The sequence below is a fragment of the Massilia sp. ZL223 genome (assembly GCF_018119395.1).
Taxonomy (GTDB): domain Bacteria; phylum Pseudomonadota; class Gammaproteobacteria; order Burkholderiales; family Burkholderiaceae_D; genus Telluria.
In genome coordinates this window covers 1-55,898 of record NZ_JAGPWD010000008.1, presented here as the reverse complement: position 1 = coordinate 55,898, position 55,898 = coordinate 1, and the positions used below count along the sequence as shown (strand labels likewise).

The window sequence follows — 55,898 nt, the reverse complement described above, 5'->3', positions numbered from 1 at the left end:
AATCCCGATTACTCGTCGCTGAACCTGTCGCAGGCGGCCCAGGTGCTGGCCTACGAGGCGCGCCTTGCCGCGACCGGCGACGGCGTCGACCTGCGCGGCGTGGGCTTCCATGGCGACGCCGCCAGCGTCACCCAGATCGAAGGCATGTACACGCACCTGGAGGAAGCGCTGGTGGCGATCGACTTCCTCAGGCCCGACAACCCCGGGAAGCTGATGCCGCGCCTGAAGCGCCTGTTCGCGCGCACCCAGCTCGAGACCGAGGAAGTCAACATCCTGCGCGGCATCGCACGCCAGATCCTCAAGCACGCGCCTTCGAAAGACTAGGCAAACGTTCTTTGCATCCAGGGCGCTACGTGCAAATATCCTTTGCAGCGAAGCCATAGCGGGCGCGGATTTCATCGATGTAGCGATGACGCGAGCTGCGCAGCCTTTCGTGCGGCGCGAATGGGCTGCTGGCCCGGTCCAGCAGGTCGACCGCGGCCTGCAGCCGCGCCAGGTCGGGCGCTTCGGATGCCGTCGACTCGCGGATGACGCAGATGGCCAGTTCCTTGGCCGCGATGTCTTCCGGTAGCCCGGAACGGGTACAGAGTCCGTAAGTCCCGTCCAGGAAGTGCCCCCATTCGTCGCGCAGATGGGCGTCCAGGCCATCGTTCAGCTTCCGATCGCTGCTCTCCAGGGGCAGGGCGGCCAGCGCCTCGCGGTAGCGCCGCGCGAACATCCCGAATGGATCCCGCGGCGCCGCCTGCAGCGCGCCGAGCCACGCAGCATAGCCGCGTGCGTAATACTCGACGGCGTGCTCCTCGGCATGCGGCCCGAAAAACGAGTCGCAGCCGAGCGCAAGGCGCAGCCGGTAGGAAGGCTTCGGCATCGCGCCGTCGCGGATGAGCGCATCCAGGTGCTCCGGGGCCAGGCAGGCGGCCGCCAGCAACTGGGCGCGGGTGAAGAAGTGCTGGTTGAGGTAGTCGATGAGTTCCATGCCGCCATCCTAGCCGGGCAGCCAGGTCCCTCGCTTCGGCGCGGGTCGAAGCATATAGACGATCCCCTCTAGTCCGGCCCGCTGGCGGTGGCGGGGCGGGACCTTTGTCGTACACTAGAAAAAACACAAGAGGATGAGCATGGGGACATCACGCAGGACTTTCCTGCAAGCCGGCGGCCTGGCCGCCATCCTGTTGGCCGGGGGCGGCGCCTGGTATCGCACGACGCACAGCGCGCCGCCGCACCGCTTCGAACTCGACGGCGAGGCGCGCGCCGCGCTGCATGCGATCGCGCCCGCGATCCTGGCCGGTGCGCTGCCGCCTGACCAGGCCCGGAGCCGGCAAGCGCTGGCCGCCGCCATCGAGGGCGTCCATGCCGCCATCCTCGGCCTGCCGCCCGCCACGCAAAAGGAAGTGCAGGACCTGTTCGGACTGCTCTCCCTGGCGCCGGCGCGGCGCGTCCTCACCGGCATCCCGGGCGGCTGGGAGAACGCCCGCCCCGAACAGGTGAGCGCCTTCCTGCAGGACTGGCGCCTGCACCGCCTTGGCCTGCTGCGCACGGCCTACCATGCACTGCACGACCTGGTGCTGGGCGCCTGGTACGCCCAGCCGGCCGGCTGGGAAGCGATCGGCTATCCCGGGCCCATGAAGGAGCTGGCATGAGCAAGGAACACATCATCCCCGATCCGATCCGGGCCGGCCTGGCGCGCGGCTGGGACGTGGTCGACGCCTCGACCCTGGTCGAGGATCGCAGCATGCAGGCCGACGTCGTCATCGTCGGCAGCGGCGCGGGCGGCGGCATCAGCGCCGAGATCCTGGCCCGCTCGGGCCTGTCCGTGATCGTGGTGGAGGAGGGCGCGCTGCTGTCCTCGCGCGACTTCAACATGCGCGAGGCCGAGGCCTATCCTTCGCTGTACCAGGAGTCGGCCGCGCGCAAGACGGCCGACAAGGGCATCGATATCCTGCAGGGCCGCACCGTGGGCGGCTCGACCACGGTCAACTGGACCTCGAGCTTCCGCACGCCGCCCGACACGCTGGCCTGGTGGCAGCGGCGCCATGCGCTGCCGGACGCCACGCCGGAATCCATGGCGCCCTGGTTCGAGATGGCCGAGCGGCGCCTGAAGGTCGGCGACTGGCAGGCCGCTCCCAACGAGAACAACGACATCCTGCGGCGCGGCGCGGAAAAACTCGGCATTCCGACGGGCTTCATCCGCCGCAACGTGAACGGCTGCTGGAACCTCGGCTATTGCGGCATGGGCTGCCCGACCAACGCCAAGCAGTCGATGCTGGTGACCACGATTCCCGCCGCCCTCGATCACGGCGCCACCCTGCTGACGCGCGCCCGCGCCGAGCGCTTCGCGATCCGCGGCGAGCATGTCGAGGAGCTGGTCTGCCAGGCCCTCGACACGCAGGGCCTGCGCCCGAGCGGGCGCGTGCTGCGCCTGCGCGCACGCCACTACGTGGTGGCCGGCGGCGCGATCAATTCGCCCGCGCTGCTGCTGCGTTCCGAAGCGCCCGACCCGAGCGGCATGCTGGGCCGCCGCACCTTCCTGCATCCCACCGTGATCTCGGCCGCCATCTTCCCCCAGCGCGTGGACGGCTGGGCCGGCGCGCCGCAGACGGTGTATTCCGACCACTTCCTGCACCAGGCGCCGGTCGACGGACCGATGGGGTACAAGCTCGAAGCCCCGCCGCTGCACCCGCTGCTGATGGCCACCAAGATGAGCGGCTTCGGCGCGCACCACGCGGACATCATGCGCGAGTTCCCGCATACGCACGCCATGCTGGCGCTGCTGCGCGACGGCTTCCACGAAGACTCGCAGGGCGGCAGGGTCGCCTTGCGCGCCGACGGCAGCCCGGAGCTCGACTATCCCCTCAACGATGTCCTGTGGGAGGGCGCGCGCCGCGCGCTGCTCAGCATGGCCGAAATCCAGTTCGCCGCCGGCGCGCGCGAGGTGCTGACCGGGCACGAGATGGCGCCGCGCTACGCCAGCTGGGCCGAGGCCAGGCGCGGCATCGCCGGGCTGCCGCAGCGCCTGCACCTGACGCGCGTGGTGTCGGCCCACGTGATGGGCGGCTGCGCCATGTCGGGCGACGAACGCCTGGGCGTGACCGACGCGAACGGCCGCTACCGGGGGCTGGCGAACGTGTCGGTGCACGACGGCTCGCTGTTCCCGACTTCGGTCGGCGCCAATCCGCAGCTGAGCATCTACGGTTTGACGGCGCGCCTGGCGAGCGGCCTGGCCGCCTCCTTGACGGGACGCCAGGCGGCCCCGCTCGCATAGGAAGCAATGAGGAAGCGATGAGTGCACGCGGCATTCTCCGGCTGATCATCCTGGTGCAGGTGCTGGCGGCGCTCGGCATCGGCGTGGCCCTGACCGAGGCCGGGGCCAGCCGCTGGACCGCCTTCGCCGCCGGCCTGGGCGCCGTGGTCCTGGTGCGCATGCTCATCAACGCCAACAACTTTGTGATGAGCGCGCGCTGCGCCAGCCCGACGCCGAGCGAATTCCGCCTCAAGCCGCTGGGCAGCCTGCGCCTGTTCGCCGAAGAATTCATGTCCAGCATGCTGTATGCGAACTGGCACGGCCCGCGCGCCGTGCCGCGCACCCGCATCTATCGGGATTCGACGCTGCCGCCGGTGCTGCTGATCCACGGCTACGGCTGCAACAGCGGCTACTGGTGCCAGCTGGCGCGGCGCCTGGACGCGGCCCGCATCAGCCACGCCTCGCTCGACCTGGAGCCGGTCACCGGCGACATCGACGGCTACGCGCAGCTGGTCCAGCATACGGTCGAGGCGCTGTGCCGGCAGAGCGGTGCGCAGCGCGTCACGGTAGTCGCACACAGCATGGGCGGACTGGTGGCGCGCGCCTGGATGCGCGCCTACGGCACGGCGCTGGTGGCGCGCGTGATCACGCTCGGCAGCCCGCACCATGGCACCAGCCTGGCCGCCTTCGGCCTCGGGATCAACGCGGCGCAGATGCGGCGCGCCAGCGCCTGGCTGCAGGCGCTGGAAGCCGGCGAAAACGCCGCCACGCGTGCGCTGATCACCTCGATCTACACCCACCACGACAACATCATCGCCCCGCAGACCTCCAGCGAGCTGGAAGGCGCGCGCAACCTGGCCTTCGGCGGCGTCGGCCACGTGGCCCTGGGACGCAATCCGCGCGTGCTCGACGCGGTCATGGGCGAGGTGTCGCGGCCATAAGAACCACGCCTTCCGGACTACATCGCATGAGGCCGCCGTCATGTTACAGTGACATCATTGCAGTAATCCGGAGCGTTCCGTGGCCCGTATCCTCATCATCGAAGACAATCCAGCGAACATCGAGCTGATGTCTTTCCTGCTCAGCGCCCATGGCCACACGCCGCTGACCGCCCCCGACGGGGCACGCGGCGTCGCGGCGGCCCGCAGCGAGCGCCCCGACCTGGTGGCCTGCGACGTCAACCTGCCCGGCATGGACGGCTTCGCGGTGCTGGCCGCGCTCAAGGCCGAGCCGGAGCTGGCCGGGGTGCCGGTGCTGGCGGTGACCGCGCTGGCGATGGCGGGCGACCGCGAACACGTGCTGGCGGCCGGCTTCGACGGCTACATCAGCAAGCCGATCGAACCGGAGAGCTTCGTGGCCGAGCTGGAGGCCTTCCTCCCGCCGTCCGCGCCACCCCAACGCAGCGTGCTGCTGGTCGATGACGACGGCTTCATGCTGGGCGTGCTGGCCGACATGCTGTCCGGGCAGGACTACCGGGTGCTCACGGCCGCTTCCGGCGCGGACGCGCTGGCCCTGCTGGCGCGCGAGCCGGTCGAGGTGATCGTGTGCGACCAGTCGATGCCGGGCATGAGCGGCACCGAACTGCTGGCCGAGGCGGCGCGGCGGCAGCCGGACACGGTGCGCCTGATGCTGAGCGGCCAGACCGACCTGGCCGAGATCGAAGCCGCGGTGGCCGCGGGCGTGGCCGACGCCCATTACGCCAAGCCGGTGGCGGCGGGCGAACTGCGCGCTTATCTCGAAGAGGCATTCCGCCTGCATGCGCGGCGCGCCCGCGTTTAGAACCTCGCTTCTAGCGGGCGGCACTACAATGCCCGCATTGCATGCAGCGAGAGGCACTCCATGACCAAGAAACTTTCAGCGCCGGACGACGACGAGGCCCTCGCCCAGGCGGTCCGCGCGTCCGCCAAGCAGATCTGGCAGGCGGGCCTGGGCGCCTTCGCCAAGGCCCAGAAGGAGGGCGGCACGTCCTTCACGCGCCTGGTGCGCGACGGCAGCGAACTGCAGCGCTATGCGCGCGAGGTGGAAGACGCCACCGACACGGTGGGCCGCTCCGCCGAGCGGGCCAAGCGCCGCGGCACCAATTCCTGGAACCAGCTGGAGCAGGTGTTCGAGGAGCGCGTGGCGCGCGCCCTGGCGCGCATCGGCGCGCCCGTGGCCGCCGACGTCGAGGCCCTGCAGGGCCGCGTGGCCGAGCTGGAGGCCCAGGTGGCCGAGCTGGCGCGGCGCCTGCCGCCGGCCGGCGAGCCCGCCGGCGGAGCAAAAACGCAACAGAAGTGGAGGCCGGAAAGATTCTACGAACGACCGTTCGATGTTATGCTTTCGGGAACACACTTACACCTCGCTTACATGCAACAGAAAGCTCCGCGCCGTACCCGCGAACGCATCCTCGAGCTGTCGCTCAGGCTGTTCAACGAATTCGGCGAGCCGAACATCACGACCACGGTCATTGCCGAGGAGATGAACATCTCTCCGGGCAATCTGTACTACCATTTCCGCAACAAGGACGACATCGTCAATTCGATCTTCGTCCAGTTCGAGGCGGAGATCGAACGCATCCTCACGGTGCCTGCCGGACGCCGCTCCAACATGGAGGACGTGTGGCTCTACCTGCACCTGATGTTCGAGCTGATCTGGCGCTACCGCTTCTTCTACCGCGACCTGAACGACCTGCTGTCGCGTAACCGCAAGCTGGAACTGCACTTCAAGGCCATCCTGGCGCACAAGATCAAGGTGGCGCGCCAGCTGTGCGAGGACTTGCGCAGCGAGGGCTCGCTGGAGGCCTCGGACCAGCAGATCGGCGCGATGGCGACCAATATGGTGGTGGTGGCGACCTACTGGCTGTCCTACGAATACGTGCGCAACCCGCGCAAGTACAGCGAGCAGCAGGCGATCGCCGACGCCCTGGCGCGCGGCTGCTACCAGGTGCTGTCCATGGTCGGCCCCTACCTGCGCGGCGACACCCGCCTGCTGTTCGAGAAGCTGTCCGAGGAATACCTCAAGAAGCTGTCCGCCGAAGCGCGCCCCGGCGCCGAATTCGTGTAGTCTTACGCCCCATGAAAACCATCTCCGTCTATTGCGGCGCCTCGCACGGCGCCGATCCCCTGTATGCCGAGGCGGCGCGCGCGCGCGCGCGCGCCCTGGTGGAGCACAACATCGGCCTGGTCTACGGCGGCGGCAAGGTCGGCCTCATGGGCGTGATCGCCGACGAGGTGCTGCGCCTGGGCGGCGAAGCCACCGGCGTGATCCCCAAGGCCCTGGTCGAGCGCGAAGTGGGCCATGCCGGGCTGACGCGGCTGTTCGTGGTGAAGGACATGCACGAGCGCAAGGCCATGATGTCCGACCTGTCGGAAGGCTTCATCGCCATGCCGGGCGGGATGGGGACCCTGGAAGAGCTGTTCGAGATGGTGACCTGGGCGCAGCTGGGCATTCACGCCAAGCCGGTGGGACTGCTGAATACGAAGGGTTTTTATGACGGGCTGAAAGCCTTCGTGCGGCACCAGCGCGAGGAAGGATTCGTCAAGCCGGAGCACGAGGGGCTGATGCTGGTCGAGGAAGATCCGGTGGCCCTGATCAGGCGCCTGCGCGCGGTGGCGGTGCCGGCCGCGGGCGAGGATGTGGAAGGCGAGATTTTGCGCGGGTGAAGTGCCTGCGCCACCGCAAACCAGTAACCTGAAAACCGTCGTACGCGCCACTGGCGCGTACGACGGTCTTACTGCCAGCAATACTGTTACGCCACCTCGATCCGATCCCGCCCAGCTTCCTTGGCCCGATACAAGGCCTTGTCCGCCCGATTGATCGCATCCGCAAACGCTTCCCCATCGCGCCGCTCCGTCAGCCCGGCCGAGAAGCTGATCCGCCTTTCCTGCTCCAGCCCGTCCACCCGCATCGCATGCACGCGTTCCGCCATGCGTTCGAGCACCATGCGCGCATCCTGCGGGCTCGCATCCGGCAGCAGCAGCAGGAATTCCTCGCCGCCCCAGCGCGCCAGCACGTCGTGGCTGCGCAGGGCCGCGCGCGCGGTGGCGGCGAAGGCGCGCAGCACCGCGTCGCCGGCCGCGTGGCCGTAGCGGTCGTTGACCTGCTTGAAGAAGTCGATGTCCAGCAGCGCCACGCAGGTGCCCGCGCCGCGCGGGCCGCGCCGCTCCTCGGCGGCCAGCACCTCGTTCATGTGGCGCCGGTTGGCCAGCGAAGTGAGTTCGTCCATCGTGGCCAGCTGGCGGATGGTGTCGAGCGCCAGCTCGAGCTCCTTCTTGCGCCGCTTCAGGCGCGCGCGCAGCTTGTGCATCTCGCCGGTCAGCACCGCGGTCGACAGCAGCGCGGCCGCCAGGTAGCCGAAGGTGATTCCCTCGACTTCTGGCGGGAAGCGCACCGGATCCTGGGCCTGCAGCCACCACATGGTGCCGCCCATGGCGGCCAGCGCGACCGCGGTCAGCACCAGGGTCTGGCGCGGCCGCAGCGCGAACATGCAGAAGGCGACCACCACCACCGTCATCGGCAGCATGGCGCCGCGCACCGGTCCGCTGATCGAATACGACCACATGCCGCAGCCGATCGCGTACAGGGCCTGGGTCACGGCCAGCACCTCGGGCTTGAGCCGCAGCGGCGTACTGAAACGGACCAGGAAATAGAAGCACAGGATGCCGCCGATGCCGAACACCTCCAGCCGGCGCATGGCGCCCACCTCGCTGAAGCCGTACAGCACCTGCCATTCCACCATGGCGATGGCGGCCAGGTAGAGCAGGGCGGTGGCGGCCCAGTATTGCAGCATGCGCCGCAGGCCGCGCTCGGAACCGGCCAGAGCGCGCCAGATGCTATTCGGGCGGGTCACGCGGCCACCGCCGCGAGCATGGCGGCGATCTGCTCGGCCGGCACCGGCCGGCTGAACAGATAGCCTTGCATTTCGTCGCAATCGTTGGCGCGCAGGAAGTCGCGCTGCTGCTCGGTTTCCACGCCTTCGGCGATGACCCGCAGGTTCAGCTTGTGGCCGAGCGAGATCACCGCCATCGCGATGGCCTGGTCGTCCTGGCTGTCCGCCAGGTCGCTGACGAAGGACTTGTCGATCTTGAGGCGGCTGATCGGGAAGGATTTCAGGGCCGACAGGCTCGAATAGCCGGTGCCGAAGTCGTCGATCGACAGCGACACGCCCATTGCCTTCAGTTCGCGCATCTTGTCGATCGAGCGGGCCAGGTCGCGCATGATCGAGCTCTCGGTGACCTCGACTTCCAGCGCATCCGCCGCCAGGCCGGTGTCGCGCAGCGCGCTTTCGATGCGCTCGACCAGGCGCTTTTCCTCGAACTGGCGGGCCGAGACGTTGACCGAGACGCTCACGGGCGGCAGGCCGGCGGCGCGCCATGCCTGCACCTGGCGGCAGGCGGTGCGCACCACCCATTCGCCGATCTGGACGATCAGGCCGCTTTCTTCCGCCAGGCAGATGAAGCGCTGCGGCGGGATCATGCCGTGTTCCGGATGGTGCCAGCGGATCAGGGCCTCGACCCCGAACAGGCGGCCGGTCCGGAGGTCGACCTTGGGCTGGTACAGCAGCTGGAACTGGCAGGGGCCGTTCGCCGCGCAGGTATCGACGCAGCTCTCCAATGCTGAGCGCAGGCCTTCGAGCAGCACCAGCTTCTCCTCGACGCTGGCGTTCATCTCGCTGGCGTAGAACTGCACGTTGTTGTTGCCCATGTCCTTGGCGCGGTACATGGCGGCGTCGGCATTCATCATCAGGGTGTTGGTGTCGGCGCCGTCGCGCGGGTAGAAGGCCACGCCGATGCTCGAGCTGACCTGGACTTCCTGGCCCTCGACCAGCACCGGCTCGGTGACGGCCTGGCGCACCTTTTCCAGCAGCGGGGTGATGGCCATCGGGTCGCCCGACAGCTCGGGCAGCAGGATCACGAATTCGTCGCCGCCGAAGCGCGCCAGGGTGTCGGTGCGGCGCAGGCAGCGGCCCATGCGCGCGCCCACTACCTTGAGCAGTTCGTCGCCGGCGTTGTGGCCCAGGCCGTCGTTGATCAGCTTGAAGCCGTCCAGGTCGATGAAGGCCAGGCCGACCGCGCTGCCCTTGCGCTCGGCGTCGCGGATCGCCTGTCCCAGGCGGTCGCGCAGCAGGCTGCGGTTGGGCAGGCCGGTGAGGTCGTCGTGGTGGGCCAGGTGGCGGATGCGCTGCTCGGTCAGCTTGCGCTCGGTGATGTCGCTGACGATCGCCACCACGCCGCCTTCGACCGGCACTACCTGACGGTACAGCCAGCGGTCCGGCACCGGCAAGGCGTGCGCCTGCCATTCGGCTTCGCGCGGGACGCCGTCCAGGGCCACCGCCGCCAGGTCCTCGAAAATGCTGGCGCCGAGCGAGGCCGGCAGCAGCACCGACATGCGCTGGCCCGCCATCTGGGCCTTGCTCAGGCCAGTCAGCTGCTCGGCGCGGCCGTTGGTGGTTTCGATGATGAAGTCGGTCACGCTGTTGCCCGGCCCAAGAATGGCGCGCAGCACGAAGAAGGCGTCCAGGCTGCCCTCGGAGGCGGCGGCATAGGTCTGCTGCGCGCGGCGTTCGCGGCGGCGCGCCTTGGCCAGCTGCCAGGACCAGGCGCTGACCAGGGTGACCACGCCGAGCAGCAGGGCGCTGCCGGCGCCCGCGCCCAGCAGCCAGGCGCGGCGCTGCTGCTCGAACCGGGCCATCTGCTCGTCCTGCGACAGGCCGACCACGGCCACCAGCGGGAAGCCGCTCAGCGGGCGGGTGCTGGTGTAGCGCAGCTCCTTGTCCACGCCGATATCGCGCAGCGCGACCGTGTCGGCGGCGCCGGGAACGAAACGCTGGCCCCAGGAGACGCTTTCGCCGATTCGCAGCGCGCGCACGGCGCCGTCGCGGCCGGCCAGGCCGAGCAGGCCGCGGTCGCCCTGGCGCGAACGCTCGTAGGAACTGGTGAAGTAGGACGGATCGACCGCCACCATGGCGACGCCGGCGAAGCGGCCGGCGGCGTCGTTGATGCGGCGCGTGAAATGCAGGTGCGGCTCGGCGCCGCCCGTGGTCTCGCTGACGTAGGGCGTGTCGTGCGGCGTGTTGCGGTGGAAGGGGAGCCAGGGCGCGTCCGGCAGGTCGCGCTTGCCGAACGGCGGGTTGCTGGCCTGGACATGGCCGTCGGCGTCCATGATCGCGACCTGGAACACCAGGCCGGGCGGCAGCAGGCCCTGGGCCGCCAGGGCCGGCAGGGCGCCGGTCGCGCCGTTCTGCTCCACCGCGTACTTGAGCACGCGCAGGGTCTGGTCGATGCCGCTCAGGCTGCGCGCCATCTGGGCTTCGTAGGTGTCGACCAGCTCGCGCGTGGCGTCGAGCGCGGCCTCCTGCGCGGCGCGGCGCTCGGACTCGATCACGTGCAGGGTGGCGAACCACAGCGCGCCCACCAGCACCAGGGCGAACAGCGGCAGCGACACATAGGTCTCGAGCCCGATGCCGAGCCAGCGCGTCAGCCGCGAGCGGCGGGCGCGGGCCGGGCGTGAGGGCAGGGCGGATCGGGCGATCGAGTTCATGTCAGCGCAGCACCATGATCGGGCGCACGCTCGCGTCGACGGCGCTGCGCTCGATGTAGCCGATCATCGACGGATTGTCCGCCACCATGCGCTTGACCGCGACATTGTCGGGCGCTTCGCGCGGCGGCTGGCCGCGGCCGGTGAAGACCATCTTCGACCAGTGGGCCTTGAGCAGGGCCGGGGTCTTGCCCGCGACTTGCTGGTAGAACTGGTTGCGCTCCTGCGAACCGATGCGCTGGTCGAGGGCGACGGCCTCGGCGCCGTCCGGGAAGCGTCCCGACTGGCCAAGGAAGATGGCGGCGATCTGGTCGTTGTTCAGCGCCGGCGCCGGATTGCGCGCCGAGACGATGACGACCAGCTCGGCCGAGGCATTGGCCCCGGCGCCGAAGCTGAGCGCCAGGGCGCCGAGGAGGTGACGGAGTCGGAATCCCATGCTGCTCCTCAGAATACGAAGTCCAGCGCCACGCTCGTCACGTGGGTGGCCTCGCCGGAGCGGAACGCCGGCTGCGTGTTGGAGAAGAAGCCGCGGGTGCCGTCCTCGGGGCGCACGCGTTCGTACTGGGCCTTGAGGGCCATGTTCGGCGCCACGTCCCAGCGCACGCCGGTGCTCCAGGTGGTCTGGGCCGCCATCGAGAACAAGTAGGCGTTCAGGCCGGCGTTGAGCGCGCTGGCGGTGGCGGCCGCGCGCGGCGGCAGGCCGGCCAGCGGCAGGCCGGGATCGGTGGCCGAGGTCTCGGCGCGAGCGCGCGCATAGCCGGCGTAGGGGGTGAAGGCGCCGAAGCGCATCCCGGCGCCCACGTACAGCGCGCTCATGTCGCCGAGCAGGGAGTGGGTGCGGGTGCGGCCGCCTTCGGCGGTGACGAACCAGTCGCCCGGGTCGTAGCTCGCGCCTGCGCTCAGGAGCTGGATGCGCTTGTCGACGATTTCGTAGCGGCGCGCGAGCACGTCGCCTTGCGGGCCGAAGGCGCGCAGGGCGGTGAACAGGCCCTTGCCGATGTCGGTGGTCAGGCTGGCGGTGCCGGCCGAGATGCGGCCGCTGAACGCGCCTTGTTCGATACTGTGCGACAGGCCGGCGATGCCGGAGGCCTGCAGGCGCAGTTCGTTGTACAGGTTGAGGTCGATGTGGCCATAGAAGGCCTGGGTGGTGTTGCGCAAGCCGCCGCGGTTCCAGCGCCAGGTGAGGTCGACGCCGTCACTGCCGCTCAGCGGCTGGCCGCCGTAGACTTCGACCGGGGTACGCACCCAGGGCACGATATAGCCGACCTTGCGGTAGTCCGCCGCCAGGAAAATCGGCAGCGCGATGCGGCCCGCGCGCACGGCGAGATCCGGGGTGACCTGGTACTTGACGTTGGCCCATTCCACCAGCGGGCGGTAGCTGCCGTCGAGGCGCTGTTCGCTCACCACCTGCAGCACGGCCGACCAGCGGCCATAGGACGCGTCGAGCTGGGCGCCGAAGCGCGTGTCGACGTCCGGGCTCCAGGACTCCGAGTAGCCGGCGCCGTGCGCCTTCAGGGGCGAGGTCGTGAAGTCGGCGTGCGGGTTGCTGGAGTGGACGGCGCCGACCGTCCCGAAACCGGACAGTTTCCAGTTGAAGGCGGACGAGTCGGCGGCCTGCGCCTGGGCGGACATGCCCCATGCAAGCATGGCGGTGCCGAGCACGGCAGGGAGCAGCTTGCCGGTTGTGAGTTGCTGATACATGCTGATGTCGGATGGGCGGCCCCGGCAGCCAGAATGATCCGGGAGGAACGATGCGAATGCTTCAGTTCGGTCGAACTTTACCCGCCGCGCGTAAGTAAGTCGAGAACTTTACGCGGGGCAATTGGCTATTCTGACAATGATTGTTGTTTGACGGCAACGTGTCGGGCAGGGGGCGGAGGCGGGGGCCGGATGAGGCTCTCACGCGGCCCACAAACGCTCGCCCGACAGGTCGAGCCAGGTCAGGTAGAGGCGCAGGTCGAACTCGAGCTGGTGGTAGGCCGGTTCCATCCAGCAGCACAGCTTGTAGAAGGCCTTGTCGTGCTCTTTCTCCTTCAGGTGGGCCAGTTCGTGGACGGCGATCATGCGCAGGAAGGGCAGGGGCGCGTCGCGGAACACGGCGCCGATGCGGATCTCGTGCTTGGCCTTGAGGCGGTTGCCCTGGACGCGCGAGATCGCCGTGTGCAGGCCGAGGGCGTGCTGGATCACCTGGATCTTGCTGTCGTAAGCGACCTTGGAGACGGGGTCGGCCTGGCGCAGGTAGGTGTCCTTCAGTTCCTGCACATAGGCATACAGCGCCTTGTCGGTACGGATGCCGTGGGCCTCGGGGTAGCGCTGGAGCAGGACGTCGCCGAGCTTGTTCTGGCCGATGAGCTGGCTGACCTGGGCGCGCAATGGTTCCGGGTAGGCGGTGAGGTATTTCAGGGTCTGCATAGAGGCGAGAATGTAGCACAGGCCACGCTGCCACGAGGCAGGCAATATGGCAGCGCTACAACAAAGGCCTTCGTCGCGAAGGCGTCGCAAGCTGGCGCAATGCGGTACGGTCACCCGCGTGCATCGGCCAAGGTGGGCCCGGCGTCAAACCGCCGCCGGGTGGCGGCGGGTCGGGTTGGATGCTCAGCCTTCTTTCTCGCCCTGACGGTTGCCCTTGGCGGCGGCAGCGGCTGCCCGCTGTGCCGACTGGCGGCTTTCACCGCCCTTGCGGCCGATATCGGCCATGTGGGCGCGGTTGCGGCTGACTGCTTCGCCGCCTTTCTGCCCGGCGCGGCGCGCTTCCTCCGAATCGAATTCGTGCGCCGTGCCTTTCTGGTGAGCGGCCTGGCCGCCCTTGCTTGCTATTTCGCGCTGCTGGTTCTGGTCCATTGCTGCGAACCCGCGCTTGGCGGGCTGGCCGCTTTTCTGCACATTGCCCGGACTGGCCGCGCCCTTGCTACCGCTTTCCTTGCTAGTCGCCATGTCGATCTCCTTGTGCCCTTGATGCGGTCTGTATGGGTACTCCGAGCGCTTTATGGCTGCGCTCGTGCGTTTAGAGAGGAGGGGCTGGCGTTAGTTCCGTCCGCTGCGGTCTTCAGCGCGGCCCGGTATCGCCGGGCGGCCGGCCCGGATGGGAGAACCCGCTCGCCGCCTCTCGTACAGTCTGTGTCGGCTGCGCCGGCTGCATCTGCTGCATCTGCTGCATTTGCGTGTTGGCCAGCACATTGAACAGCTCCTGCTGATAGCTGCGGAAATGCTCGCCGGCCGGCTGCAGCCGGTGCACGGCGGTGGCGCTCATCTGGAAGGGATCGGTGCAGGCGGCCAGTTCGCGGCCGGTGTCGATCGCATCGTCGATGGCCTGGCGCGCCATCTGGAGATTCAGGGCGCTGAGGCGCTCGAACAGGTCGCAGTTGCGCTGCGAGAGCTGGGCCAGGAGCCCGACCTGGGCGTCGAACTGGGAGCGCAGGGCGGGATTGGCGTTGGGAATATCGGGGAAAGGGAACATGGTCGCTCCATCGAAACCTGCCGTTGCCGGGACCAATAAGACCCGGCGCGGCGAAGGAAGTTCGTGGGCGGGCCCGCCCACCCCTTATGCGTCGGCGACCTTGAGCACCAGCTTGCCCAGGTTGCGTCCTTCGAACAGCATCAGCAGCGCCTCCGGGAATTTTTCAAAACCTTCGGCCACGTACTCGACGCTTTTCAGACGGCCCTCCTGCAGCATGCGCGCCATCTGCTGCACTGCTTCAGCATAGCGCGCCGCATAGTCGAATACAACCATTCCTTCCATGCGCGCCCGGTTCACCAGCAGCGACAGGTAGTTGGACGGGCCCTTGACCTGGGCGGTGGCGTTGTACTGCGAAATCGCCCCGCAGATGACGATGCGCGCCTTCATGTTGATGCGGGTAAGCACGGCGTCCAGGATGTCGCCGCCGACGTTGTCGAAGTAGACGTCCACGCCTTGCGGGCAATGCTCCTTGAGCGCGGCGTGCACCGGGCCGGCCTTGTAGTCGATGCAGGCGTCGAAGCCGAGCTGCTCGACCACGAAGCGGCATTTGTCCTCGCCGCCGGCGATGCCGACCGCGCGGCAGCCCATTTGTTTGGCGAGCTGGCCGACCGTCATCCCGACCGCGCCGGCGGCGCCCGACACCACCACCGTCTCGCCGGGCTTGGGCTGGCCGATTTCGTGCAGGCCGAACCAGGCCGTCATGCCCGGCATGCCCAGGGTGTTGAGCCAGGCGGTAGGAGCGGCGATGCGCGGATCGATCTTGACGAAGGCCGCCGCCTTGTCGTCGGCCGCGCCCGACCAGTAGCGCTGCACGCCGGTGCCGCCGGCCACGTAGTCGCCCACGGCGAAGCGCGGCGAACGCGACGCCACCACGACGCCCAGCCCGCCGGCCCGCATGACCTCGCCGATCGCTACCGGGCGGATATAGGATTTGCCTTCGTTCATCCAGCCGCGCATGGCCGGGTCGAGCGACAGGTAGAGCACCTTGACGACGATGCCGTCTTCCGGCGGCTCGCCCACGGCTTCCTCGTGGAACTGCCAGTTGTCGCGGCTGGGCAGGCCGACCGGGCGGGAGGCCAGGCGGAACTGCTGGTTCGGCGGAAATGCGTTGGTCATTTTTGCGGTCTCCATGATGATATTGGCAACAAGACTATACCGCCTGCGGCGTGGCGCGTGCGACAATAGCGGGTTCCGAATTCCAGCAAAATCCATCCATGGCTCTCAAAGCGACCATCTACAAGGCTGACCTGTCGATTGCCGACATGGACCGCCACTATTACGGCGACCACGGCCTGACCATCGCGCGCCATCCGTCCGAGACGGACGAGCGCATGATGATCCGCGTGCTCGCCTTCGCCATCCACGCCGACCCGGCGCTGGGCTTCACCAAGGGCCTGTTCGACGTCGACGAACCCGACCTGTGGCAGAAGGACCTGACCGGCGCCATCGACCTGTGGATCGACATCGGCCAGCCCGACGAAAAGCGCATCCTGAAGGCCTGCAGCCGTGCGGAGCGGGTGTTCGTGTACAGCTACAGCGCCACCAGCAACATCTGGTTCAAGGGCATCGCCAACAAGATCGACCGCGCCAGGAAGGTCACGGTCGTGAACATCCCGGCCGAGACCAGCGCCCAGCTGGAAAAGCTGGCCAAGCGCTCGATGCAGCTGCAGTGCACGATCCAGGACGGCCAGATCTGGCTGACCGACGGCGTCGAGACGGTGCTGGTCGAGCGGGAGGTCCTGTTCGGCGGCAGCTGAGCATTGTTCGCGGCGCTATAATCGGGTTCTCCGTTTTGGATTGACGATCATGATTTCTCGCATTCTTGCCCGCTTCTCCGCCATATTCGGCGCCGCCTTGTTGTCCACCTCCGCATATGCACAGGTGAGCGTCACGGATCCCTGGATCCGCGCCACGGTGCCGGTGCAGAAGAGCACCGGGGCCTTCATGCAGGTGCAGTCGGCCGCGCCCGTGCGCCTGGTCGAGGTGCGCACCGAGGTCGCCGGCCGCGCCGAACTGCACGAAATGGCCATGGATGGGCAGGTGATGCGCATGCGGCGCGTGGACGGCATCGACCTGCCGGCCGGGAAACCGGTGAACCTGGCGACCGGCGGGTATCACGTGATGCTGTTCGACCTGAAGCGGCAGCTGAAGGAAGGGGAGAAAGTGGAGCTGACCTTGGTGGTGCAGGAAGCGGCCAGGAAGCGGCAGGAGCTGAAGGTGGTGGCGCCGGTGAAACCGTTGACGTATTCGGTGCACGCGGGGCATTGACTGGTTTCAAGCGAACTTGGGTTCCCGCCTTCGCGGGAATGACGTGCTAGCGCAGGCGGCCACTAAGGTTTGATCCGTCATACGCGCCACTGGCGCCTATGACTTCCCGCGCAGGTGATCTGCATTGGCGAAATTAGACACTTTCTGATGCGAGTTTTTGGTCAATAATTCCTTTGCAGGAGGACTTGACCATGAAGCGCAAACACTTTCCAGCAGAACAGATCGTCTCTGTCCTGAAGCAGGCTGAACTGGGCATGGCGGTTGCTGACATCGTCCGGCAGCTTGGCATTTCTGAGCAGACGTTTTATCGCTGGAAGAAGCAGTACGGCGGTATGCAGTCCGAAGGGGTACGGGAGCTCAAAATTCTGCAGGACGAGAATGCTCGGTTGAAGAAACTAGTGGCAGAGCTGAGCCTGGACAAGGCAATCCTGCAGGACGTCGCGTCAAAAAAGTGGGGCGGCCCGCGCTGAAGCGCGAGGTGGTCGATTACATCGTCGATCACTACGGATTGAAACTGGCGCGGGCCTGCCGGCTGATCAAGCAAGCACGTAGCACGCAGTACTGCTCGAGCAAGAAGGATCCAAAACTGGCTTTGCGCCAACGGCTACGTGAACTGGCTCAAGTACGTGTGCGGTGGGGCTATCGACGCCTGCACGTGCTGCTCAAGCGTGAAGGTTTTCAGTTGGGCGTCAACCAGACTTACCGCTGGTATTGCCTGGAGCAGCTGCAGTTGCGCGCCTTTCGCAAGAAGCGGCGCAAGAGCGCAGTTGTCCGCCAGGCGCGTATGCAGCCACGCCGGACGAACGACGCGTGGAGCATGGACTTTGTGGCCGACCAGCTCGCGGATGGGACAAAAATACGACTGCTGACGATTATCGACATTTACAGCCGAGAGTCCTTGGCCATCGTGGCTGGCCATCGCTTGCGCGGCGAAGATGTCGTAGCCGCACTCAACCGGATCATCGCAAAACGTACGGCGCCAAAATGCCTGTTTGTCGACAACGGCAGCGAGTTTTCCGGACAGATGCTGGACCTATGGGCCTACCACCATCAGACCAGGATCGATTTCAGCCGGCCAGGCAAGCCGACCGATAACTGCTTCATCGAGACATTCAACGGATCACTGCGCGATGAATGCCTGAACGTCCACTGGTTCACTTCGTTGACTGAAGTGCAGGCCATCGTGGAGGCCTGGCGCGTGGACTACAATGAGATTCGGCCTCACATGGCTCTCAACGACCAAACCCCAACGGCTTTCGCTCGGAGTTCGGTTTATGAAGAGCTTTAAAAAGACCTTTTACCGACCAAATCCTCGGGCCAAAAGTGTCCACGAAATCCAAGCGGCTCACTCGCCCAGGCCGCATAAACTAAAGTGTCCAGCTTTTATGTGGCAGTTCAAGGCGGGAACCCAAGTTACACGCGACGTATGCACGCCGCGCAGTAACTCTTTACCGCGGCGCACCCGCCAGACGCCGCGCATCCCCCGACCCCGCAATCGACTTGCTCACACGCGGATCGCCGTAGTAATTCACATCCCCCGAGCCCGCGATGGTCAGGCTCAGCGCATCTTTCGCCCACACCGTCACGTCGCCCGAACCGCCCACGCTGATGCTGGCGTCGTTGGACTGCACCTTGCCCAGGTCCACGTCGCCCGAGCCGCCGATCGATACCGACAGCTTGCGCGCGGAGCCGCCGTCGGCGCGGAATTCGCCGCTGCCGCCCAGGGTCACCGACACCGATTCCCCCTCGATGCTGCGCACATTGATCTTGCCCGAGCCGCCCAGGTCGAACTGCAGGCGCTGGCCGCGCAGGGCGTCGGCGTCGATGGTGCCCGAGCCGCCCAGCGACAGCCGGTCGACCTGACCCGCGGTGACCACGATCTTCATGTTGCGCGAACGCAGATTCAGGTTGCGCTTGGACGGGCGCACCTTGAGGGTGCCGTCTTCCACCACCGTCTCGATCAGCGGCAGCAGGTTGTCGTCGGCCTCGACCGTCACGCCTTCGGCGGCGCCGGTGCGCAGCTCCAGCCGGCCCGGCAGCTCCAGCGCCACGCCGGTGAAGTGCTGGACCTGGCGCGCCTGGCGCTTGACGCTGCCGCTGCCCTCGACTTGCTCGCCCTTGAAGGGCCAGGGGCCGGCGGAGGCGGGCGCGGCGGCGCCGGCCAGGGCGGCGGCCAGCAGCAGGCTGCCCAGGATGGGGGAAGTGAATCGGTTCTTGTGCATGGTCGTCTCCTGTGGATGCAAATGTCAGTGAGGCGATGCTAGTCAATGCCCAAAACGGACGTGGCGCGTTTGCGACGAACGGCAGGGCTCGCGGAGTGGAATGCATGCTGGGCGGACAGGCCGCCACGCGCTTCGACTACCTGTTCCCCGCCATATGCACTAAAATCGTGCGCTTTTTCCCCGGATTTTCCCGGGCGGAGTAGTGTGATGAACCTGATTCTCTTCCTGGTGGCCTTCTGCGTCGGCATTGCGATGTCGGTCCAGGCCGCCGTCAACAGCCAGCTGGCCTCGTCGATCGGCGCCAATTCCGTAGCCGCCGCGCTGATTTCCTTCAGCTGCGGCACCGTGGCCCTGCTGGGCATGGCCCTGGCCAAGGACGGCCTGAGCGGCCTGGGCGCCACCCTGGCAGCGCTGCCTTCCCAGCCGCTGTGGAAATTCGCCGGCGGCTTCCTCGGCGCCGCCTTCGTGTTCGGCACCGTATTCCTGGCCCCGCGCATCGGCTTGCTCAGCCTGATCGTGCTGGTGATCGCCGGCCAGCTGTTCACCTCGATGGCGATCGACCACTTCGGCCTGATCCACATGGCGATGCGCAAGGTGTCGGCGGTGCGCCTGACGGGCGCCCTGGTGGTGGCGCTAGGTGTGGCGATCACGCTGTTTGGCGACCGCATCGTTGCGAGTATGGGACGTTAAGCAATTTTGCTTTCGATATTGCAATTTTTTCCCGGGACTGGTTTTATAATGGTCCGCACTTGATCTTTTAACAGCGCCCGGTCAGATGGAACACCATACCTCTTCGCAGATTCCCACTCTCTCGTATATTGAAAACGAAGACCACCCGGTGTTCGGGACCCTGGTCGAGCAGATCCTGCACCTGCTGAACTCGAAACTGGTGTTCTCGGACATCATCATTCACCAGAACAGCCCCTTGATGCTGCGCCAGCCCAAGGGCCTGGTGGCGGTGACGGATTCGCCGATCACCAAGGAAGAGCTGGAAGAGTTCTTCGACGTGATCGAGCCGAACTGGGCCGAGCGCATCGCCGTGCGCGCCTTCGACCGCGCGATCGATCTGCACACGGCGCGCATCCGCGCCAACTGCTTCCACTTCCAGGGCCGCAAGCGCCTGGGCTGCGTGATCCGCCGCTTCCCGAAGGCGCCGCTGGCGCTGTCCGAGCTGGGCCTGTCGGAAGACGAACTCCAGTTCGCGCGCCTGACCAGCGGCCTGGTGCTGATCATCGGCGACACCTGCCAGGGCAAGTCGACCACCATCGCGTCGATCCTGGACGAGATCAACAAGCAGCGCTCGGGCCACATCATCACCATCGAAGACCCGGTGGAGACCCTGATCCCGCAGCGCAAATGCATCATCACCCAGCGCGAAGTGGGCGTGGACGGCGACGTCGAGAGCTACTACCTGGGCGCGCTGGATGCGTTGCGCGAGCGCCCGGATGTGATCATGATCGGCGAGATCCGCGACGCCCAGACCGCCCAGGAAGCGCTGGCGCTGGCCGAATCCGGCCCGCTGGTGCTGGCGACCCTGCACGCGCGCTCGACCGAGCTGGGACTGCAGAAGATGCTGCGCCTGCTGGGCAATTCGGAAGCCCAGGCCCAGGCGCTGGCGCACGCGCTGCGCGGCGTGCTGTGCCAGGCGCTGCTGCCTTCGCGCGAAGGCAACCGCTATCACCTCGCCACCGAGTGCCTGACCCCGAGCGCCACCATCATGCGCCTGCTCGAAGCAGGCGATATCGGCGGCATCCGCACCCACATGAACAGCGGCCGCGATCCGGGCTGCCACACCATGAACGCTTCGCTGGAGCAGCTGCTGGCGGCGCACAAGGTGCGCGTCGAGGATGCGCGCGCCGCCACCACCGACCGGGTGGCGTTCGCAGACATGGTGTGAATCAGTCCAGCGGCACGGCGCGGTAGCGGTTCACGTCCGGCGCGCTGACCGGCGGGGCCGCGTTGCCCCAGCTGGCGCGCACATAGGTCAATACCGCCGCCACCTGGGCGTCGCTCAGCTCGTGGCCATAGGGCGGCATGCCGTAGGGCCGCGGGTTGCCCGTCGTCCCGGGCGGGAAGCCGCCATTCAATACCAGCCTGATCGCATTCACCGCCGGGCTCAAGGTCACCGCGCGGTTGCCCGCCAGCGGCGGGTAGGCGGGCTGCTTGCCCTTGCCGTCGGCGCCGTGGCAGTCCACGCACTGCGCGTCGTAGATCCGCTTGCCCTCGGCCAGCAGCTGCTCGCTGGCGGGTTCGCCCACGTCCTGCTTCGGCGCTTCGCTCGCCGGCAGCGATTTCAGATACTCCGCCATTGCGCCCAGGTCCTCGCGCGTCAGGTGCTGCAGGCTGCGCGCCACCACCTCGGCCATCGGGCCGGTGCTCGAGCCGCGCGGCGAGATGCCGGTGCCCAGCAGCGCCACGATGTGCTCCTTGTTCCAGTCGCCGAGTCCCGCTTCGCTGCCGGCGGTGAGCGAGGGCGCGTACCAGCCGATGGTCGGGATCAGGCCGCCGGACAAGGTCTCTTCGCTGGCGCCCAGGCGGTTGCGGGTGCTGTGGCAGGCGCTGCAATGTCCCAGTCCCTCGACCAGGTAGGCGCCGCGGTTCCACTCGGCGCCGCGCGCCGGCCTGGCCTCGAAGACGGCGGGGCGGAAGTAGAGCAGGCGCCAGCCGGCCAGCATCGCCTGCTGGTTGTAGGGGAAGTCGAGTTCGTGCGGGCGATTGGCCTGGCGTACCGGCGGCAGGCTGCGGAAGTAGGCGTACAGCGCATCCGAATCGGCGCGCGTGACGCGCGTGTAGTTCGTGTACGGGAAGGCCGGGTAGAGCAGGCGGCCGTCGCGGCCGATGCCGTTGTGCAGGGCGTTCCAGAAGTCGTCCGCGCTCCAGTCGCCGATGCCGGTCTCGCGGTCGGGCGTCAGGTTGGGGCCGTGCAGCCGGCCGAACGGCGTGTCGAGCGCGCGTCCGCCCGCATAGGCCGGGCCGCCGCGCGCCGTGTGGCAGGCGATGCAGTCGCCGGCGCGGGCCAGGTAGGCGCCGCGCGCGATGTTCCCGGGCGTGGCGGCAAAGGCGGCGGGCGAGGCGGCGGGTACGTGCTGGGCGCGGGGCCAGGCGATGGCGACGGCGGCAAGGACGGCGCCGGCGACGGCGAGGAGGGCGATGGACCGCTTCTTCATGGCGTGTCCTTGGCGCTGCCGCAGGCCAGCGGAAGCGGGCGCGCGATCGATGTGGCAGGGCGCGGATCGCCCGGCACGGGTTGCGCGGCGAGCCAGCTAGAGACCGCGTTCACGTCTTCCAGGGTGAGGCGGGCGCTGATCTCGGCCATGCAGTCGGGCGCGTGGGCGCGGCGCAGCTTGTCGCGCCAGGCGCCGAACTGGGCGTTCACATAGTCGCGCGGCAGGCCGAGCAGGCCGGGGATCGAGGGCTCGACGCCGGTCAGGCGCTGGCCGTGGCAGGCGACGCAGGCCGGCAAATTGCGCGACTTGTCGCCGTTGAAGACCAGCTGGCGGCCGCGCTCCAGGGTTTGCGGCGGCATGCTGCCGGGCGCCGGCGGCGGCGCGGGCGGGTGCTGGGCGGCGAACCAGCCGGCGATCTCGCGCAGGTAGGGATCGGGCAGATGGTCGACCAGGTAGGTCATCAAGGGATACTGGCGCCGGCCTTCGCGGAAGTTCAGCAGCTGGTTGTACAGGTAGCCGGCCGGCTTGCCGCCGATGCGCGGGTAGTAGCTGTCGTTGACCGGGTTGCCGCGCGCGTCGACGCGGGCGTGGCAGGAGGTGCAGGCGACCAGGCGCTGGGCGAGCGTGTCGGGTACGGTCTGGGAGGGCTGCGCCGCTGCGGCTGGAAGCGCGCAGGCGGCCAGCCAGAGCGCGGCGAGGAATAAGTGCGAGCGAAGTACAGTCATGGAACCACGTCGGCAGCAATAATGCTCGAATGATAACGTGGTTTAAGGGCAAAAGCTTGTTTATTGGCGCGAGGCCGGTTTCTTGCCGGACCAGCGGGATGGCCTGCGGCGAGTCTATGCGGGCGGGTTCGCGCGCCAGTGCCGGTAGATGCGCAGCGCCACGTGAGCGTCGTCGGCCGCGTACAGCACCTGCTTTTCGCTCAGGCGCGGCATGGCCCAGTTGGTGGTCGTGATGCGGCGCGACTTCTGCAGCCGCTGCCCGAAGAAGCGCGCCACCGCGCTCTTGGCGCCGAGCGAATTGCGCTCGCCGCGGCGCAGGGCGGTGGAGAGGTCGAGCACGTTGCGCGGCTCGATCCCGAGCTTGGCGCGCAGGCGGCGCACGTCGTCGCCCAGGCCGAAGCCGACCTTGAGGATGCGGTCCGATTCGAGCACCGGCTTGAGCACGATGAGGGCCGTCGCGTTGCCGGCCGTGCTGGCGGTCTGGAACAGATAGGCCATCTGGTCGGTGGCCAGCTGCACCAGGTGCGGCCCGGTCGAGACTTCGCCCTTGGCGAAGGTGGGCTTGGATTCGGTGTCGAAGCCGATCACGTCGGCCTCGGACAGGGCGCTCAGGGCCGCCGCAGCCTCGGCCTCGGTCCGGACGATGCGCACGTCGGCCAGCTGGATGCCGACATAGGGTGGCAGCAGCTCGTCCGGATCGACACTCATCAATTACGCGAGAATTTGCTGGCCAGCGCCTGCAGCTTTTCCTGGCGCTTGCGGTTCGCTTCTTCCGCGGCGGCGGCGTCGCGCTCGGCCTTTTTGCGCTCGGCTTCCTTCTTGAAGCGTTCCTGCAGCTGTTCCTTGGCGTGCAGGCGGTGGGTATCGGTCACCTCGGCGCCCGGTGTGCCGTCCAGGTCGAAACGCACCTTGGCCTTTTCCATGGCGCGCAGGTAGCGCATGGAACCGGTGTGGATGCCCAGCGCGGCGCGCATGGTCTTGCGGTCCAGGCCCGGCATGCGGGCCAGCAGTTGCTTGTCGATGCCGATCGCCAGCGGCAGGCAATCGCGGAAGGCGGGGAACTCCTGCTGGAGCTGCTTGAGCAGTGCACGGGCCGACAGGGCGGGCGCTTTGGCCTGTTCCGGAGCGGCTGGGGTGGCGGTGATGTCGGCGGACTCTGCAGGGGTATTGGTATTCATTGACTTCATGGTAAGAACGGGAAAGCGAAGGATAGCACGTCGCTCGGGCGCATAGTATTGTACTAGGTCCGTACTTGTTCCAAGGATATTGTTGGGTTTTACGCCACGTGGCACGGGCGCGCAGCCGCGAAATCGTGTATGATCCGCCCCTTGCCTTGCGTGAGGCTTGCGCCGACGCAGAACCCGAAGGGGAATCCGAGGAAGGCTTGCTAATATATGAATTGCTTATATCCATTATCGGATATTTCAATTATCACCAAATCTTGCGTTGGGGCATAATATCGCCTCCTTCTATTCTTCTAGAAAAATAGATGCAAGCCCGTTTCAGCCGACGGGCTTTTTTTCGTTCGACATGCACACCGCGATTTTGACCACCGATCCCTCTTTCTTCCCGCCGCTTTCTGCCTTTGCGTGCGGGACGAGGAAATCCGTGCTTGAAGTCCCGCCCTTCGCCCTAAGGTAGGGCCACTTCCGAACCACATTTGCCAGGACCCGCTCCGCGGGTCCCGCTGGATTATTGACTTCGCAGGCGCGCCCCCGCCTCGACTGGAGAGCTTTAGATGAAGAACACCGCCAAAACCTTGACACTGACAGCGAAAAAAGCACCGGCCAAGAGCTCGGCGCCGCTGGCAGTGCCGAAAACCGCGACCTCTTATTTCCTGGAAACGGAAGCTGCGGCCAAGGTGACGGTGGTCAAGACCCGTTCGCGCCTGGCCTCGCTGAAGGCTGCTGAAGCCCAGGCTGGCGAGCCGGTCGCCGAGCAGGTCGCCGACGTCCAGGCCGAAGTGGTCGAAGCGGTCGCCGCGCCGGTCGTCGACGTGGCGCCGGTTGCCGAAGCCGCCAACGACGCTGCGGATGCCGACGCTGCAAATGACTACATGCCGGCCGTGCCGGCAACCCCGGCCGCGCCGCCGGTCATCGTGCGCAAGCGCGGCAAGCTGGCTGCCTTGAAAGCTGCCGCCGAGCCGGAAGCCGCGCCTGCAGTTGCGCCTGTCGAAGCCGCCGCCGAGCCGGCCGCCGATGCCGCTGCGCCGAAGCTCGTGCGCACCCGCACCGCACGCCGCACCGAAGCGCCGGCCCCGGCCCCGGCCGCCGCCCCGAGCGCCGTCGGCGCCGTCAGCCAGACCACCGACGCCGCCGTGCTGGCCTCGATCGACACCACGGGCTACCTGCTGCCGCAGGTGAAGGTGCCGGGCCGCCGCGGCCGCAAGCCGAGCGAGTTCGTGCCGGAGAACGACGAAGTCGCGGCGCTGAACGCGGTCGAGCGCGCCGAACTGAAGGCGGCGTCGAAGCTGCGCGAGCGCAAGGCCAAGGGCCTGGGCGTGCTGAACGAAGCCGGTTTCTCGGGCGAGGAACTGGAAAAGCGCCGTCAGCAGCTGAAGAACCTGATCAACATGGGCAAGGAGCGCGGCTACCTGACCCATGCGGAGATCAACGACCACCTGCCGGAAAACATCATTGATCCGGAAGCGATCGAAGGCATCATCGCGACCTTCAACGACATGGGCATCGCTGTCTACGAGCGCGCGCCGGAAGCGGAAATGATGCTGCTGTCGGACCAGGCCGTGACCCCGACCAGCGAAGACGAAGTGGAAGCCGCCGCCGCCACCGCGCTGTCGACCGTCGATTCCGACTTCGGCCGCACCACCGACCCGGTCCGCATGTACATGCGCGAAATGGGCGCGGTGTCGCTGCTGACCCGCGAAGGCGAGATCGAGATCGCCAAGCGCATCGAGCAGGGCCTGAAGGACATGGTGCAGGCGATTTCGGCTTGCCCGACCACGATCTCGGAAATCATCGCCCTGTCGCACAAGATCGCCAGCGACGAACTGAAGATCGACGATGTGGTCGACGGTTTCGTCGACCTGAACGAATCCTCGGCGCCGGCCCCGGTGGCGGCCAGCGCCTCGTCGGATGACGAGGAAGAGGAAGAAGAGGAAGTCGAAGAGGAAGAAGATGGCGGCGGCGGTGGCGCGGCCGGCTATTCGGCCGAGCAGCTTGCCGCGCTGAAGAAGGGCGCGCTCGAGAAGTTCTCGCTGATCGAGAAGCAGTTCGACAAGATGGGCCATGCGTTCAAGACCCAGGGCTACGGCTCGGAAGCCTACAACGACGCCCAGGAAGTGATCTCGAACGAGCTGCTGGGCATTCGCTTCACCGCCAAGGTGGTCGAGAAGCTGTGCGACACCCTGCGCCATCAAATGGACGAAGTGCGCGCGATCGAACGCGCCGTGCTGGACATCTGCGTGAACCGCTGCGGCATGCCGCGCGCCCACTTCATCAAGGTCTTCCCGGGCAACGAGACCGACCTGGCATGGGGCGACCGCGAAGTCGACTGCGCGTATCCGTACAGCGCCGTGCTGGGCCGTAACCTGCCGGCGATCAAGGAACTGCAGCAGCGCATGATCGACCTGCAGGCGCGCGTGGCGCTGCCGCTGGCCGACCTGCGCCGCATTAACAAGCAGATGGCTGCCGGCGAGAAGCGCGCCCGCCAGGCGAAGCGCGAAATGACCGTGGCCAACCTGCGCCTGGTGATCTCGATCGCGAAGAAGTACATCAACCGCGGCCTGCAGTTCCTGGACCTGATCCAGGAAGGCAACATCGGCCTGCTGAAGGCCGTGGACAAGTTCGAGTACCGCCGCGGCTACAAGTTCTCGACCTACGCGACCTGGTGGATCCGCCAGGCGATCACGCGCTCGATCGCGGACATGGCCCGTACCATCCGCGTGCCGGTGCACATGATCGAGACCATCAACAAGATGAACCGCATCTCGCGCCAGATCATGCAGGAAACCGGCAGCGAACCGGACCTGCCGACCCTGGCCGCCAAGATGGAAATGCCGGAGAACAAGGTTCGCGAGATCATGAAGATCGCGAAAGAGCCGATTTCGATGGAAACCCCGATGGGCGAGGACGGCGATTCGCAGCTGGGCGACTTCATCGAGGACAACGCGACCCTGGCCCCGCTGGACGCCGCGCTGCACGCCTCGATGCGCAATGTGATCAAGGAAGTGCTGGACTCGCTGACTCCGCGCGAAGCCAAGGTGCTGCGCATGCGCTACGGCGTCGAGATGTCGAACGACCACACCCTGGAAGAAGTGGGCAAGCAGTTCGACGTCACCCGCGAGCGTATCCGCCAGATCGAAGCCAAGGCGATGAGCAAGCTGCGCCAGCCTTCGCGTTCGGACAAGCTGAAGACCTTCTTGCACAACAACTAAGTCCTTATGGCTTGGTGAGAATGCCGCCCTTGTGGGCGGCATTTTTTATTTGTGTGGCTGTTTTCAAGTTGGTGAACTTGGGTTCCGGCCTCCGCCGGAACGACGGGCTTAAGCAGCGAACTGTCGGGAACCTTCGTAGTCCGCACCCTCAGCACGTCGTTCCGGCGAAGGCCGGAACCTAAGTTGGCCCGCAGACCGATAGCTCGGCTGCCGTGCGCGCTACGCTGCCCGCCTGACATACGATATGGATCACGCTGGGCCGCCAGCATCCACGGAAAATCCATGAAGACCGCCATCCTGTCCCGCTGCGCCAGCACGCTACTGGCCTTGTGCGCCATCCACTGCGCACAGGCGGCCGACGAGGCCATCGAAACCGACCGCCCCGACTTCGTCGAATCGAGCAAGGTCGTCGGCAAGGGCCGGCTGCAGCTGGAAACCAGCCTCCTGCTCGAACGCGACCGCCATGAAGCGGGCCGCGAGCGCAGCGTGGCGACGCCGACTCTGCTGCGCGTCGGCGTCCATGACGACCTCGAACTGCGCGTGGAAACCGACGGCCGCATCCATGTTCAGGGCGGCGAGTCGGGCTATGCCGACACCTCGCTCGGACTCAAGTGGCATGCGATGGACGCGCGTCGCGGACTACCTTCGGTCGGCGTGCTGCTGCACGCAGAGCTGCCAAGCGGCTCGCGCGCCTTTCGCGGTAGCGGGGTGCGGCCCTCGCTGCGTGTCGCCGGCGAGTGGGAGCTCCCAGCCGGCATGTCGCTCGGCCTGATGCCGGGCCTAGGCCGCGAGCGCGACGACGAAGGGCGCCGCTACACCTACGGCGTCCTGGGTGTGGTGCTGGGGAAGGAAGTAAACGAACGCCTGCGCGGCTTCGCCGAAGTGGCGCTGCCGCAAATCGCGCGCGGCCGCCATGGCGGCACCCAGGCGAGCTTCGATGTCGGCGCCGCGTATTTGCTCTCCAAGTCCTGCCAGGTCGACGCCATGTTCTCGCGCGGCCTCAACAACCGCACCACCGACACCGCCTTCACCATCGGCTTGTCCTTCAGGCGCTAGCCTGCCGGCGCCTTTGTTGTCAAATATGCATATTGTGACGGAATCGCAGGCATGCATGCCGGTTATGTAACCTTGTCGCAATTTCATTGGTTGCAAAAATGACAGCCGCGTACTCTCTGTCGCAGATGGCGGAAACGCGGCGCGGGGAGAGGCGGCGCGGCTGCCACAGGCGCATCGGCCTTCGCGTGCGTCGACTTCAACCCTGCAAAAAACGACAACATGAAAAAACTTTTGCTTGCCGCGGCAGCCGCGATGCTTGTCGCTTCCTATTCCCACGCCGATGCCCAGACTGTTTCACCGAAGCGCGAGCTGCGCGGCGTGTGGATCAGCACCCACCTGAGCCTGGACTGGCCGAACCGCCTGCAGACGCCCGAGCAGCAGCGGGCGGCGTTAGCAAGCATCCTGGACCATAACAAGGCAACCGGCATGAACGCGGCCTTCCTGCAGGTGCGCAGCCAGGCCGACGCCATGTATCCGAGCGACCTCGAGCCGTGGTCCTATTACCTGACCAACCAGCAAGGCAGTGCGCCGGCGCCAAGCTGGGACCCGCTGCAGTACGCCATCGCCGAAACGCGCAAGCGCGGCATGGAGTTCCACGCCTGGATCAATCCCTATCGCGCCGTGGCGAATACGGCCACCGAATCGAACAACGCACAGTATGCGGCCAGCCACGTCTCGCGCGCGCATCCCGAGTGGCTGCTGCAGGTGGGCACGGTGAAGATCCTGAATCCCGGCCTGCCGCAGGTGCGCGACCATGTGGTCGGCGTCATCATGGACATCGTCAACCGCTACGATATCGACGGCCTCCATTTCGACGACTACTTTTATCCGAACGGCGTCATCAACGACGACGCGGCCTATGCCGCCGATCCGCGCGGCTTCCCGAATACCCCCGCGGGCCGCGCCGACTGGCGCCGCGACAACATCAACCTGCTGATCGAGCGCGTCAACGCCAGCATCCAGGCGGCCAAGCCCTGGGTGAAATTCGGCGTCTCGCCTTCGGGCATCTACCGCAGCAGCAGCGATCCGGCGGTCGGCTCGCCGACGGCGGCCGGCGCCCTGCAGCACTATACGCACCTGTTCGCGGATACCCGCAAGTGGATTGAGCAAGGCTGGGTCGATTATCTGGCGCCCCAGGTCTACTGGTACATGGGCCAGGCCGGCTCGGACTATTCGCTGCTGGTCCCCTGGTGGAACAACAACGCCTACGGGCGCCACATGTACGTCGGCCTGGCCGACTACAAGATGAACACCAGCGGCTGGACCAACCCCGACCAGATCAACAACCAGATCGCCCTGAACCGCTCGCTGGGGAATGTCTCTGGCCAGATCCACTTCCGCCACGCCTTCCTGCTGGGGAACGCGCTGGGCTACCGGGCGAGCCTGATGAACGGGCACTACAGGCGCCCGGCGCTGCTGCCGGTGATGGCCTGGAAGGGCCTGGGCGCGCCGGGTGCGCCGGCTAACCTGGCCGCGAGCCTGGATCAGGACAATGCGGTGCAGTTGGCCTGGACCGCGCCGGCCGACAGCGCGGACGAGTTCGAGAAGACGCGCCGCTTCGCGATCTATCGTTCCGAGCAGCGCGACATGGACCTGGACGCGCCGGGCAAGCTGCTGGCGGCAACCGACATGGCCACGCCGGCTTTCGCGGACAGGACCGCCGAAGCGGGCAAGTATTACTACTACACCGTGACCGCGCTGAACCGCCTGAGTGTGGAAAGTCCGCGCGCCAATACGGTCAGCAACGATTTCGAGCCGCCCGTGGTGCGCACCCGCGAGGCGTCTGTGACCCTGGCCAATGGCACGGCCAGCATCGCGCCGGCGGAGGTCGACGGCGGGACGACCGACAACTGGGGCGTGGAGTCGCTGAGCCTGTCGCGGTCGAGCTTCTCGTGCTCGGATATCGGGACGCAGCGCGTGCAGCTGACGGCGCTGGACAAGGGCGGCCATGAGGCCAGCGCCGAGGCGTCGGTGCAGGTGCTGGGTACGATGCCGCAGCCGGAAGTGACGGCGGGAGCGGCTGCGATCACCCTGGGCTACGGGCCGCAGAGCGTGAGCTTGAGGGCGAGCGACAAGGCCGGGGCGAGTGCGGAGTACGCGTGGAGCCCGGCGGCCGGACTATCGACGACCAGCGGCGCGGTGACGAGCTTTACGCCCACCAGCGCGGGCAGTTTCAGCTTCACGGTGCAGGCGGCGAGCCCGCAGGGGTGCTTCGCGCAGGCCAGCGTGACGGTGCCGGTGATCGATGCGCGCTGTGGGGATGGGAAGGTGGCGGTGTGCCACAAGACGGGTAGCGCGTCGAATCCGTCGTCGCAGGTGTGCGTGGCGCCGAGTGCGGTGGAGGCGCATTTGAGCAAGGGGGCGGTGCTGGGGGCGTGTTCCCAGTAAGGTTGTTGGCTGCGGTACAAACTTGGGTTCCCGCCTGCGCGGGAACGACGTGCAAAAGCACGTGGTCGTTATCAGATGCACGTCGTCCCCGCGAAGGCGGGGAACCAAGTTCGTCGAACAGTGTTAGCCCGTATTACGCAAGCCAGCCGCCACACCGTTGATGGACAAATGAATCCCGCGATTCACCCGCGGATCCACATTATCCGCCAGCGCACGCCGGCGATGGATCAGCTCCACCTGCAAGTGATTCAGCGGATCGAGATAGGCAAACCGGTTCTGGATCGACCGCGCCAGCAGCGGATTGCCCGCCAGGCGTTCAGCGGCTCCCGTAATCGCCTCCAGGCAGCGCAAGGTCTCTCCATGCTCGGCCGCGATGCGCTTGAAGATCCGCTCGCGCAGCTGTTCGTCCGCCACCAGCCCCGCATAGCGCGACGCGATCGCCAGGTCGGTCTTGGCCAGCACCATGTCCATGTTCGACAGCAGGGTGGCGAAGAAGGGCCAGTCGTGGAACATCGCGCGCAGCAGTTCCAGCTTGCTGTCGCGCTCGCCCTCGTTCAGCCAGCCGCTCACGGCCGAACCGAAACCATACCAGCCCGGCAGCAGCAGGCGGCACTGGCCCCACGAGAAGCCCCAGGGAATCGCACGCAGGTCTTCGATGCGGCGCGTCGACTTGCGCGAGGCAGGACGCGAACCGAGGTTCAGTTCCGCGATCTCGGCAATCGGGGTGGCGGCGAAGAAGTACTCGGTGAAGCCCGGGGTCTCGTACACCAGGTTGCGGTAAGCCTTGTACGCCCGCTCCGACAGTTCCGCCATCACGCCCTCGAAGCGCGCCAGGCGCTCCGCGCCCGCGCCGTTGCTGGCGTGCGGGGCCAGGCTCGCTTCCAGGGTGGCCGCCACCAGCAGCTCCAGGTTGCGGCGGCCGATCTCGGGGTTGGAGAACTTGGAAGCGATGATCTCGCCCTGTTCGGTCAGGCGGATCTGGCCGTTCACGGTGCCCGGCGGCTGGGCGCGGATCGCGTCGTAGCTCGGGCCGCCGCCGCGGCCGACGGTGCCGCCGCGGCCGTGGAACAGGCGCAGCTTGACGTTCTGCTCTTCGAAGACCTCGACCAGCTTGAGTTCGGCCTGGTAGAGCTCCCAGTTCGAGGTCAGGAAGCCGCCGTCCTTGTTGGAGTCCGAATAGCCCAGCATGACTTCCTGCAGGCGGCCCTGCTTCTCGATGACGCTCGCCACCAGCGGCAGCGACATCCACTCCGACATGATGCCGGCTGCGCGCTGCAGGTCGGGAATGGTCTCGAACAATGGGATCACCATCACGTCGCAGGCGCCGGCCGACACACGTATCAGGCCGGTCTCCTTTTGCAGCAGCAGCACTTCCAGCAGGTCGGAGACGGTCTCGGTGTGCGAGATGATGTAGTTGCGGATCGCACGGCTGCCGTAGCGCAGGCGGATCTCGCGCGCGGTGCGCAGGATCGCCAGTTCGCCGTTGGTCTCGTCGCTGTAGGTCTCGTAAGGGGTGTACAGCAGGCGCGGCTGGGCCAGTTCCTGCTGCAGCAGCGCGACCTTCTGTTCTTCGCTCAACGCGGCGTAGTCGGCTTCGACGCCGGCGCGCGCGAACAGCTCGGCCAGCACGCGCTCGTGGACGTCCGAGCTCTGGCGCATGTCGAGCGAGGCCAGGTGGAAGCCGAAGATGCGCGCGGCGCGCTTCAGGCCCGCCAGGCGCGGCTCGATCAGCACCGCGCCGTGGTTGGCGCGCAGCGAGTCGGCCAGCACTTCGAGGTCGGCGGCGAACAGCTCGGGGTCGAGGTAGGGCGCGGCATGCCCGACTTCGCGGCGCAGGATGTGGCCCACGCCCAGCTCGCGCGCGGTGGCGGCAAGGCGTGCGTAAATGCCGATCAGGGCGCGGCGGTAAGGCTCGTCGCTGCGGTGCGGGGAATTGTCGGGCGAAGCGTCGGCCAGGGTTTCCAGGGCCGGCGACACGTCCACCATCAGCGTCGAGGCGGACAGCTCGGCGCCCAGCGCGTGCACCTCGTCCAGGTAGAAGTCGAGGATGGTGGTCGACTGGCGCGTCAGCGCGTGGCGCATGGTGTCGGCGTTGACGTTCGGGTTGCCGTCGCGGTCGCCGCCGATCCAGCTGCCCATCTGCAGGTAGGTGGCGTCGTGCAGCTTCGCATTGTCGGTTCCGTAGTGGGCGGCGATTTCGCAAGCGATGTCGTCCACCAGGGCCGGCACTTCGCGCAGGAAGGTGATGCGGTAGTAGGACAAGGCGTTGTCGATCTCGTCGGCCACTGTCAACTTGGAGTAGCGCAGCATGCGGGTCTGCCACAGGGTCGCGATGCGCGCATGCAGCAGCTGGGTGTTGCGCTGGCGTTCCTTGGGCGTGAGCGGCAGGTCGCGTTCGGCCAGCAGGCGCGCGATGTCGTGCTCGGCGTCCAGGATGCTCTTGCGCTGCACTTCGGTCGGGTGGGCCGTCAGCACCGGCGAAATCAGGGCTTCCTTGAAGAAGCCTTCCACCGTTTCCTGGCTCACGCCGGCGTCGACCAGCTTGTCCAGCGCATAGCCGACGCTGCCGGCCTGCGGGCCGGAGCCGTGCAGCAGGTGGGCGCGGCGGCGGCGGTTGTGGTGCTGGTCTTCGGCGATATTCGCCAGGTGCGAGAAGTAGGAAAACGCGCGCACCACCGAAATGGTCTGGTCGCGGGTGAGCTTGTGCAGCAGGGCGTTCAGCTCTTCGCCGGCTTTCGGATCGGCTTCGCGGCGGAAGCGCACCGCGGTCTGGCGGATTGTTTCCACCACCTCGAACACGGCTTCGCCTTCCTGGTCGCGCAATACGTCGCCCAGAATGCGGCCCAGCAGGCGAATGTCTTCTTTCAGTGGCGCATCCTTGTCCGCGCCGGAGGGGTTGTCATGTGCAGCTACGTTGTCCATATCGACCACAAGTTAAATGATTGTGCGATGGCTGTTAGCCATGGTCTGCAAGATGGCCCATGATAAAATTTGTGATCTTATGCAAGAGCCGGTTACTGGCATCGTCCGGATGGGCTCAACGACAGTGAAAGAATCCGAGTTGAAAGCTAATGAATCGGCGCAGCAGGCGCCCGCGAAACTGATTATCGCATCCCGCGAAAGCCGCCTCGCCATGTGGCAGGCAGAGCACGTGCGCGCCCGACTCGCTGCATTATATCCGGAGTGCAGCGTCGAAATTCTAGGAATGACAACCCGCGGCGACCAGATCCTGGACCGCACCCTGTCCAAGGTCGGCGGCAAGGGCCTGTTCGTCAAGGAACTCGAGGTCGCGATGGCCGAGGGCCGCGCCGACCTGGCCGTGCATTCGCTCAAGGACGTGCCGATGGAATTGCCCGAGGGCTTCGAACTGGCCGCCGTGCTGGAGCGCGAGGATCCGCGCGACGCCTTCGTCTCCAACGACTACGCCAGCCTGGACGCGCTGCCGGCCGGCGCCGTGGTCGGCACCAGCAGCCTGCGCCGCCAGGCCCTGATCGCGGCCCGCTATCCGCACCTGGTGATCCAGCCGCTGCGCGGCAACCTGGACACCCGCCTTGGCAAGCTCGACCGTGGCGACTATGCGGCCATCATCCTGGCCGCGGCCGGCCTCAAGCGCCTCGGCCTGCCCGAGCGTATCCGCGCGCTGCTCGAACCCGAGTACAGCCTGCCGGCGGCCGGGCAGGGCGCGATGGCGATCGAGATCCTGAGCGGCCAGCGCAGCGACGGCGTCGACCTGCGCGCCGTGCTGGCGCCGCTGAACCACGAAGACACCGCCCACGCCGTCATGGCCGAGCGCAAGGTGTCGCGGATCTTCGGCGGCAGCTGCCAGATTCCGCTGGCGGCCTTCGCCCAGGTTGAGGGCGGCCAGATGCGCCTGCGCGCCATGGTCGCCACGCCGGACGGCAAGCGCGTCGCCCGCGGCGAAGTATCCGGGGCGGCGGCCCAGCCCGAATTGCTGGGCGAGCAGGTGTCGAGGCTGCTGGCCGAGCAGGACGCCCATGCGATCCTCGAAGCCTGCAAGCAGGACGCCGGCGCGGATGCCTGACCCCGTCGTCATCACCCGTCCGCGCGCCCAGGCGGAACCGCTGGCCGAGGCCGTCGCGGCGCTGGGGCGTACGCCGGTCGTTCTGCCGCTGCTGGATATCGGCCCGGCGGACGATCCGGAGCGGCTGCGCGCGGTGATGGCGCAGCTTGCCGGGTTTGCGCTGGTGGCCTTCGTGTCGCCGAACGCGGTGGACGCGGCTTTTGCCCACGTCGAACACTGGCCGGACGGCGTGGCGCTGGCCGTCGTGGGCGAGGGCAGCCGGATGGCGCTGGCGCGCCATGGCGTGAATTCCGCCAACGCGACCATTTATTGCCCGGCCGAGCAGGATCCGAGCGATTCCGAACATTTGCTCAAGCAGCTGGACCTGGCCAGCCTGGCCGGGCGCCGGGTACTGATCGTGCGCGGCGACAGCGGCCGCGAGCTGCTGGCCGAGCATTTGCGCGCCGCCGGCGCCCAGGTGGACACCGTGGCCGCCTACCGGCGCAGTGTCCCATCTTTGACACCTGAGCTCGCCACACGGCTGGATGCCTTGCTGGCACGGCCAAACGACTGGATAATCACGAGCTCCGAAGCCCTGCGCGGACTGGTCGGGCTGGCCGGGCAGCTGGACCCTGTTGCCGGGCAGAATCGCCTGCGGGGACAGCACCTGATCGTGCCGCATGCACGGATTGCCGAAACGGCCCGGACGCTCGGCTTTGCCAGGATCACCCAGACCGGTTCTGGCGACGCAAGATTACTTGCCGCGTTACAATCACAAGAATGAACGAACTGCCCAATCATCCAGATCAAGCCCAGCCGTCCGGGACGCCGTCGACGAGTCTTCAAAAGACCGAGCCTGTCGCCGCGCCGCCGCGCGCGCACGGACGCAGCATTTTCGAGACCTTGCAGCAGCCGCTGCCGCTGGCCGTCACGGTACTGGCCGTGCTGCTGGCCGTGCAGACCATCTCCACGCACAGCCGCATCAACTCGCTGCGCAAGGACATGGCGCTGAGCCTGCAGAAGGGCAATGCCGTCAACGCCGAGACTGCCGCGCTGGCGCGCGAGGTGTCGGACCAGGCCAAGGACCTGCAGATCAAGGTCGGCGTGCTGGAAAGCCGCCAGAGCGAGGCCCAGAGCCAGCAGCTGGCCCTCGAGCAGCTCTACCAGGACCTGTCGAAGAACCGCGACGAGTGGGCGCTGTCGGAGATCGAACAGGTTCTCTCGACCGCCAGCCAGCAGCTGCAACTGGCCGGCAACGTGCAGGGCGCGCTGATCGCGCTGCAGAACGCCGACCGTTCGCTGTCGCGCTCGGACAAGCCGCAATTCCTGACCATCCGCCGCGCCATCGCCGCGGACATCGAGAAGCTCAAGGGCATGCCGGCGGTCGACATGGCCGGCGTCGCCCTGCGCCTCGACAACGTGATCGCCCAGGTCGATACGCTGCCGATGGTCTCGGACGAAAAGCCGCTGCTGCCGGCCGCCCCGGTGCGCGACAGCCGCAAGAAGCAAAAAGAGGCCCCGCCCGCGGCCCTGACCCTGGGCGAGCGCGTCGGCCAGACCTGGAGCAACTGGACCCAGGAGATGTGGGACGACCTGCGCCAGCTGATCCGCGTGCGCAGCGTCGAGAAGCCGGAAGCGCTGATGCTGTCGCCGGGCGAATCCTATTTCGTGCGCGAGAACCTCAAGCTGCGCCTGCTGAACGCCCGCCTGGCCCTGCTGTCGCGGAACGAAGCGACTTTCCGCGACGACCTGACGACGGCCCAGGAAACGCTGCTCAAGTATTTCGACACGCGCGCCCGCGCCACCCAGTCGGTGCAGGCCGCGCTGCGCCAGGTGCAGGCGAACAACCTGCAGATCGAGATGCCGACCCTGGCGGACAGCCTGAACGCCGTGCGCAACTACAAAGCGAAGCAATAAGCCATGCGTTTACTCCTCTGGTTAGTCGCGCTGATGGCCGCCGCCATCGGCATTGCCGTGACCGCGCGCTTCAATCCGGGCAATGTGGTGCTGTTCTATCCGCCGCACCGGATCGACATGTCGCTCAACCTGTTCGTGGTGCTGCTGATCCTCTTGTTCCTGGTGGTGTACGGCCTGGTGCGGGCGCTGAGCGCCACGCTCAGGATGCCGGAACGGGTGGCCGCCTACCGCCAGCGCAAGCGCGAGCGCGAAGGCAACAAGGGCTTGCGCGATGCGCTCAAGGCCTTGTTCGAAGGCCGCTTCGGCCACGCCGAGAAGGCCGCCATGCGCGCTGCGGAACTGCCCGAGAACGCCGGCCTGGCGGGCCTGATCGGCGCGCGCGCCGCGCACCGCATGCGCGAGCCGGCGCGCCGCGACGCCTGGCTGGCCGGGATTGCGCACGACGCTTCGATGAAGACCGCGCGCCTGATGACGGTGACCGAACTGCTGGTCGACGACCACCAGCCGGAGGCCGCGCTGGAAGCGGTGGCCGAGCTGAACGCCAGCGGGCAGCGCCACATCCATGCGCTGCAATGGGCGATGAAGGCGAACCAGCAGGCGCGCAACTGGCCCGAGGTGCTGCGCCTGGTGCGCATCCTCGACAAGCGCAAGGCCCTGCACCCGGCGCTCTCCAGCCGCCTGCGCGAGCTGGCCTACGAGGCCCTGCTGGGCGAGCCGGGCCACGACGCCGAATCGATCCGCCGCGTGTGGTCGACGGTGCCGGCGGCGGACCGCTGCATTCCTTATATCGCGGCGCGCGCGGCGACCGCCTTCAATACGCGCGGCCTGCACGACGAGGCGCGCGCCATTGCCGAGGATGCGCTCAAGGCCAACTGGGACGAACGCGTGGTGCGCGCCTACCGCGACGCCGCCGGTCCTTCCGGTTCGCCCTCGCTGCTGGCCCAGATCGAATGCTGCGAAACCTGGCTCAAGCAGCGTCCGACCGACCCGGAACTGGCGCTGACCCTGGGCTCGCTGTGCCTCAAGCAGAAACTCTGGGGCAAGGCGCAGCGCTACCTGGAGCAGGCCTTGTCGGACGCGACCGAGGCGCCGATGGTGCGCGAGGCGCACCTGAAGCTGGCCCAGATGCACGAGGCGCTGGGGCAGGAGCAGGAGGCGGCGAACCACTACCGCCAGTGCGCGCTGGCGAGCATCCTCTAAACGGACGCGGCCTTCGGGCCGCTTTTTTTTCGTCCGCGATCCGGCGACTCCCCCAAACTCGCACCTTTGCCTGTGTTGCACCGCACAGGCGAGACCCGTTTCGCTATAATGACGAACCATTATTGATTCTTCAGCAACCAAGGACTATTCCATGAGCTTGAACAATGTTCCAGCCGGCAAAGATGTGCCGAACGACTTCAACGTCATCATCGAAATCCCGATGAACGCCGACCCGGTCAAGTACGAGGTCGACAAGGACAGCGGCGCGATCTTCGTCGACCGCTTCATGGGCACCGCGATGCACTACCCGTGCAACTACGGCTACGTGCCGCAAACCATCGCCGACGACGGCGATCCGTGCGACGTGCTGGTCATCACCCCGTTCCCGCTGCCGCCGGGCGTGGTGGTGCGCTGCCGCGCGCTGGGCGTGCTGAAGATGACCGACGACGGTGGCGGCGATGCGAAAGTGATCGCCGTGCCGGTCGAGAAGGTCCTGCCGATGTACAAGAAGATCCAGAAGCTGGACGACCTGGAAGAGCTGCGCCTGCAGCAGATCCAGCACTTCTTCGAGCACTACAAGGACCTGGAGCCGGGCAAGTGGGTCAAGATCGAAGGCTGGGCCGATGCGGAAGCCGCCAAGGCCGAGATCACCAACGGCGTCGCTGCATTCAAGCAGAAGAGCCAGGCGTAAGTTCGCTCCGTGCCGTACAGAAGGCCGGCGTCCCTCGGGGCGGCCGGCCTTTTTTCATGGCCCTGGTGTCTTTGCCCGGATACGCGCGGCCGGGCGCCGGGCGAAAGCCAGCAGCGCGGCGCCGCCCGTGATCAGCAGCCATGCCAGCGCGTCGTCCGCGCCGGTGCGCTCCGCACGCAGGACATCCATGTCCAAGGCGAGACAGGGCTGGACCCCGGCGCCGGCCTTGACTGGCTCGCTGCCGGCGAAGATGCTGTGGCTGTCCGCATGCCTGTCGGCCAGCAGGACCGGCATGGCATGTGCATTTATGGGTGAGAAAGCGGCCGCGGCGAGGACGGCTGCCGCCAGGTGGAGGAGTGCTTGATGCATGGACGACTCCGCGTAGGGCCAAGCCATGATTGGACGAGTGCCGTTCCCATGTTAGTGGCGAGAAGGCGGACAGCGCCGGACTATGCGCAAACGCTGTGGCGGAACCGTCTGCCGGCGGCGCGGTCGCCTGGCGGGCACAAAAAAAGCCTCCCGAAGGAGGCTTGAACGACAGAAGAAACGGCGCGCTAGCGCCGCGCCGCCAGGTAGCTGCGCAGCCTCAGCTTGCCCACGATCCCGATCGGGAAGAAGTAGATCGACAGCACGAACAGCACGCCCAGCCACAGCATCCAGCGGTCCGGGTGCAGGGCGGCGGCCAGCACCGGCACGCCTTCCAGCGCGCTCGAGCCGTGCGCCATCAGCTCCTTCAGGTAGTTCTGGGCGATGATGAACAGCGCCGCGCCCACCACCGCGCCGTACATGGTGCCCATGCCGCCGATCACGACGATCAGGAGGATGTCGGTCATCACCTCGAAGCCCAGCGAGGTCTTGGGACCCACGTAGCGCAGCCACAGCGCCATCAGCGCGCCGGCCAGCGCCGCCACCAGCGCCGCGAAGCAGTTGGCCCAGATGCGGTAGACCATGGTGCGGTAGCCCAGCGCCTCGGCGCGGAACTCGTTCTCGCGCACCGCCTGCAGCACGCGGCCGAAGGGCGAGTTCACCAGGCGCAGCAGGAACAGGAAGAGCAGCAGGCAGCCGAAGAACACCAGGTAATAGGTGAGCAGCTTGCCGTCGATCGAGCGTCCGAAGACTTCGTCCTCCACCAGCTGGAAGCCGGGCGACAGCACTTCCGGCACGCTGAAGGTGACGCCGTCCTCGCCGCCGGTAATGTCCGACAGCTGCGAGGCCAGCACCGCGAACGAGGAGGCGACGGCCAGGGTGATCATGGCATAGAAGATGGCGCGCACGCGCAGGGCGAACAGGCCGACGACCAGGGCCAGCGCGAGCGCCAGCAGCAGGGCCAGGCCCAGGCCGCCGAGGGCGGCGCTCCAGGTGGGCTCGTCGACCCGCGACAGCCCGATGCCGATGCCGTAGGCGCCTATCCCGTAGAACATCGTGTGGGCGAAGGACACGATGCCGGTATAGCCGAGCAGCAGGTCGTAGGACGCCACCAGCACGATGTAGACGCAGATCGTGGCCGCTGTATTGAGCGGACGCGCTCCCGAGGTCAGGAAGGGGGCGAAGGCCAGTCCCAGGAAGATCAGGAGCAGGACGGCGGACAGCGCGCGGCTGCGCGGCTTGTCGCCGGAAAGAAGGCGGTAGAGCATGGTCAACCCCGCATTTTCGAATAGAGACCGGCCGGACGCCACAGCAGGACGGCGATCATCAGGATGATGTTCGACACCAGCGCGACCTTGGGCGCCAGGAAGCCGGCGTAGTTGGCCACCAGGGCCATCAGGAGGGCGCCGATGAAGCAGCCGCCCACCGAGCCGAGGCCGCCGATGATGATGACGATGAAGATCATGACCATCATCTCGCCGCCCATCGCAGCCGACAGGGTTTCCTTGTACAGGCCCCACAGCACGCCGCCCAGGCCGGCCAGCGCCGAGCCGGCCGCGAACACCGCCACGAACAGGCGGCGGATGCGGTAGCCGAGGGCTTCGACCATCTCGCCGTTCTCGACGCCGGCGCGGATCAGCAGGCCGATCTTGGTGCGGTTCAGAGTCAGGAACATGGCCACGAACACCACCAGGCCGACCACCACGGCCACCAGGCGGTACTTCTCGATGGCGGCGTCGCCCATCAGGATCGCGCCGCGCAGGGCGGTCGGCAGTGGCAGGGCGATGGTCTCGGCGCCCCAGATCACGTGGATCAGCTGTTCGGCCACGATCATGCCGCCCATGGTGATCAGGATCTGCTTCAGGTGCTGGCCGTAGACCGGCTTGATGATGAGGCGCTCGAAGGCCCAGCCCATCAGGGCGGTGGCCAGCATCGCCACCGTCACCGCCAGCGCCAGCACGCCGAGGTTGATCAACAGGGAGTCCATCTCGAGCCAGCCGCGCATCGGCAGCAGCACCAGGGTGGCGGTGAAGGCGCCGACCGAGACGAAGGCGCCATGGCCGAAGTTCAGCACGCTCATCAGGCCGAAGACCAGGGTCAGGCCGCTGGCCATGATGAAGATCATCATGCCCATCGCCAGGCCGGCGACGGTCAGGGTGACCCAGGTGGGGAAGCTGCCGCAGAAGGGCAGCGCGGCCAGCATCAGCGCCGGCACCAGCAGCAGCGGTGCGATGTCGCGTTTGGCGGCCGGCAGCGCGGTGTCGGCGGGCGGGGCGGCCGGGGTGGCAACAGGGAGGGATGCGCTCATGGAGTGTCCTATTGGTGGGAGTCGAGCGAGAGGCCCAGCAGTCGCTGCTGCAGCGTCTCGTCGTCGGCCAGTTCCGCCATCGAGCCGGCGTGCACGACGCGGCCGTCGTCCATCACGCTGACCGTGTCGCCGAGCGTGCGCACGAAGTTGAAGTTCTGCTCGACCAGCAGGATGGTGGTGTCGGTTTCCTTCAGCTCGCGGAAGGCCGCCATCAGGCTTTGCACGATGGCCGGCGCCAGGCCCTTGGTCGGTTCGTCGACCAGCAGGAGCTTGCGCGGCTCGACGATCGCGCGGGCGATCGCCACCATCTGCTTCTGTCCGCCGGAGAGATTCCCCGCCGGGTAGTTCCAGAATTTCTTCAGGGCCGGGAAGAAGCCGCAGATCCAGTCCACGCGCGCCTGGTCCAGCGGGCCGCTGCGCGCCGCCAGGTGCAGGTTCTCGCGCACGGTCAGGTCGGAGAACACGGCCATGCTTTCCGGGACATAGGCGATGCCGGCGCGCGCGATGTCGGGCGTGGCCATCTTCGTGATGTCCTTGCCGTCGAAGCGGATGCTGCCGCTGCTGGCCTTCCACAGGCCCATGATGGTGCGCAGGGTGGTGGTCTTGCCGGCGCCGTTACGGCCCAGCAGGATGGACAGGCCGCCGCGCGGCACCACCAGGTCCACGCCCTGCAGGATGTGGTACTGGCCGATGTGGGTATGCACGCCGGACAGCGTCAGCAGGGGTTCACCGCCGGGCGCCGCAGGTTTAAGCATGTTGGGGTTCGGATGTTCCAAGATAGGCTTCCTGTACGATCTTCGATTGCATCACTTCGACGGGCTTGCCGTCCGCGACCAGGGTGCCGTTCACCAGCACGACGATGCGGTCCGCCAGCTGGCGCACCACGTCCATCTTGTGCTCGACCAGCAGCACGGTCTTGTTGGCTTCGATCTTCACTTTCTGGATCAGGTCGAGCACAACCGGCACCTCGTCCACGCTCATGCCGGCGGTGGGTTCGTCGAACATCATGATCTCGGGCTCCAGCGCCAGCAGGATCGCCACCTCCAGCTTGCGCTGGTCGCCGTGCGACAGGCCGCCCACGTGCATGTCGCGCCGGCCCATGAGGGACACGCGTTCCAGGTAGTGCTCCGCGCGCGCGATCAGCTCCTTGTGGCTGGACCAGATCGAGAAGAAGTTCAGGCCCATGCCGGCGCGGCTCTGCACCGCCAGGCGCACGTTCTCGATCACCGTCAGGTTCGGGAACAGGTTGGTCAGCTGGAAGGCGCGGCCGATGCCCATGCGGGTGCGGCGCGCCGGACCCGCGCGGGTGACGTCAAGGCCCTTGACGAACACCTTGCCGGAGGTGGCGGGCAGCTGGCCCGACACCAGGTTGAAGTAGGTCGTCTTGCCGGCGCCGTTGGGACCGACGATCACGGTCAGGGTACCGGGGTAGAAATCGGCCGTCACCGCGTTCACCGCGACGTGGCCGCCGAAGCGGATCGTCAGGTCGCGGGTGGACAAGGAGGGCTGCACAGCGGGCTGCGAAACGAACGAGCTCATGTCAGCGCTTGTTCCGCACCGGCAGAGGCATCTCGGAAGCCGGGATCTCGCGCACCAGTTCCAGCAGGTCCCACTCGTTCTTCTGGTCCTTCTTGATGCGGAAGTGGTACATCGGCTGGATCGCCTGGTGGTCTTCCTTGCGGAAGCTCATCGTGCCTTTCGGGGTCTCGAAGCTCATGCCCTCCATCGCGGCCGCCATCTGGTCGCCGTTGCCGTTCGGGGCCTTGGACAGGGCCGTGTAGACGGCGCTGGCCGCGGCCATGCCGCCGGCGGTGAACATGTCGGGCGGGGCCTTGAAGCGCTTGGTGTGCTCGGCCACCAGCCAGTCGTTCATCTTGTTCTTCGGGAAGGCGTAGTAGTAATAAATGGTGCCTTCGGTGCCGGCGTAGCTCTTCCAGGTCTTCATCACCGGCAGGATGTTGCCGCCCGGGGCCAGGGCGATGCCGTAGCGCTGCGGCTGCATGTCGGCGATCTTGTTCATCGGGTTCGGGCCGGCCCAGACGATGGCCAGAACGCGCGGCTGCGGCTTGTCCTTGAGCGCGTCGAACAGGCGCTGGGTCGAGGCGGTGAAGTCGGTGGTGGTCATGGGCGCGTATTCCTCGTGCACCACCTTGGCCTTGCTGCCGGTGGCCGCCAGGGCTTCCTTGCCGGCCTTGATGGCGTCGCGGCCGAAGGCATAGTCCTGGGCCAGGAAGCCGACGCTGCCCGACTTCAGGGTGGAGGCGGCGGCCAGCGCGTCCTGCATCGAGCTGCGCGCAGTGCGGAAGATGTATTTATTCCACTTGTCGCCGGTGATGGCGTCGGCCACGGCCGGTTCCACGATCAAGACCTTGCGGTATTCCTTGGCGACCGGCAGCATCGCCAGCGCCGAACCGGACGAGGTGGTGCCGACCGCGATGTCGACCTTGTCGTCGCCATAGGCTTCGGCCAGCAGCGTGCGGCCCAGGTCCGGCTTGCTCTGGTCGTCCTTGACGATCACCTTGATCTTGCGGCCGTTGATCTCCATCTTGCCGCCGGTGAGGTATTCGAGACCCATCATGAAGCCGGTCTCGGTCTCCTTCGCGTAGGCTTCCAGCGCGCCGGTCTTGCCCGCGATGAGGGCGACCTTCAGGTCCTTGCCCTGGGCCAGGACGCTTGGCGCGGCGGTGGCGGCGAAGGCTGCCACGATGGCGACGGCGAGGGGTTTGATCAGGTGGTTCATGCTTGTCTCCTTGTTCTGTCTCAGGGTACCTGGGCCAGGAAGGCGCGGATGGCATCCAGCGCCTCGGGCTCGGTCAGCATCGGCGCATGGCCGACATTCGGTACTTCCACATACTGCAGCTCCGGGGCGGCCTTGCGCATCCAGGCCGCCTGTTCGGGTTCGACCAGGTCCGACAGCGTGCCCCGTACCAGCAGGGTGGGGCGGCGCCGCGCCAGGCGCCGGAAGGCCATGCGCGCCGCCAGCGAGGTCGGGGGAAGTTTACCCGTTTGCAGGGCGTGCGCAATGTTCGGATCGTAGCGTGGGCTCAACAAGCCGTCGTCGCGCTGCTCGAAGGCGCGGCGCGCCCACTTGTCCCACTCGTCGTCGGAGTTGGCGGGGAAGGCGCAGAGATTGATGTCGCGTACATGGCTGGCGGCCTCGGGCCAGGAAGCGACGGCGGCGGACTTGCCGGCATAGCCGGCGATGCGGTCCAGGCCGCGCGGCGACATGACCGGGCCGATGTCGTTGATGATGGCGGCGGCGATCAGGTCCAGGCGGCGCGCCGCCAGGGTCATGGTGATCAGGCCGCCCATCGAGGTGCCGATGAAGACGGCGCGCGCGATGCCCAGGTCGTTCATCAGCTTGATGATGTCGCCGGCGTAGACCATGGGCGAGTAGTTGGCCGGGTTGGGGTCGCGCGCCGAGTGGCCGCGGCCGCGCACGTCGACGGCGATCACGCGCCGGCCCAGGGCCGCGATCACCGGCGCGACTTCGTCGAAGTCGGACGAATTGCGGGTCAGGCCGTGGATGCAGATCACCGGCAGCCGGGCCGGGCCTGGCGCGGCCCCGGGACTGGCGGTGGCCGCATAGTCGCGTGCGTACAGCGCCAGCCCGTCGCCGCTCGTATAGCTGATTGGTGTGTAGGTGGACACGCTGGCTTATCCTGTGGATTCGATGTGGTAAAGGTAGCCCCCGCGGCAAAAGCCGCTGAGTTAGCCCTCGAACGTCGTTCCGGCGAAGGCCGGAACCTAAGTTATACACGCCGTCGAGACGCTCAACTTAGGTCCCGGCCGTCGCCGGGACGACGGTTTTTCTGCTAACTGTGCCCGCATGCGGCGGCTCTCGGACAGAGGCCGCCGGGCAGACCGTCAGAAGCGATACTCGACAGTCGCCGAGACGGTGCGCGGGTTGCCGTAGAAGGCCGTCAGCGTGCCCTCGTTGCCCAGGGTCGGGAACAGGTAGCCTGCGGTCTTGTAGCGGGTGTCGCCCAGGTTCTTGCCGTGCAGGCCGGCGCGGATCTTGCCGTCGGTGCGGGTCCAGACGATGCTGGCGTCCCAGATGCGGTAGGACTCCTGGTCCAGCAGCGAACGGGTCTCGAACTGGGCGGTGGAGCCCTTGTACGACCAGCTGCCGATCAGCGAGAGCTTGCCGCTGTGCGGGCCGACCGGCAGGTCGAAGTCGTAGTTGGCGCGCAGGTTGGCCGAGTTCTTCGGGGTGTTCTGGAAGGTGCGCTGGCCCGCCACGTTCACGCCGGCAACGATGTACTCCTTGTACTCGGCGTCGATGTAGCTGTACATGCCGGCGATCATGAAGTTGCGGGTCAGGTTGGCGATGGCTTCCAGTTCCACGCCCTTGATCTTGGCCTTGCCGGCGTTGGTGGTCACGCCGGCGAAGCTGTCGTCGCGGCCGTCGCCGTTGGTGTCGATCGCCACCGAGCCCGGGATCTGCACGTCCTGGTAGTCGCTGTAGAACACGGCGGCGTTGGTGGTGATGCGGCCGCCGTTGAAGGCCGACTTCAGGCCCAGTTCGTAGGTCTCGATGGTTTCCGGCGCATAGCCCGCGCGCGCGGTCGACAGCGGGATGCGGGTGCCGACCACGTTCAGGCGCGGGTCGAAGCCGCCGCCCTTGAAGCCTTCCGAGTAGGAGGCGTAGACGTTGTGGTCCTGGTTCATCTTCCAGTTCACGGCAACGCGCGGGGTAAACTTCTTGTCTTCGCGCTCGAGCACGCCGCCACGCAGGTCGGTATCGGTGCGGAACAGGATCGCGCTCGGGTTGCCCAGCTGCGGCGAGCCGCCCAGGCCGAAGTAGATCTGGCGCAGGATCTCGGCTTCGCGCTTGTCGACCGTGTAGCGGCCGCCCAGCGACACGCTCAGGGCGTCGGTGAAGTTGTAGCTGCCGTCGGCATACACCGCCCAGGCCTTGGTGTCGATGTCGCCCATCGTGTAGGTCGAGGACGGGAAGGCGCCGGCCAGGATGGTGTCGAAGTGGTTGAAGGCGTTGGCGTCCATGAAGTAGACGCCGGCCACGCCCTGCACGCGCTCGCCCGTGTAGGTCAGGTTGAATTCCTGGCTGAACTGCTTGTTCTTGTACAGGGCCGGCACTTCCATGTCGACCACCGGCAGGGCGTCGAAGTCGATCGGGGCGTAGGAACGGTCCTTGCGCGCGGCGGTGATCGATTTCAGGGTCCAGGCCGGGTTGATGGTGTATTCGACGGTAGCCGAGACGCCGTAGGCCTTGACGTCCTGGTCGTGGCCCAGGGCCTTGGTCAGGTTGCCGCGGGTGTCGAATTCGTTCGACAGGATCGGGGCGCCGCTGGTGCGGCCGACAATCAGGCGGTGGCCGTTCTTCGGGTTCGAATCGTCCTGGGTGATGTCGCCGGCGATGCGGATGAACAGGTCCTGGTTCGGGGTGAACTCGGCCGACAGGCGGGCCGCGGTGACGTCCTTGTCGTAGTTGCCCTTGCCGGTGAACAGGTTGGTGCCGAAGCCGTCGCGCTTGAAGCGGGCGAAGGTGCCGCCGACGCGCGCGGTGTCGGTCAGCGGGGTGCTGGCGGTGACCACGACTTCGCGCTGGTCGTAGTTGCCGACGGTGGCGCGCAGGCGCACGTCGCGCTTCGGACCGAGCTTGCGGGTCACGTACTTGACCGCGCCGCCGATGGTGTTGCGGCCGTATAGGGTGCCTTGCGGGCCGCGCAGCACTTCGATGCGCTCGACGTCGTAGATGTCGGCCACCGCGGCTTGCGGGCGGGCCAGGTAGATGTCGTCGACGTAGATGCCGACGCCGGACTCGAAGCCGGCCAGCGGGTCGGCCTGGCCCACGCCGCGGATGAAGGCGGTCAGGGTGGAATTGGTGGCGCGCGAAGCCTTGAGCGTGGTGTTCGGCAGGGCCAGGGCGAGGGCGGTCACGTCCGGCACGGCCTGTTTGGAGAGCTGGTCTGCCGAGAAGGCGGTGACCGACACCGGCACGTCCTGCAGGGTCTCCTCGCGGCGGCGCGCGGTGACGACCACCTTGGCCGGCGCGGCTTCCTCGGTCGGCGAGGCGGCCGGGGCGCCGGCGGAGGTCTGGGCGTGGGCCGCACCGATACCGCCGCCGGAGACGGCGAGCACGGCGATGGCGGACTGGGTCAGCAGGCTCAGTTTCTTCTTGGTCAGACGCATTCTTGTCTCCTTGTTTTTTGTAGGCATGCGTTCAAGATTTCGCATGCCCAGCAGTGTGCCTCGGTTGGGTTTGGTTGAATAGCTAACAATCGCCCACCCCTTTGTGCGTAAATGCACAGCCCGCTATGCTGCTTCAGTGCAAATATGTACAAGGTGGTTTCGCCAGGCTGTCAGTGCGCAGGCAGCGTGTTTACAGAGCGCACTTGCCCTAAGGAATAGCCCAAAAGCACTAACTTGGCCCGGCGATGAGGGAGGTCGACGAAAGGATTGCAGGGGGAATGTGCACTAGTGCACAATATGTCATCTTGATATCGGACAACTACCCATGAATACGCTGCCCGAGTGGACCGACCTGCGATTCTTCCTGGAGCTGGCCCGCGCCGGCACCTTGTCCGGCGCCTCGCGGCGCCTCGAGGTCGAGCACACCACGGTGGCGCGGCGCATCGACCGGCTCGAGACCCAGCTCGGGGCCACCCTGTTCGACCGCAGCCGCGAAGGCTACGAGCTGACCGAGGTCGGGCTGGCCCTGCTGCCGCATGCCGAGGCGATGGAAGGCGCGGCCCTGGCCGCGGCCGAGCAGATCGGCGGGGCGGAGGTGGCGGCGGCCGGCGTGGTGCGCCTGGGCGTGCCCGAAGTGTTCGGGGTGCGGGTGGTGGCGCCGCTGCTGGCCGGGCTGCTGGAGCAGCACCCGGACCTGTCGATCGACCTGCTGGCGCTGCCGCGCTTCGCCAACCTGGCCAACCGCGAAGCCGATCTCGGGGTCATGCTGGATCCGCCGACCACCGGCCGCTACGTGGTCACGCGGCTGGCGTCCTTCCGCTTCTACCTGTACGCGGCGCCGTCCTACCTGGCGCGCCATCCGGCCATCAGGCAGCAGTCCGACCTGGCGCGCCACGACTTCGTCGACTACGTCCAGGACCGGCTGGCCAGCCGCGAGCTGTCCTACTTGAACGAACTGGGCTTCACCCCGCGCCGGCGCATGTGCTGCTCGGGCATGACGGCGCAGATCGAGGCGGCCTCGCTGGGCATGGGCCTGATGATGGCGCCGCCCTACGCGGTGCCGGACGACGGGCGCCTGGTGCCGGTGCTGCCCGGCTTCTTCGCCGAGCGCTCGTTCTGGCTGGCCGCGCCGACCGACCTGTACCGCCTGCGGCGCGTGAAGGTGGTGTGGGACCTGCTGCGCGAGCTGGCCGACAACAATCCTTCGCTGTGGTGGCACAACGGCGATATCGACAACGTGGTGCAGGCGGCCAGCCAGGGCGCGCGCGCGTGATTCGTTCCAACTAACCAGAGTCTCTTCACCATGCGCAGCCAGATCAGCGACGAGATCACCTTCCGCAAGCTCGAAATCCTGCTCGCCTACATGGAGGGCGGGAACCTGAACGCGGCCGCGCGGCTGCTCGACATCAGCGCCGTCAGCGTGCACCGCGCCCTGCATTCGCTGGAAGAGAGCATGAGCTGCCAGCTGTTCAGCCTCCAGGGCCGCAACCTGATCCCGAACGAGGCGGCCCAGGTGCTGGCCGACGTCAGCCGCGAAGTGATCAAGCTGATGGCGGACGGCATCGCCGCCACGCGCTCGGCGGCCGGCTACTCGGCCGACCACCTCAAGATCGGCTCGCTGTACTCGCTCACCACCGGCACCATCCCCGAAGTCATCATCGGCATCAAGCTGCGCAAGCCCGAACTGCAGACCGAGCTGGTGCTGGGCTCGAACGCCGACCTGCTGCACAAGCTCAAGCAGAACGCCATCGACGCCGCCCTGATCGCATTGCCCGATCCCGATCCCGACGTCGAATCGATTCCGCTGTTCGAGGACGAGATCTACTTCGCGGCGCCCAAGGGTTCGCCCTATGCGGATGTCAAGGACATCGACCTGCGCGACTGCGCCGGCGAGAAGTTCGTGGGACTGAGCGAAGGCTTCATCACCTTCCAGGGCTTCCAGGAAGCCTTCCGCATCGCCGGCTTCACGCCCACCGTCGTCACGCGGGTGGGCGACATCTTCTCGCTGATGAACCTGGTGGGGGCGGGGATCGGCTACACCCTGCTGCCGGGCCGGGTGCGCAACGTGTTCGGCGACAAGCTGCAGCTGATTCCGCTCAGGCAGGAATACCTGATGCGCCAGACCATCGGGCTGAGCTTCCTGCGGGTGCGCGAGCGCGATCCGAACCTGCTGGCGCTGGCGGCGGTGTGCCGCATGCTCAAGCACGGGTGATGCGAACGTTTCGCTCACAGTAAACGTCCCACGGTCCGCGTAATTGATCTGCGCCCGATTCGCGGCTACCTTATAAAAGCCACAAAAAAGAGCATGCCCTCCACCGGAGAGGCATATATTCGGAGACGTTTCACCGGCCCGCTAGTGCGGCGCCACTTGGCGAAGGAGCACCCTCGTGTCCTCTCATATGATTTCCATTTACGTGCTGGCCCTGATGTTCATCATTGCCACCGTCCTGCCCATCAACATGGGCGTTCTCGCATTCGTCGGCGCCTTCCTGGTCGGCACCCTGGCCGCCGGGATGACGGCCAAGGGCATCCTGGCCGGCTTCCCGGCCGAACTCTTCCTGACCCTGGTCGGCATCACCTTCCTGTTCGCCCAGGCCCAGAACAACGGCACCATCGACTGGCTGGTGCGCCTCGCCGTACGGGCGGTCGGCGGCAGGATTGCCGCGATTCCCTGGGTGATGTTCGCCATTACCGCGATGCTGACCGCCATGGGCGCCGTCAGCCCGGCGGCGGTGGCGATCATCGCCCCGATCGCCCTCGGCTTCGCCGTCAAGCACAACATCAGCCCGCTGATGATGGGCCTGATGGTGATCCACGGCGCGCAGGGCGGCGGCTTCTCGCCGATCAGCATCTATGGCGGCATCACCAACAAGATCGTGCAGAAGGCCGGCCTGCCGCTGTCCGAGATGACGACCGCGCTGGTCAGCCTGGGCTTCAACTTCGCGGTATGCGTGGTGCTGTTCTGCCTGATGGGCGGCCTGCGCCTGATGCGCGAGGGCCGCCCGGCCGCCCGTGGCGGCGCCATGCCGGCGATGCCTTTCGGCGCCCAGGTGGCCGTGGCCGCCCAGGGCCCGCAGATCTACGGCGATGCCGAAGCCGAGGCATCGAGCGAAGAACAGCTCACCCGCCAGCGCTCGGCCGACTCGCTGGCCGCCGTCAACACCGCAGGCGGGTCCGGTACGGCCGCCCTGGCCAAGGCCGAAGACCATGCCGGCCCGACCTTCCAGCAACTGGCGACCGTGGTCGGCCTGCTGGCCCTGGGCGTGCTGACCCTGATGTACAAGCTGGACATCGGCTTCGTCGCCGTCTGCATCGGCCTGGTGCTGTCGCTGATGGCGCCGCAGGTGCAGAAACGCGCCATCGGCCAGGTGTCCTGGCCCGAGATCATGCTGATCGTCGGCGTCAGCACCTATGTGGGTGTGATGCAGAAGATGGGCACCATCGACTTCGTCGGCACCAGCGTGGCCAGCCTGACCTCGCCGCTGGTGGTGGCGCTGCTGCTGCTCTTCGTCGGCGCCATCGTGTCCGCCTTCGCCTCGTCGACCGCGGTGCTGGGATCCCTGATTCCGCTGGCGGTGCCCTTCCTGCAGAGCGGCACCGGCGTCGATCCGATCGGCTTCATCGCCGCGATGGCGGTCGCATCGACCATCGTCGACGTCAGCCCCTTCTCCACCAACGGAGCACTGGTGCTGGCCAGCGCGCAAGGCATCGACCGCGACGTCTTCCTGCGCCAGCTGATGATCTATGGCGGTATCGTCACCGTGGCCGCACCGGTCCTGGTGTGGCTGCTGTTCGTCGTGCTCTAAACAGGCACGGCCATTTTTCGGGAAACGCTATGCAAGACGCACAACGCCGCTGGGATACACAGCAAACCAACCGCAGCGCACGTCTCGACCGGGCCAGGAACGCCCTCGGGAACGACCTGCAGGGCAAGATCGTGGGAGCCAACCGCATCGTCGATCTCCTTCACGCCGTGCTGGAATGCGGCGACCGTGTCTGCCTGGAGGGGAACAACCAGAAGCAGGCCGACTTCCTCGGCAAGGCGCTGACCAAGCTGGACCCGAACCGCATCAACAACCTGCACATGCTGTTGTCGGTGCTGTCCCTTCCCGAACACCTGGACGTGTTCGAGAAGGGCATCGGCTCGCGCCTGGACTTCTCCTTCTCCGGGCCGCAAGCCGGCCGCCTGGCCAAGCTGGCCCAGGCGGGCAAGCTGAATATCGGGGCAATCCACACCTACCTCGAGCTGTTCGGCCGCTATTTCGTCGACCTCACCCCGCGCATCGCGCTGGTGGCGGCCGAGATGGCCGACCGCGAGGGCAACCTGTACACCGGCCCGAACACCGAGGACACCCCGGCCATCGTGGAGGCCACGGCCTTCAAGAGCGGCATCGTGGTCGTCCAGGTGAACAAGGTCGTCGACAAGCTGCCGCGCGTGGACATCCCGGCCGACTGGGTCGAGTTCGTGGTGCAGTCGCCCACGCCTTACTACATCGAGCCGCTGTTCACCCGCGATCCGGCCCAGATCTCCGAGATCCAGGTCCTGATGGCGATGATGGCCATCAAGGGCATCTACGCGGAATACCAGGTCGACCGCCTGAACCACGGCATCGGCTTCGACACCGCCGCCATCGAGCTGCTGCTGCCGACCTACGCGGCGGAACTGGGCCTGAAAGGGAAGATCGCCCGCCACTGGGCGCTCAACCCGCACCCGGCGCTGATCCCGGCCATCGAGGCGGGCTTCGTCGAGTCGGTGCATTCCTTCGGTTCCGAGCTGGGCATGGAGAACTATATCCGCGCCCGGCCCGACGTCTTCTTCGTGGGGCCGGACGGCTCGATGCGCAGCAACCGCGCCTTTTCCCAGGCGGCCGGCCACTACGCCTGCGACATGTTCATCGGCTCCACCCTGCAGATCGACTTGCAGGGCAATTCCTCGACCGCGACCCTGGGCCGGATTTCCGGCTTCGGCGGCGCACCCAACATGGGCGCCGACGCGCGCGGCCGGCGCCACCCGAGCGCGGCCTGGCTGAAAGCGGGCCAACAGGCCCGGGAAGGGCGCAACACCATCCCGCGCGGCCAGAAGCTGGTGGTGCAGATGGTCGAGACCTTCCGCGAGCACATGGCCCCGGCCTTCGTCGAAAAGCTGGACGCCTGGCAGCTGGCCGAGCAGGCCGGCATGGCGATCCCGCCGGTGATGATCTACGGCGACGACGTGACCCACATCCTGACCGAGGAAGGCATCGCCAACCTGCTGCTGTGCCGCAGCGACGAGGAACGCGAACAGGCGATCCGCGGCGTGGCCGGCTACACGCCGGTGGGCATGGGACGCGACAAGCGCATGGTCGAGAACCTTCGCGACCGCGGCGTGATCCGGCGCGCCGAAGACCTGGGCATCGACAAGCGCATGGCCACCCGCGACCTGCTGGCCGCCAAGAACATGAAAGGCCTGGTGCGCGCTTCGGGAGGGCTGTACGATCCCCCGAAGCGCTTCAGGAACTGGTGAGGAAACCACGATGGAAACATTGAACTATCGCTTCGAGCAGGGCAAACGGCCCCTGAGCAGCATGCCCCAGCTGGTGGGCGTGGTCAGCTCGGGCAACCTGGAAGTCCTGATCGAGCCGGCCCAGCTGGGCGGCGCCTGCGAAATCGAAGTGCATACCGCCGCCGTCGGCTTCGGCGCGACCTGGCAGGCGGTGATGGCCGACTTCCATGCGCGCTGGGGCCTGGCGGACGCGCGCATCTGCATCAACGACATGGGCGCCACCCCGGCGGTGGTCAGCCTGCGCCTGGACCAGGCGGTGGAATCAAGCATCGGAGGCCAGCCATGAGCAGCTATCTGGAACTGAGCGCGCGCCAGCGCATCCCGGCGATCTTCGACGCCGGCAGCTTCGAGGAATTCCTGCCGCCCGCCGCGCGCGTCACCAGTCCGCACCTGTCGCAGCTGAATGCCCCGGTATCCTTCGACGACGGCGTGGTGGTCGGAAAAGGAAAGCTCGGCGGGCACACCGTGTTCGGCGCGGCCCAGGAGGGCGGCTTCATGGGCGGCGCGGTGGGCGAAGTCCATGGCGCCAAGCTGGTGGGCATGCTGCGCCGCGCGATCGACGAGCAGGCGCACGCGGTCGTGCTGCTGCTCGAATCGGGCGGCGTGCGCCTGCACGAAGCCAACGCCGGCCTGATCGCGGTGTCCGAAGTGATGCGCGCGATCCTGGACGTGCGCGCGGCCGACATCCCGGTGATCAGCGTGGTGGGCGGATCGAACGGCTGCTTCGGCGGCATGGGCATCGCTGCGCGCTGCGCCAACACGGTGATCATGTCGGAAGAAGGGCGGCTCGCCATGTCCGGCCCCGAGGTGATCGAGACCGCCAACGGCGTCGAGGAATTCGACGCCCGCGACCGCGCCCTGGTGTGGCGCACGACCGGCGGCAAGCACCGCTACCTGATGGGCGACTGCCAGGCCCTGGTGCCGGACGACGTGGCCGCCTTCCGCGCCGCGGCGCTGGACGCCATCGAACAGGTGCGCGGCAGCGGCGCCGAGCTGACCCTGGACGACCTGCTGGCCGAGCAGGACATGCTGTCGCGCCGCATCCAGAATGCGGACGGACTGCGCGATCCGATGGACGTGTGGAAGCAGCTCGGCATTCCCGATCCAGCCGCCGTGCCGGTGCTGGAACCGGAAGCCTTCCTGGCGCTGGCCGCGCAGATCAAAGGAGTACGATGATGGACTGGCAAACTTTGGCGGCGCAGCTGTTCCCTGCTGGCCACGATATCGTGGAGCGCGACAACTTCCTGTCCGGCTGCGCCCAGGTGGACGGGCAGGCGGTCGACGTGATCGGCACCACCGAGCACGCGCCGATCGGCATCGAGATCGCCCTGGCCCAGGCCAAGGCGGTGCTGCGTACGGTGCAGTCGCACCCCAAGCGGCCGATCGTGATCCTGATCGACACCCAGGGCCAGCGCCTGCGCCACCGCGACGAAATGTTGGGCATCAACAGCTACATGGCCCACCTGGGCAAGTGCATCGACCTGGCGCGCCGCAAGGGCCACACGGTGGTCGGCCTGGTGTACGACCAGGCGCTGTCCGGCGGTTTCATCACGAGCGGCCTGATCGCCAACGCCTGCTTCGCGCTGCCGGAAGCGACCATTCGCGTGATGGGCCTGCCGGCGATGGCGCGCATCACCAAGGTGCCGGAAGAGCGCCTGACCGAACTGGCCAAGGACAATCCGGTGTTCGCGCCGGGCGCCCACAACTACCTGCGCATGGGGGGCCTGCACGGCCTGTGGGAAGGCGACCTGGCCGGCGCGCTGGCCATGGCCCTGCAGGTCAGCCGTCCGGAAGACCGCCGCATGGAGCTCGGCCGCGAGCGCGGCGGGCGCCTGCTGGCCCAGCCGGTGGCGGACGCGGTGCGCCGAGGCAGCGATGTTCGCCCGGCATGACCTGGTCTGGCTGACCGCGCGCGGCTGGGAACAAGTCCTGGCCGCCGTGCCGCAGGAGCAGTCCGGGGCGCTGGACGCGTGGTCGCGCGCCGGCTGGCCGGCCGTGGTGCGGCGCGACGAAGTGGAGCAGGCGCCGGACCAGCTGTCGGTCGGCTTCGCGCTGCCGCCGCGTCCCCTCGATGGCGTCAAGCTGAGGGTGGCCGCACGGGTCGCCATCGCCGACGTGGCGCGCCATGCGGCGCCGCTGCCGCTGGTGGCCGCGATGGACGCCGTGCCCGAGCGCTGGCGCGCCGGGCTGGCGGCGCTGGAGCAAGAGGCGACCGCCCACGGCTTCGTGCTGGGGGCCTATGGATCGGTGGCGCTGCAGGCGATTACCGGGCAAGCCTATCTCAAGGAGAGTTCGGATATCGACCTCCTGCTGCGCCCCTTGAATACGGCGCACCTGCGCGACGGGCTCGCACTGCTGGCCCGGCACGCCGAGGTGCTGCCGCTGGACGGTGAGATCGTCTTTCCCGACGGCCGCGCGGTAGCCTGGAAGGAGCTGCACGCGGCCATGGACGGCGTGCGCGGCACCCGCGTGCTGGCCAAGGAAATGGGGCGGATCTCGCTTTCCCTGGTGAGCGAGTTGCTTGCCACGCTGGAGGAAACGGAATGCCTGATTTGACAACCGAGCTGATTGTAGAACGTCCGGGATCGCGGACCGATGAGCGCTTCGCCGGGCGCATTGCGCGCCTCGCGGTACGCAGCCTGTACGCCGAGCTGGCCCTGTATCCGAAACCGGGCCTGGTCTCGCTGGTCGACAACGGCAGCCACGACGACATGAACGCGGAGACCTTCCTGCGCAGCCTGTTCTCGCTGCGCCGCTACTTCCGCGACATCTGCGAGGCCGGCATGCAGGACGCGCCTTTCCAGGTGCTCAAGCGCCTGGGCATCGAGGCCGAAAAACGCATGCTGCGCGCGACCGGGGGCATCAATACCCACCGCGGCGCCATCTTCTGCGTCGGCTTGCTGTGCGCCGCCATCGGCCGCTGCCAGGCGCGCGGCATCCTGCTGTCGCCCGAGGCGATCCGCGCGGTGCTGCTGGAGCGCTGGGGCCAGGCCCTGTTCGCCCATACGGCCGACGGCAACGTGGCCTCGCACGGAACCCAGGTGGTGCTGCGCTATGCCGCCAGCGGCGCGAGGGAAGAAGCCGCGCACGGATTGCCGTCGGTGTTCGAGGTCGGCCTGCCGGCGCTGTGCCGCACCCTGGCGGCGGGCCGCAGCATGCGCCTGGCGCGGGTCGACGCGCTGTTTTCACTAATGGCGCGGGTCAGCGACACCAATGTCTATCACCGGGGCGGGCCTGACGGCGCCGCCACCGTACGCCGCCACGCCCC

General features: G+C 67.2%; 52 protein-coding genes and 1 pseudogene (1 of these 53 running past the window's edge). 30 read left to right on the top strand and 23 right to left on the bottom strand.

Annotated elements, in window-relative coordinates; genetic code table 11:
• Positions 1–324 carry the 3' end of an RNA methyltransferase gene (locus KBW95_RS07730; protein ID WP_211527895.1) on the top strand. The gene continues 441 nt to the left of window position 1, outside the view, so the window shows 324 of its 765 coding nt (coding positions 442–765); its start codon lies off the left edge, out of view; it ends in the stop codon at positions 322–324.
• Positions 325–349: 25 nt separating this feature from the next.
• Here the strand turns inward: KBW95_RS07730 and KBW95_RS07725 are convergent, their stop codons facing one another.
• The gene (locus KBW95_RS07725) at positions 350–976 is read right to left on the bottom strand and encodes a DUF6058 family natural product biosynthesis protein (protein ID WP_211527894.1); all 627 of its coding nucleotides are present in this window, start codon (positions 974–976) and stop codon (positions 350–352) included.
• Positions 977–1,115: 139 nt separating this feature from the next.
• Here KBW95_RS07725 and KBW95_RS07720 point away from each other — a divergent pair, with 139 nt between their 5' ends.
• From KBW95_RS07720 to KBW95_RS07695, 7 genes and pseudogenes are all read left to right on the top strand, one after another.
• Positions 1,116–1,637 carry a twin-arginine translocation signal domain-containing protein gene (locus KBW95_RS07720; protein ID WP_211527893.1) on the top strand — a complete coding sequence of 174 codons (522 nt, stop codon included), beginning with the start codon at positions 1,116–1,118 and terminating at the stop codon, positions 1,635–1,637.
• Positions 1,634–3,259: a GMC family oxidoreductase gene (locus KBW95_RS07715; RefSeq protein ID WP_211527892.1), complete on the top strand. Its 1,626-nt coding sequence runs from the start codon at positions 1,634–1,636 to the stop codon at positions 3,257–3,259. Before KBW95_RS07720 ends, KBW95_RS07715 begins: the two co-directional genes overlap by 4 nt.
• 17 nt (positions 3,260–3,276) lie before the next feature.
• Positions 3,277–4,179 (top strand): triacylglycerol lipase, encoded by a 903-nt coding sequence (locus KBW95_RS07710; protein WP_211527891.1) that lies wholly within the window; start codon positions 3,277–3,279, stop codon positions 4,177–4,179.
• A gap of 79 nt (positions 4,180–4,258) precedes the next feature.
• Positions 4,259–5,017 carry a response regulator gene (locus KBW95_RS24855; protein WP_211527890.1) on the top strand — a complete coding sequence of 253 codons (759 nt, stop codon included), beginning with the start codon at positions 4,259–4,261 and terminating at the stop codon, positions 5,015–5,017.
• Between the two features lie 60 nt (positions 5,018–5,077).
• Positions 5,078–5,446: pseudogene (locus KBW95_RS24535) on the top strand (phasin family protein); the annotation flags it as partial.
• Between the two features lie 138 nt (positions 5,447–5,584).
• Positions 5,585–6,280, top strand: a complete 696-nt coding sequence (locus KBW95_RS24530) for a TetR/AcrR family transcriptional regulator (RefSeq protein WP_211526874.1) — start codon at positions 5,585–5,587, stop codon at positions 6,278–6,280.
• A gap of 11 nt (positions 6,281–6,291) precedes the next feature.
• Positions 6,292–6,879, top strand: a complete 588-nt coding sequence (locus tag KBW95_RS07695) for a TIGR00730 family Rossman fold protein (protein ID WP_211527888.1) — start codon at positions 6,292–6,294, stop codon at positions 6,877–6,879.
• 86 nt (positions 6,880–6,965) lie between these two features.
• Here KBW95_RS07695 and KBW95_RS07690 read toward each other — a convergent pair whose 3' ends face one another.
• The 8 genes from KBW95_RS07690 to KBW95_RS07655 all read right to left on the bottom strand — a co-directional run bounded on the left by KBW95_RS07690 (position 6,966) and on the right by KBW95_RS07655 (position 15,326).
• Positions 6,966–8,066 (bottom strand): diguanylate cyclase, encoded by a 1,101-nt coding sequence (locus KBW95_RS07690; protein WP_373888768.1) that lies wholly within the window; start codon positions 8,064–8,066, stop codon positions 6,966–6,968.
• On the bottom strand, positions 8,063–10,756 hold the full coding sequence (locus KBW95_RS07685) for an EAL domain-containing protein (RefSeq protein WP_211526876.1): 2,694 nt from the start codon (positions 10,754–10,756) through the stop codon (positions 8,063–8,065). The genes KBW95_RS07690 and KBW95_RS07685 overlap by 4 nt, the downstream gene beginning before the upstream one ends.
• A gap of 1 nt (position 10,757) precedes the next feature.
• Complete coding sequence (locus KBW95_RS07680; RefSeq protein ID WP_211526877.1) at positions 10,758–11,189, bottom strand: phosphate ABC transporter substrate-binding protein; 432 nt, start codon at positions 11,187–11,189, stop codon at positions 10,758–10,760.
• Positions 11,190–11,197: 8 nt separating this feature from the next.
• A complete protein-coding gene (locus tag KBW95_RS07675) occupies positions 11,198–12,454 on the bottom strand; it encodes a porin (RefSeq protein ID WP_211527887.1) in 1,257 nt (418 codons plus the stop codon).
• A gap of 198 nt (positions 12,455–12,652) precedes the next feature.
• Positions 12,653–13,165 carry a YgjP-like metallopeptidase domain-containing protein gene (locus tag KBW95_RS07670; RefSeq protein WP_211527886.1) on the bottom strand — a complete coding sequence of 171 codons (513 nt, stop codon included), beginning with the start codon at positions 13,163–13,165 and terminating at the stop codon, positions 12,653–12,655.
• 183 nt (positions 13,166–13,348) lie between these two features.
• Positions 13,349–13,687, bottom strand: coding sequence for a KGG domain-containing protein (locus KBW95_RS07665; RefSeq protein ID WP_211526880.1), 339 nt, complete (start codon positions 13,685–13,687; stop codon positions 13,349–13,351).
• Between the two features lie 112 nt (positions 13,688–13,799).
• Entirely contained in the window at positions 13,800–14,210 is a 411-nt protein-coding gene (locus tag KBW95_RS07660; protein WP_211527885.1) for a phasin family protein, read from the bottom strand.
• Between the two features lie 84 nt (positions 14,211–14,294).
• Positions 14,295–15,326 (bottom strand): NADP-dependent oxidoreductase, encoded by a 1,032-nt coding sequence (locus tag KBW95_RS07655; RefSeq protein ID WP_211527884.1) that lies wholly within the window; start codon positions 15,324–15,326, stop codon positions 14,295–14,297.
• A 98-nt stretch (positions 15,327–15,424) separates the two neighbouring features.
• Here KBW95_RS07655 and KBW95_RS07650 point away from each other — a divergent pair, with 98 nt between their 5' ends.
• The 3 genes from KBW95_RS07650 (at position 15,425) to KBW95_RS07640 (ending at position 17,766) form a co-directional block, all read left to right on the top strand.
• Positions 15,425–15,967: a YaeQ family protein gene (locus KBW95_RS07650; RefSeq protein ID WP_211526883.1), complete on the top strand. Its 543-nt coding sequence runs from the start codon at positions 15,425–15,427 to the stop codon at positions 15,965–15,967.
• 49 nt (positions 15,968–16,016) lie between these two features.
• Complete coding sequence (locus tag KBW95_RS07645; protein ID WP_211527883.1) at positions 16,017–16,478, top strand: copper chaperone PCu(A)C; 462 nt, start codon at positions 16,017–16,019, stop codon at positions 16,476–16,478.
• A gap of 191 nt (positions 16,479–16,669) precedes the next feature.
• A protein-coding gene (locus KBW95_RS07640; RefSeq protein ID WP_211527882.1) for an IS3 family transposase occupies positions 16,670–17,766 on the top strand; the annotation gives its coding sequence in 2 pieces (ribosomal slippage) (positions 16,670–16,922 and positions 16,922–17,766; 1,098 coding nt in all).
• Between the two features lie 160 nt (positions 17,767–17,926).
• Here KBW95_RS07640 and KBW95_RS07635 read toward each other — a convergent pair.
• A complete protein-coding gene (locus KBW95_RS07635; RefSeq protein WP_211527881.1) occupies positions 17,927–18,700 on the bottom strand; it encodes a head GIN domain-containing protein in 774 nt (257 codons plus the stop codon).
• 207 nt (positions 18,701–18,907) lie between these two features.
• Here KBW95_RS07635 and KBW95_RS07630 point away from each other — a divergent pair, with 207 nt between their 5' ends.
• Both KBW95_RS07630 and KBW95_RS07625 read left to right on the top strand, forming a co-directional pair.
• Positions 18,908–19,390, top strand: a complete 483-nt coding sequence (locus tag KBW95_RS07630) for a DMT family transporter (protein ID WP_211527880.1) — start codon at positions 18,908–18,910, stop codon at positions 19,388–19,390.
• 85 nt (positions 19,391–19,475) lie between these two features.
• Positions 19,476–20,597 (top strand): type IV pilus twitching motility protein PilT, encoded by a 1,122-nt coding sequence (locus tag KBW95_RS07625; RefSeq protein WP_211526267.1) that lies wholly within the window; start codon positions 19,476–19,478, stop codon positions 20,595–20,597.
• 1 nt (position 20,598) lies between these two features.
• Here KBW95_RS07625 and KBW95_RS07620 read toward each other — a convergent pair whose 3' ends face one another.
• From KBW95_RS07620 to KBW95_RS07605, 4 genes are all read right to left on the bottom strand, one after another.
• On the bottom strand, positions 20,599–21,867 hold the full coding sequence (locus KBW95_RS07620; RefSeq protein ID WP_211527879.1) for a cytochrome c: 1,269 nt from the start codon (positions 21,865–21,867) through the stop codon (positions 20,599–20,601).
• Complete coding sequence (locus tag KBW95_RS07615) at positions 21,864–22,592, bottom strand: cytochrome c4 (RefSeq protein ID WP_211527878.1); 729 nt, start codon at positions 22,590–22,592, stop codon at positions 21,864–21,866. Before KBW95_RS07615 ends, KBW95_RS07620 begins: the two co-directional genes overlap by 4 nt.
• A gap of 114 nt (positions 22,593–22,706) precedes the next feature.
• Positions 22,707–23,300, bottom strand: a complete 594-nt coding sequence (locus tag KBW95_RS07610; protein ID WP_211527877.1) for a 3'-5' exonuclease — start codon at positions 23,298–23,300, stop codon at positions 22,707–22,709.
• Positions 23,300–23,770 (bottom strand): ProQ/FINO family protein, encoded by a 471-nt coding sequence (locus KBW95_RS07605; RefSeq protein WP_211526262.1) that lies wholly within the window; start codon positions 23,768–23,770, stop codon positions 23,300–23,302. Before KBW95_RS07605 ends, KBW95_RS07610 begins: the two co-directional genes overlap by 1 nt.
• Positions 23,771–24,330: 560 nt before the next feature.
• Here KBW95_RS07605 and rpoD point away from each other — a divergent pair.
• The 3 genes from rpoD to KBW95_RS07590 all read left to right on the top strand — a co-directional run bounded on the left by rpoD (position 24,331) and on the right by KBW95_RS07590 (position 30,429).
• Positions 24,331–26,985, top strand: coding sequence for an RNA polymerase sigma factor RpoD (gene rpoD, locus KBW95_RS07600; protein ID WP_211527876.1), 2,655 nt, complete (start codon positions 24,331–24,333; stop codon positions 26,983–26,985).
• 282 nt (positions 26,986–27,267) lie between these two features.
• Positions 27,268–28,041, top strand: a complete 774-nt coding sequence (locus KBW95_RS07595) for a transporter (protein ID WP_211527875.1) — start codon at positions 27,268–27,270, stop codon at positions 28,039–28,041.
• 219 nt (positions 28,042–28,260) lie between these two features.
• The gene (locus KBW95_RS07590; protein ID WP_211527874.1) at positions 28,261–30,429 is read left to right on the top strand and encodes a family 10 glycosylhydrolase; all 2,169 of its coding nucleotides are present in this window, start codon (positions 28,261–28,263) and stop codon (positions 30,427–30,429) included.
• A 123-nt stretch (positions 30,430–30,552) separates the two neighbouring features.
• Here KBW95_RS07590 and ppc read toward each other — a convergent pair whose 3' ends face one another.
• Entirely contained in the window at positions 30,553–33,351 is a 2,799-nt protein-coding gene (ppc, locus tag KBW95_RS07585; protein WP_211527873.1) for a phosphoenolpyruvate carboxylase, read from the bottom strand.
• A 109-nt stretch (positions 33,352–33,460) separates the two neighbouring features.
• Here ppc and hemC point away from each other — a divergent pair, with 109 nt between their 5' ends.
• From hemC to ppa, 5 genes are all read left to right on the top strand, one after another.
• Entirely contained in the window at positions 33,461–34,471 is a 1,011-nt protein-coding gene (hemC, locus tag KBW95_RS07580) for a hydroxymethylbilane synthase (RefSeq protein ID WP_211526257.1), read from the top strand.
• A complete protein-coding gene (locus tag KBW95_RS07575; protein WP_211526256.1) occupies positions 34,464–35,234 on the top strand; it encodes a uroporphyrinogen-III synthase in 771 nt (256 codons plus the stop codon). The genes hemC and KBW95_RS07575 overlap by 8 nt, the downstream gene beginning before the upstream one ends.
• Positions 35,231–36,367 (top strand): uroporphyrinogen-III C-methyltransferase, encoded by a 1,137-nt coding sequence (locus KBW95_RS07570; RefSeq protein WP_211526255.1) that lies wholly within the window; start codon positions 35,231–35,233, stop codon positions 36,365–36,367. The genes KBW95_RS07575 and KBW95_RS07570 overlap by 4 nt, the downstream gene beginning before the upstream one ends.
• A 3-nt stretch (positions 36,368–36,370) precedes the next feature.
• Positions 36,371–37,567 (top strand): heme biosynthesis protein HemY, encoded by a 1,197-nt coding sequence (locus KBW95_RS07565; protein WP_211527872.1) that lies wholly within the window; start codon positions 36,371–36,373, stop codon positions 37,565–37,567.
• Between the two features lie 151 nt (positions 37,568–37,718).
• Positions 37,719–38,258, top strand: coding sequence for an inorganic diphosphatase (gene ppa / locus KBW95_RS07560; RefSeq protein WP_211526253.1), 540 nt, complete (start codon positions 37,719–37,721; stop codon positions 38,256–38,258).
• A gap of 54 nt (positions 38,259–38,312) precedes the next feature.
• On the opposite strand, the gene KBW95_RS07555 is transcribed toward ppa, so the two are convergent.
• The 8 genes from KBW95_RS07555 to KBW95_RS07520 all read right to left on the bottom strand — a co-directional run bounded on the left by KBW95_RS07555 (position 38,313) and on the right by KBW95_RS07520 (position 47,088).
• A complete protein-coding gene (locus KBW95_RS07555) occupies positions 38,313–38,627 on the bottom strand; it encodes a hypothetical protein (RefSeq protein WP_211526252.1) in 315 nt (104 codons plus the stop codon).
• Between the two features lie 185 nt (positions 38,628–38,812).
• Entirely contained in the window at positions 38,813–39,892 is a 1,080-nt protein-coding gene (locus KBW95_RS07550; protein ID WP_211526251.1) for a branched-chain amino acid ABC transporter permease, read from the bottom strand.
• A gap of 2 nt (positions 39,893–39,894) precedes the next feature.
• Positions 39,895–40,932 (bottom strand): branched-chain amino acid ABC transporter permease, encoded by a 1,038-nt coding sequence (locus KBW95_RS07545; RefSeq protein WP_211526250.1) that lies wholly within the window; start codon positions 40,930–40,932, stop codon positions 39,895–39,897.
• A gap of 8 nt (positions 40,933–40,940) precedes the next feature.
• Complete coding sequence (locus tag KBW95_RS07540; protein ID WP_211526249.1) at positions 40,941–41,687, bottom strand: ABC transporter ATP-binding protein; 747 nt, start codon at positions 41,685–41,687, stop codon at positions 40,941–40,943.
• Positions 41,680–42,471, bottom strand: a complete 792-nt coding sequence (locus tag KBW95_RS07535) for an ABC transporter ATP-binding protein (protein ID WP_211527871.1) — start codon at positions 42,469–42,471, stop codon at positions 41,680–41,682. The genes KBW95_RS07540 and KBW95_RS07535 overlap by 8 nt, the downstream gene beginning before the upstream one ends.
• A 1-nt stretch (position 42,472) precedes the next feature.
• Complete coding sequence (locus KBW95_RS07530; RefSeq protein WP_211527870.1) at positions 42,473–43,672, bottom strand: substrate-binding domain-containing protein; 1,200 nt, start codon at positions 43,670–43,672, stop codon at positions 42,473–42,475.
• 20 nt (positions 43,673–43,692) lie between these two features.
• The gene (locus KBW95_RS07525) at positions 43,693–44,583 is read right to left on the bottom strand and encodes an alpha/beta fold hydrolase (RefSeq protein WP_211527869.1); all 891 of its coding nucleotides are present in this window, start codon (positions 44,581–44,583) and stop codon (positions 43,693–43,695) included.
• Positions 44,584–44,799: 216 nt separating this feature from the next.
• Complete coding sequence (locus tag KBW95_RS07520; RefSeq protein WP_211527868.1) at positions 44,800–47,088, bottom strand: TonB-dependent receptor; 2,289 nt, start codon at positions 47,086–47,088, stop codon at positions 44,800–44,802.
• Positions 47,089–47,413: 325 nt separating this feature from the next.
• Between KBW95_RS07520 and KBW95_RS07515 the strand changes: the two genes are divergently transcribed.
• The 9 genes from KBW95_RS07515 to KBW95_RS07475 form a co-directional block, all read left to right on the top strand.
• Positions 47,414–48,361, top strand: a complete 948-nt coding sequence (locus tag KBW95_RS07515; protein WP_211526244.1) for a LysR family transcriptional regulator — start codon at positions 47,414–47,416, stop codon at positions 48,359–48,361.
• A 30-nt stretch (positions 48,362–48,391) separates the two neighbouring features.
• Positions 48,392–49,300, top strand: coding sequence for a LysR family transcriptional regulator (locus KBW95_RS07510; RefSeq protein WP_211526243.1), 909 nt, complete (start codon positions 48,392–48,394; stop codon positions 49,298–49,300).
• A gap of 175 nt (positions 49,301–49,475) precedes the next feature.
• A complete protein-coding gene (locus KBW95_RS07505) occupies positions 49,476–50,894 on the top strand; it encodes an SLC13 family permease (RefSeq protein WP_211526242.1) in 1,419 nt (472 codons plus the stop codon).
• A gap of 29 nt (positions 50,895–50,923) precedes the next feature.
• Complete coding sequence (gene mdcA, locus KBW95_RS07500) at positions 50,924–52,591, top strand: malonate decarboxylase subunit alpha (RefSeq protein ID WP_211527867.1); 1,668 nt, start codon at positions 50,924–50,926, stop codon at positions 52,589–52,591.
• 10 nt (positions 52,592–52,601) lie between these two features.
• Complete coding sequence (gene mdcC / locus KBW95_RS07495) at positions 52,602–52,916, top strand: malonate decarboxylase acyl carrier protein (RefSeq protein WP_211527866.1); 315 nt, start codon at positions 52,602–52,604, stop codon at positions 52,914–52,916.
• Positions 52,913–53,806 carry a biotin-independent malonate decarboxylase subunit beta gene (locus KBW95_RS07490; protein WP_211527865.1) on the top strand — a complete coding sequence of 298 codons (894 nt, stop codon included), beginning with the start codon at positions 52,913–52,915 and terminating at the stop codon, positions 53,804–53,806. The genes mdcC and KBW95_RS07490 overlap by 4 nt, the downstream gene beginning before the upstream one ends.
• A complete protein-coding gene (gene mdcE, locus KBW95_RS07485; protein ID WP_211527933.1) occupies positions 53,806–54,522 on the top strand; it encodes a biotin-independent malonate decarboxylase subunit gamma in 717 nt (238 codons plus the stop codon). The genes KBW95_RS07490 and mdcE overlap by 1 nt, the downstream gene beginning before the upstream one ends.
• Positions 54,506–55,186, top strand: coding sequence for a malonate decarboxylase holo-[acyl-carrier-protein] synthase (mdcG, locus tag KBW95_RS07480; RefSeq protein WP_211527864.1), 681 nt, complete (start codon positions 54,506–54,508; stop codon positions 55,184–55,186). Before mdcE ends, mdcG begins: the two co-directional genes overlap by 17 nt.
• Positions 55,174–55,898 (top strand): triphosphoribosyl-dephospho-CoA synthase (locus tag KBW95_RS07475; protein WP_211527863.1); only part of this gene is annotated, 725 nt, incomplete at its 3' end. The genes mdcG and KBW95_RS07475, both read left to right, overlap by 13 nt.

What these genes read in the sequence shown, in the direction of transcription:
- KBW95_RS07725 (WP_211527894.1), bottom strand. Translation starts at nt 976, where the DNA reads ATGGAACTCATCGACTACCTCAACCAGCACTTCTTCACCCGCGCCCAG.
- KBW95_RS07720 (WP_211527893.1), top strand. Translation starts at nt 1,116, where the DNA reads ATGGGGACATCACGCAGGACTTTCCTGCAAGCCGGCGGCCTGGCCGCC.
- KBW95_RS07715 (WP_211527892.1), top strand. Translation starts at nt 1,634, where the DNA reads ATGAGCAAGGAACACATCATCCCCGATCCGATCCGGGCCGGCCTGGCG.
- KBW95_RS07710 (WP_211527891.1), top strand. Translation starts at nt 3,277, where the DNA reads ATGAGTGCACGCGGCATTCTCCGGCTGATCATCCTGGTGCAGGTGCTG.
- KBW95_RS24530 (WP_211526874.1), top strand. Translation starts at nt 5,585, where the DNA reads ATGCAACAGAAAGCTCCGCGCCGTACCCGCGAACGCATCCTCGAGCTG.
- KBW95_RS07695 (WP_211527888.1), top strand. Translation starts at nt 6,292, where the DNA reads ATGAAAACCATCTCCGTCTATTGCGGCGCCTCGCACGGCGCCGATCCC.
- KBW95_RS07685 (WP_211526876.1), bottom strand. Translation starts at nt 10,756, where the DNA reads ATGAACTCGATCGCCCGATCCGCCCTGCCCTCACGCCCGGCCCGCGCC.
- KBW95_RS07680 (WP_211526877.1), bottom strand. Translation starts at nt 11,189, where the DNA reads ATGGGATTCCGACTCCGTCACCTCCTCGGCGCCCTGGCGCTCAGCTTC.
- KBW95_RS07675 (WP_211527887.1), bottom strand. Translation starts at nt 12,454, where the DNA reads ATGTATCAGCAACTCACAACCGGCAAGCTGCTCCCTGCCGTGCTCGGC.
- KBW95_RS07670 (WP_211527886.1), bottom strand. Translation starts at nt 13,165, where the DNA reads ATGCAGACCCTGAAATACCTCACCGCCTACCCGGAACCATTGCGCGCC.
- KBW95_RS07665 (WP_211526880.1), bottom strand. Translation starts at nt 13,687, where the DNA reads ATGGCGACTAGCAAGGAAAGCGGTAGCAAGGGCGCGGCCAGTCCGGGC.
- KBW95_RS07660 (WP_211527885.1), bottom strand. Translation starts at nt 14,210, where the DNA reads ATGTTCCCTTTCCCCGATATTCCCAACGCCAATCCCGCCCTGCGCTCC.
- KBW95_RS07655 (WP_211527884.1), bottom strand. Translation starts at nt 15,326, where the DNA reads ATGACCAACGCATTTCCGCCGAACCAGCAGTTCCGCCTGGCCTCCCGC.
- KBW95_RS07650 (WP_211526883.1), top strand. Translation starts at nt 15,425, where the DNA reads ATGGCTCTCAAAGCGACCATCTACAAGGCTGACCTGTCGATTGCCGAC.
- KBW95_RS07645 (WP_211527883.1), top strand. Translation starts at nt 16,017, where the DNA reads ATGATTTCTCGCATTCTTGCCCGCTTCTCCGCCATATTCGGCGCCGCC.
- KBW95_RS07635 (WP_211527881.1), bottom strand. Translation starts at nt 18,700, where the DNA reads ATGCACAAGAACCGATTCACTTCCCCCATCCTGGGCAGCCTGCTGCTG.
- KBW95_RS07630 (WP_211527880.1), top strand. Translation starts at nt 18,908, where the DNA reads ATGAACCTGATTCTCTTCCTGGTGGCCTTCTGCGTCGGCATTGCGATG.
- KBW95_RS07625 (WP_211526267.1), top strand. Translation starts at nt 19,476, where the DNA reads ATGGAACACCATACCTCTTCGCAGATTCCCACTCTCTCGTATATTGAA.
- KBW95_RS07620 (WP_211527879.1), bottom strand. Translation starts at nt 21,867, where the DNA reads ATGAAGAAGCGGTCCATCGCCCTCCTCGCCGTCGCCGGCGCCGTCCTT.
- KBW95_RS07615 (WP_211527878.1), bottom strand. Translation starts at nt 22,592, where the DNA reads ATGACTGTACTTCGCTCGCACTTATTCCTCGCCGCGCTCTGGCTGGCC.
- KBW95_RS07610 (WP_211527877.1), bottom strand. Translation starts at nt 23,300, where the DNA reads ATGAGTGTCGATCCGGACGAGCTGCTGCCACCCTATGTCGGCATCCAG.
- KBW95_RS07605 (WP_211526262.1), bottom strand. Translation starts at nt 23,770, where the DNA reads ATGAATACCAATACCCCTGCAGAGTCCGCCGACATCACCGCCACCCCA.
- rpoD (WP_211527876.1), top strand. Translation starts at nt 24,331, where the DNA reads ATGAAGAACACCGCCAAAACCTTGACACTGACAGCGAAAAAAGCACCG.
- KBW95_RS07595 (WP_211527875.1), top strand. Translation starts at nt 27,268, where the DNA reads ATGAAGACCGCCATCCTGTCCCGCTGCGCCAGCACGCTACTGGCCTTG.
- KBW95_RS07590 (WP_211527874.1), top strand. Translation starts at nt 28,261, where the DNA reads ATGAAAAAACTTTTGCTTGCCGCGGCAGCCGCGATGCTTGTCGCTTCC.
- ppc (WP_211527873.1), bottom strand. Translation starts at nt 33,351, where the DNA reads ATGGACAACGTAGCTGCACATGACAACCCCTCCGGCGCGGACAAGGAT.
- hemC (WP_211526257.1), top strand. Translation starts at nt 33,461, where the DNA reads ATGGGCTCAACGACAGTGAAAGAATCCGAGTTGAAAGCTAATGAATCG.
- KBW95_RS07575 (WP_211526256.1), top strand. Translation starts at nt 34,464, where the DNA reads ATGCCTGACCCCGTCGTCATCACCCGTCCGCGCGCCCAGGCGGAACCG.
- KBW95_RS07570 (WP_211526255.1), top strand. Translation starts at nt 35,231, where the DNA reads ATGAACGAACTGCCCAATCATCCAGATCAAGCCCAGCCGTCCGGGACG.
- KBW95_RS07565 (WP_211527872.1), top strand. Translation starts at nt 36,371, where the DNA reads ATGCGTTTACTCCTCTGGTTAGTCGCGCTGATGGCCGCCGCCATCGGC.
- ppa (WP_211526253.1), top strand. Translation starts at nt 37,719, where the DNA reads ATGAGCTTGAACAATGTTCCAGCCGGCAAAGATGTGCCGAACGACTTC.
- KBW95_RS07555 (WP_211526252.1), bottom strand. Translation starts at nt 38,627, where the DNA reads ATGCATCAAGCACTCCTCCACCTGGCGGCAGCCGTCCTCGCCGCGGCC.
- KBW95_RS07550 (WP_211526251.1), bottom strand. Translation starts at nt 39,892, where the DNA reads ATGCTCTACCGCCTTCTTTCCGGCGACAAGCCGCGCAGCCGCGCGCTG.
- KBW95_RS07545 (WP_211526250.1), bottom strand. Translation starts at nt 40,932, where the DNA reads ATGAGCGCATCCCTCCCTGTTGCCACCCCGGCCGCCCCGCCCGCCGAC.
- KBW95_RS07540 (WP_211526249.1), bottom strand. Translation starts at nt 41,687, where the DNA reads ATGCTTAAACCTGCGGCGCCCGGCGGTGAACCCCTGCTGACGCTGTCC.
- KBW95_RS07535 (WP_211527871.1), bottom strand. Translation starts at nt 42,471, where the DNA reads ATGAGCTCGTTCGTTTCGCAGCCCGCTGTGCAGCCCTCCTTGTCCACC.
- KBW95_RS07530 (WP_211527870.1), bottom strand. Translation starts at nt 43,672, where the DNA reads ATGAACCACCTGATCAAACCCCTCGCCGTCGCCATCGTGGCAGCCTTC.
- KBW95_RS07520 (WP_211527868.1), bottom strand. Translation starts at nt 47,088, where the DNA reads ATGCGTCTGACCAAGAAGAAACTGAGCCTGCTGACCCAGTCCGCCATC.
- KBW95_RS07515 (WP_211526244.1), top strand. Translation starts at nt 47,414, where the DNA reads ATGAATACGCTGCCCGAGTGGACCGACCTGCGATTCTTCCTGGAGCTG.
- KBW95_RS07510 (WP_211526243.1), top strand. Translation starts at nt 48,392, where the DNA reads ATGCGCAGCCAGATCAGCGACGAGATCACCTTCCGCAAGCTCGAAATC.
- mdcA (WP_211527867.1), top strand. Translation starts at nt 50,924, where the DNA reads ATGCAAGACGCACAACGCCGCTGGGATACACAGCAAACCAACCGCAGC.
- mdcC (WP_211527866.1), top strand. Translation starts at nt 52,602, where the DNA reads ATGGAAACATTGAACTATCGCTTCGAGCAGGGCAAACGGCCCCTGAGC.
- KBW95_RS07490 (WP_211527865.1), top strand. Translation starts at nt 52,913, where the DNA reads ATGAGCAGCTATCTGGAACTGAGCGCGCGCCAGCGCATCCCGGCGATC.
- mdcE (WP_211527933.1), top strand. Translation starts at nt 53,806, where the DNA reads ATGGACTGGCAAACTTTGGCGGCGCAGCTGTTCCCTGCTGGCCACGAT.
- mdcG (WP_211527864.1), top strand. Translation starts at nt 54,506, where the DNA reads ATGTTCGCCCGGCATGACCTGGTCTGGCTGACCGCGCGCGGCTGGGAA.